This window comes from Vibrio sp. Sgm 5, from assembly GCF_026241575.1.
GTDB lineage: Bacteria > Pseudomonadota > Gammaproteobacteria > Enterobacterales > Vibrionaceae > Vibrio > Vibrio jasicida.
In genome coordinates, this window is the sequence record NZ_JAPHPY010000013.1 from 1 (window position 1) to 57,671 (window position 57,671).

At 46.4% G+C, this 57,671-nt stretch carries 38 protein-coding genes and 1 pseudogene; 21 read left to right on the forward strand and 18 right to left on the reverse strand.

Annotation, left to right across the window (positions count from 1 at the left end):
• Positions 1–151: 151 nt before the first annotated feature.
• The 3 genes from OQJ86_RS09455 to OQJ86_RS09465 all read right to left on the reverse strand — a co-directional run bounded on the left by OQJ86_RS09455 (position 152) and on the right by OQJ86_RS09465 (position 20,344).
• On the reverse strand, positions 152–2,152 hold the full coding sequence (locus OQJ86_RS09455; RefSeq protein ID WP_265987567.1) for a HAMP domain-containing methyl-accepting chemotaxis protein: 2,001 nt from the start codon (positions 2,150–2,152) through the stop codon (positions 152–154).
• 121 nt (positions 2,153–2,273) lie between these two features.
• The gene (locus tag OQJ86_RS09460) at positions 2,274–2,627 is read right to left on the reverse strand and encodes a hypothetical protein (RefSeq protein ID WP_005453713.1); all 354 of its coding nucleotides are present in this window, start codon (positions 2,625–2,627) and stop codon (positions 2,274–2,276) included.
• Positions 2,628–2,794: 167 nt separating this feature from the next.
• Positions 2,795–20,344 carry a tandem-95 repeat protein gene (locus OQJ86_RS09465; RefSeq protein ID WP_265987568.1) on the reverse strand — a complete coding sequence of 5,850 codons (17,550 nt, stop codon included), beginning with the start codon at positions 20,342–20,344 and terminating at the stop codon, positions 2,795–2,797.
• 201 nt (positions 20,345–20,545) lie between these two features.
• Between OQJ86_RS09465 and OQJ86_RS09470 the strand changes: the two genes are divergently transcribed.
• From OQJ86_RS09470 to OQJ86_RS09500, 7 genes are all read left to right on the forward strand, one after another.
• Complete coding sequence (locus tag OQJ86_RS09470; protein ID WP_265987569.1) at positions 20,546–20,899, forward strand: hypothetical protein; 354 nt, start codon at positions 20,546–20,548, stop codon at positions 20,897–20,899.
• Positions 20,900–20,911: 12 nt separating this feature from the next.
• Entirely contained in the window at positions 20,912–22,261 is a 1,350-nt protein-coding gene (locus OQJ86_RS09475; RefSeq protein WP_038867460.1) for an HlyD family type I secretion periplasmic adaptor subunit, read from the forward strand.
• 3 nt (positions 22,262–22,264) lie between these two features.
• Positions 22,265–24,496: a response regulator gene (locus OQJ86_RS09480; RefSeq protein WP_265987570.1), complete on the forward strand. Its 2,232-nt coding sequence runs from the start codon at positions 22,265–22,267 to the stop codon at positions 24,494–24,496.
• On the forward strand, positions 24,471–25,895 hold the full coding sequence (locus OQJ86_RS09485; protein WP_265987571.1) for a TolC family protein: 1,425 nt from the start codon (positions 24,471–24,473) through the stop codon (positions 25,893–25,895). Before OQJ86_RS09480 ends, OQJ86_RS09485 begins: the two co-directional genes overlap by 26 nt.
• Positions 25,885–27,471: an ATP-binding cassette domain-containing protein gene (locus tag OQJ86_RS09490; RefSeq protein ID WP_265987572.1), complete on the forward strand. Its 1,587-nt coding sequence runs from the start codon at positions 25,885–25,887 to the stop codon at positions 27,469–27,471. Before OQJ86_RS09485 ends, OQJ86_RS09490 begins: the two co-directional genes overlap by 11 nt.
• Positions 27,468–29,606, forward strand: a complete 2,139-nt coding sequence (locus OQJ86_RS09495; RefSeq protein WP_265987573.1) for an ATP-binding cassette domain-containing protein — start codon at positions 27,468–27,470, stop codon at positions 29,604–29,606. The genes OQJ86_RS09490 and OQJ86_RS09495 overlap by 4 nt, the downstream gene beginning before the upstream one ends.
• A gap of 108 nt (positions 29,607–29,714) precedes the next feature.
• Positions 29,715–30,071, forward strand: coding sequence for a hypothetical protein (locus OQJ86_RS09500; protein WP_265987574.1), 357 nt, complete (start codon positions 29,715–29,717; stop codon positions 30,069–30,071).
• 56 nt (positions 30,072–30,127) lie between these two features.
• Here the strand turns inward: OQJ86_RS09500 and OQJ86_RS09505 are convergent, their stop codons facing one another.
• The 7 genes from OQJ86_RS09505 to OQJ86_RS09535 form a co-directional block, all read right to left on the reverse strand.
• Positions 30,128–31,018 carry a sigma-70 family RNA polymerase sigma factor gene (locus tag OQJ86_RS09505; protein ID WP_265987575.1) on the reverse strand — a complete coding sequence of 297 codons (891 nt, stop codon included), beginning with the start codon at positions 31,016–31,018 and terminating at the stop codon, positions 30,128–30,130.
• A gap of 291 nt (positions 31,019–31,309) precedes the next feature.
• Complete coding sequence (locus tag OQJ86_RS09510; RefSeq protein ID WP_265987576.1) at positions 31,310–32,569, reverse strand: hypothetical protein; 1,260 nt, start codon at positions 32,567–32,569, stop codon at positions 31,310–31,312.
• Positions 32,562–33,275: an ABC transporter ATP-binding protein gene (locus OQJ86_RS09515; RefSeq protein ID WP_063345682.1), complete on the reverse strand. Its 714-nt coding sequence runs from the start codon at positions 33,273–33,275 to the stop codon at positions 32,562–32,564. The genes OQJ86_RS09510 and OQJ86_RS09515 overlap by 8 nt, the downstream gene beginning before the upstream one ends.
• Positions 33,275–34,510, reverse strand: a complete 1,236-nt coding sequence (locus tag OQJ86_RS09520) for an ABC transporter permease (RefSeq protein ID WP_265987577.1) — start codon at positions 34,508–34,510, stop codon at positions 33,275–33,277. Before OQJ86_RS09520 ends, OQJ86_RS09515 begins: the two co-directional genes overlap by 1 nt.
• On the reverse strand, positions 34,500–35,729 hold the full coding sequence (locus tag OQJ86_RS09525) for an ABC transporter permease (RefSeq protein WP_265987579.1): 1,230 nt from the start codon (positions 35,727–35,729) through the stop codon (positions 34,500–34,502). Before OQJ86_RS09525 ends, OQJ86_RS09520 begins: the two co-directional genes overlap by 11 nt.
• Before the next feature lie 40 nt (positions 35,730–35,769).
• The gene (locus OQJ86_RS09530; protein WP_039978080.1) at positions 35,770–36,516 is read right to left on the reverse strand and encodes an outer membrane lipoprotein-sorting protein; all 747 of its coding nucleotides are present in this window, start codon (positions 36,514–36,516) and stop codon (positions 35,770–35,772) included.
• Between the two features lie 116 nt (positions 36,517–36,632).
• A complete protein-coding gene (locus tag OQJ86_RS09535; RefSeq protein WP_265987580.1) occupies positions 36,633–38,075 on the reverse strand; it encodes a sensor domain-containing diguanylate cyclase in 1,443 nt (480 codons plus the stop codon).
• Positions 38,076–38,437: 362 nt separating this feature from the next.
• Here OQJ86_RS09535 and OQJ86_RS09540 point away from each other — a divergent pair, with 362 nt between their 5' ends.
• Positions 38,438–39,601: a threonine/serine exporter family protein gene (locus tag OQJ86_RS09540; protein ID WP_265987581.1), complete on the forward strand. Its 1,164-nt coding sequence runs from the start codon at positions 38,438–38,440 to the stop codon at positions 39,599–39,601.
• Here the strand turns inward: OQJ86_RS09540 and OQJ86_RS09545 are convergent.
• On the reverse strand, positions 39,573–39,857 hold the full coding sequence (locus tag OQJ86_RS09545) for an alternative ribosome-rescue factor A (protein ID WP_038867438.1): 285 nt from the start codon (positions 39,855–39,857) through the stop codon (positions 39,573–39,575). The genes OQJ86_RS09540 and OQJ86_RS09545 overlap by 29 nt on opposite strands.
• Before the next feature lie 368 nt (positions 39,858–40,225).
• On the opposite strand from OQJ86_RS09545, the gene OQJ86_RS09550 reads away from it, so the two are divergent.
• The 6 genes from OQJ86_RS09550 to OQJ86_RS09575 all read left to right on the forward strand — a co-directional run bounded on the left by OQJ86_RS09550 (position 40,226) and on the right by OQJ86_RS09575 (position 42,808).
• Positions 40,226–40,435 carry a cold-shock protein gene (locus tag OQJ86_RS09550; protein ID WP_005433440.1) on the forward strand — a complete coding sequence of 70 codons (210 nt, stop codon included), beginning with the start codon at positions 40,226–40,228 and terminating at the stop codon, positions 40,433–40,435.
• Positions 40,436–40,508: 73 nt separating this feature from the next.
• Positions 40,509–41,054, forward strand: a complete 546-nt coding sequence (locus OQJ86_RS09555) for a YaeQ family protein (RefSeq protein ID WP_265987582.1) — start codon at positions 40,509–40,511, stop codon at positions 41,052–41,054.
• A complete protein-coding gene (locus OQJ86_RS09560; RefSeq protein WP_265987583.1) occupies positions 41,041–41,583 on the forward strand; it encodes a hypothetical protein in 543 nt (180 codons plus the stop codon). Before OQJ86_RS09555 ends, OQJ86_RS09560 begins: the two co-directional genes overlap by 14 nt.
• A 636-nt stretch (positions 41,584–42,219) precedes the next feature.
• On the forward strand, positions 42,220–42,381 hold the full coding sequence (locus OQJ86_RS09565) for a hypothetical protein (protein WP_167391156.1): 162 nt from the start codon (positions 42,220–42,222) through the stop codon (positions 42,379–42,381).
• A 49-nt stretch (positions 42,382–42,430) separates the two neighbouring features.
• Positions 42,431–42,568 carry a TraY domain-containing protein gene (locus OQJ86_RS09570; protein ID WP_265987584.1) on the forward strand — a complete coding sequence of 46 codons (138 nt, stop codon included), beginning with the start codon at positions 42,431–42,433 and terminating at the stop codon, positions 42,566–42,568.
• Between the two features lie 48 nt (positions 42,569–42,616).
• Positions 42,617–42,808: a TraY domain-containing protein gene (locus OQJ86_RS09575; RefSeq protein ID WP_265987585.1), complete on the forward strand. Its 192-nt coding sequence runs from the start codon at positions 42,617–42,619 to the stop codon at positions 42,806–42,808.
• A gap of 39 nt (positions 42,809–42,847) precedes the next feature.
• On the opposite strand, the pseudogene OQJ86_RS09580 reads toward OQJ86_RS09575, so the two are convergent.
• Positions 42,848–43,757: pseudogene (locus OQJ86_RS09580) on the reverse strand (IS5 family transposase).
• 216 nt (positions 43,758–43,973) lie between these two features.
• Between OQJ86_RS09580 and OQJ86_RS09585 the strand changes: the two are divergent.
• A complete protein-coding gene (locus OQJ86_RS09585; protein WP_045398349.1) occupies positions 43,974–44,333 on the forward strand; it encodes a glutaredoxin family protein in 360 nt (119 codons plus the stop codon).
• Positions 44,334–44,415: 82 nt separating this feature from the next.
• Here OQJ86_RS09585 and OQJ86_RS09590 read toward each other — a convergent pair whose 3' ends face one another.
• Entirely contained in the window at positions 44,416–45,042 is a 627-nt protein-coding gene (locus OQJ86_RS09590) for an OmpA family protein (RefSeq protein WP_045398351.1), read from the reverse strand.
• A gap of 369 nt (positions 45,043–45,411) precedes the next feature.
• Between OQJ86_RS09590 and OQJ86_RS09595 the strand changes: the two genes are divergently transcribed.
• The gene (locus tag OQJ86_RS09595) at positions 45,412–46,044 is read left to right on the forward strand and encodes a thiol:disulfide interchange protein DsbA/DsbL (protein ID WP_265987586.1); all 633 of its coding nucleotides are present in this window, start codon (positions 45,412–45,414) and stop codon (positions 46,042–46,044) included.
• Between the two features lie 14 nt (positions 46,045–46,058).
• Entirely contained in the window at positions 46,059–46,532 is a 474-nt protein-coding gene (locus tag OQJ86_RS09600; protein WP_045398355.1) for an FKBP-type peptidyl-prolyl cis-trans isomerase, read from the forward strand.
• A 67-nt stretch (positions 46,533–46,599) separates the two neighbouring features.
• On the opposite strand, the gene OQJ86_RS09605 is transcribed toward OQJ86_RS09600, so the two are convergent.
• On the reverse strand, positions 46,600–47,202 hold the full coding sequence (locus tag OQJ86_RS09605; RefSeq protein ID WP_265987587.1) for a beta-phosphoglucomutase family hydrolase: 603 nt from the start codon (positions 47,200–47,202) through the stop codon (positions 46,600–46,602).
• A 76-nt stretch (positions 47,203–47,278) separates the two neighbouring features.
• Here OQJ86_RS09605 and arfB point away from each other — a divergent pair, with 76 nt between their 5' ends.
• Together arfB and OQJ86_RS09615 are read left to right on the forward strand one after the other, a co-directional pair.
• Complete coding sequence (arfB, locus tag OQJ86_RS09610; RefSeq protein ID WP_038867424.1) at positions 47,279–47,692, forward strand: alternative ribosome rescue aminoacyl-tRNA hydrolase ArfB; 414 nt, start codon at positions 47,279–47,281, stop codon at positions 47,690–47,692.
• Between the two features lie 70 nt (positions 47,693–47,762).
• Complete coding sequence (locus OQJ86_RS09615) at positions 47,763–49,532, forward strand: methyl-accepting chemotaxis protein (protein ID WP_265987588.1); 1,770 nt, start codon at positions 47,763–47,765, stop codon at positions 49,530–49,532.
• Between the two features lie 253 nt (positions 49,533–49,785).
• On the opposite strand, the gene vmeZ is transcribed toward OQJ86_RS09615, so the two are convergent.
• Together vmeZ and vmeY are read right to left on the reverse strand one after the other, a co-directional pair.
• Positions 49,786–52,938 (reverse strand): multidrug efflux RND transporter permease subunit VmeZ, encoded by a 3,153-nt coding sequence (gene vmeZ / locus OQJ86_RS09620; protein ID WP_265987589.1) that lies wholly within the window; start codon positions 52,936–52,938, stop codon positions 49,786–49,788.
• A gap of 8 nt (positions 52,939–52,946) precedes the next feature.
• Positions 52,947–54,074, reverse strand: coding sequence for a multidrug efflux RND transporter periplasmic adaptor subunit VmeY (vmeY, locus tag OQJ86_RS09625; RefSeq protein ID WP_038867417.1), 1,128 nt, complete (start codon positions 54,072–54,074; stop codon positions 52,947–52,949).
• Positions 54,075–54,421: 347 nt separating this feature from the next.
• On the opposite strand from vmeY, the gene OQJ86_RS09630 reads away from it, so the two are divergent.
• Positions 54,422–54,880, forward strand: a complete 459-nt coding sequence (locus OQJ86_RS09630; protein ID WP_038867415.1) for a dCMP deaminase family protein — start codon at positions 54,422–54,424, stop codon at positions 54,878–54,880.
• 69 nt (positions 54,881–54,949) lie between these two features.
• On the opposite strand, the gene pepT is transcribed toward OQJ86_RS09630, so the two are convergent.
• Positions 54,950–56,179: a peptidase T gene (gene pepT, locus OQJ86_RS09635; protein ID WP_042603276.1), complete on the reverse strand. Its 1,230-nt coding sequence runs from the start codon at positions 56,177–56,179 to the stop codon at positions 54,950–54,952.
• A 190-nt stretch (positions 56,180–56,369) separates the two neighbouring features.
• Positions 56,370–57,230, reverse strand: coding sequence for a DUF6279 family lipoprotein (locus OQJ86_RS09640; protein WP_265987590.1), 861 nt, complete (start codon positions 57,228–57,230; stop codon positions 56,370–56,372).
• 263 nt (positions 57,231–57,493) lie between these two features.
• Here OQJ86_RS09640 and OQJ86_RS09645 point away from each other — a divergent pair, with 263 nt between their 5' ends.
• Positions 57,494–57,667 (forward strand): hypothetical protein, encoded by a 174-nt coding sequence (locus OQJ86_RS09645; RefSeq protein WP_038867409.1) that lies wholly within the window; start codon positions 57,494–57,496, stop codon positions 57,665–57,667.
• Positions 57,668–57,671 lie beyond the last annotated feature (4 nt).

The window sequence follows — 57,671 nt, forward strand, 5'->3', positions numbered from 1 at the left end:
ACATATGGTTCACCTCGTTCTGAGAGCCTACTCTAAGCGTAGGGCTTGAGAGTGAGGCGGACCATATAATTAGCCCCAACCCTTTTTGTGTAAAAAGGATTGGGGCTTTTTTACTATTTGGTTAACGAGCAAAAAAAGATGTAAACCTTATCTATGCCGTCTTGAAAGTCGCCATCTGTTGATTCAGCTCGGTAACTTGCTCTTTTACTTGCAATGATGTCTCTGATGCACGTTGGCTGTTATTCGAAACCTCATCCACTGATTGAGTAATACCGGACATCAATCCAGTGATCGAATTGGTCGCATGAGATTGCTGCTCTGCCGCTGCCGCAAGCTCTGCCATTTGTTCATTCAAAGAACCAATTTGCTCGGTCGTGACGAGCAAACGAGTTACCGCTTTTTCAATGTGCTCAGCGCCCTGCTCCGCAAGTGATTGACTGTGTTCAATCTCCTCAACCACCGAATTGGTCGAGCGTTGAATCGCATTGATGATACCGTTGATTTCTGTCGTCGATTGAGTAGTGCGAGTCGCTAACATACGTACTTCATCCGCCACAACCGCAAAGCCTCGTCCTTGGTCACCCGCACGCGCTGCTTCTATCGCGGCATTCAATGCCAGTAAGTTAGTTTGTTCTGCTAAGCCTTCAATCACCTCTGTAACTCGACCAATGGCTTCGCTCTCTTTGCTTAACTGCGTCACTTGCGTGCTCGCAGTTTCAATGCTGCCATGTAAGCTTTCCATGGTGACTTTGTTTTGCTCTAGTGCATCGCGACCTTGTTCAATCTCGCCCTTTGAATCAGAAAGCTTCTGCACCGATTGATTGGCTTGATCTAGGGTGTTACGCGCGGCTAAAGCGATTTCATCCAATTGGCTTCCCATTTCAACAATGCTGGTCTGTTGCTGTTCAACATTCGATGAAGTGACTTGCGCCGATTCCAACAAAGCTCCCATGCTGGTATCCACTTGGTGCGCTTTCTCATTAACCCCTGCCACGATGCTCGCTAACGATTGGTTCATGCGGTTAATCGAACCGGTAAGGTCTGCCAATTCATCTTTCCCAACAACAGTGAGCGGAGGCTGAGAAACATCCCCTGAAGCGATCGTCTTGGCTCGCTCCGATAAGTTTTTCACTCGGCGACCAATGGTATTGCCCATGTATTTTGAAATTGCTACTGCGGCAAACAAAACTAATGCCGCTGCAATCAGCATGGTGGTGAGTACGTTTTTGATCGACTGATTAATGCCCTGTCCACTTTGATCTGCACGACTTTGCTGAGCCAATACGATCGTTTCTAAGCTTTGGTCTAGTGCATCCGCTGCTGGCAACAGTTCATTCGCCATTAACAAGTTTGATTCATTCCACTCTGGCGATTGACGCAATGCAATTACCTGCTCTGCTAAAGGAAAGTACAGTTGCTGCATTTCCTTAAACAGTGACCACAATGATTGGTCGTTATCAGTCAGTCTGTCGAGTTTACTGTCGATTTCCGCCACGGACTGATTGTGGTACTTAATCAAGTCGTGGTATTTGTCCAAATGATCTTGCTGCCCGTACAACAGGAAATCTCGCAGAGCAGACAGTGCATTGGCGAGCGAGGTATAACTGTCGGCGTAGACTTTAAACAAACGCTTTCTGTCCCCACCAAATGGGTTGCCTGACTCTTCGTTGATTAAGCTTTGAAGCTGATCAAGTGCCACTTCTGCAATGGGTGCCGCTTCGTTAATAAAGAGGTTGTGCGCGGGTAAGTTCTCGTCACTGTGGCTAAGTTCAATCAGCTTGTTCAAAGAGACTTTGACCGCATCCCACTGACTTTGAATCGCTTGAAAATCCTGTTCAGAGATCAAAGCCTGCAACGTTGGAAGCGACTCGTCTGTAGATGCCATGATATTGCGTACGTCCTCACTCAGACGTGCGCTCGCCTCTTCATCGCCACCTAGCAACATGTAGGCTCGAATAGAAGACAGCGACGCTTGAACAGACTGTTGGATACCGCGACTGGTGTCTACGGTCGGTAAATCAGATTTAAGTAACGAAGAGGCATATTGCTCTACGGTGGTGACGTTGCGATACGTGAATACCGCTGATGCCATAAAAAGTACGGCTAGCAGCACAAAACTGAGCTGCAACTTCCCTGATATTGTAAGGTTCATCCATAAACTCCTGACAACGATGAGCCTTAAATATAACGATGTTTACAAAAATGTTAAATACAGGTATCAAAAGTTACTAAGAAAACCATGTAAACCACTATTTCAAGCCAAGAAATGGGACTTATTCGAAGTATGGTATGCGCTCACTACGTAAAATCAGATAATTAACGTAAGTGGTTTCTAAGCAGTCTTGCTCCCACAACGAGAGAATCCGCTTGGTGGCAAAGTAGTAATCTTTGTTACGCAGTAGAACACCCACCGTACGGCTGAGCTGCTCAAAGCGCTGCTGCTCATTAGCAGAAATGTAATTGTCTTCATTCTGAATGATGGGCGCCAATCCATCGGCAAACCAATTGTTCAGAATTTCTCGCATCTCTAGTTCTGACTCCGGCACATCCATACACGACAACTCACGATGCAGTGGCGGCGGTACTATGTACTTTGACGCTTTTGGCGAACTGACATAACGGTACATGTCGCTCCTCCTTGTAATTCACTCTTTAACTAACTAAGAATACTTTTGTCAATTTCCAAGTTTTTTTCTAGAGCTCATAGAAAGAAGACCAACAAAAAAGCCATGCAAAGTAGGCTCTGCATGGCTTTGGTTTGGGCAGCAATGACACTGCCCTCGTCTAGGACTGGTTACATTGAGCTTTGATCGAAATCGTTGCCTTGGTCAGTACCCGTTTGAGTATCCGAGTCGAAGCTGCCAGAGTCATCCGTGAAGTCAACACCTTGATCTTGACCTCCCGCACTTGTCCAGTCGCTGCCGCCAGATTCCATACCCGCCATATCTGGTTGCTGATCTTGAGCAGAACCTTGCATGGTGTATTGATCATCGACTTCAACTTCAACTGTGCCACTCGCACCTTCTACTGCGCTGCCCAACTCGTCGTAACCTTGGAATTGGATTTCGCTCGTACCTTCGTAACCCTCCGGTAGGTCAACCGATACTGGTTGGTTCAGGTTGCCACTTAATGTGAAGCTACCATCACCATTATCCAGTGCGTTGCTTACCGATGCGCCATCAGGTAGACCCGACATTTCTGCATAATCCACCGATTCGTTACCACTCACCTCATCTGGAACCGAAATAGAAATAGTATCGCCTGGAGCTGCAGTCACATCAGCCGCGCTCTCCTCTTCGCTGTCTGCACCGTTTGCAGCTTGCTCTTCAGGCTGCTGCGCCTCGCCCACTTGCTGCTCTGATGATGCTTGAGCAGTTTGGATTTGTGGCTCGTCGCTTTGCGTTGAATCGTCTGCAACTTGGATGCTCAGATTCTGAGTCGATACTTCACCGTTGTCGTTAACCTGAACATCCATAGCCAAATTGCCATCGAAGTCATCGTTCGGCCAGTACGTCCACTCTTCATCACCTGATTTCGCGAAGAAGCCAGCATCGTTTGCATCGGCGACATCCAACACTTCTGCAGAAGGGCTAATGCCAAGCTCATCAATCAACTGTGCTTCCGTTAGTGTTAGTGTTAGTGAACCATCATCAGCCAGTGCGTAGCCTTCGCTGGTTGTGGCTTCACCTTCACCTTCACCTTGGATGTCGACATTAAAGAAGCTCTCAATGCGGTTTTCACCGTCAGTTGCAATAAAGCCAACTTGAACATCTCCGGTGTAGCCTTCTGCTGGTGTGAATTGGTAGTTACCTTGGTTATCGGTCTCTATCACACCTTGACCTTCCATTAGGCTCACTGACTCAATGCTCAAGCTGTCATCGCTCAAGGTCGATAGCATGTCGTCATTGGTGAACGACAAGGTGCCATCCGCTGCCATTTCTGTGGTAGAAACGCTGTCGATTTCTGGAGAAGCATTCTCTTGTGGTGCGTCTTCTTTCACGACCACACCTGTTTGCTCATCATGAAGCACACCGTCTTTATCAATCACGTAAGCGATATCCGCTTCACCAGTAAAGCCTGGTGCTGGATTGAATGTCCATGTGCCATCACCGTTATCGACAATCTCACCTTGGCTGCGATCAGCTAGGTGAACGAATTTCACTTCATCACCCGCGTCAGCATCTACGTTTTCTGCCAATCCAATTAGGTCATCAGCGGTTAGGATAACGGGTTCACCCGCTAGGGTTTCGAAGTCACCTGAATCGATGCCATCTTCGAACTCTTCTGGCTCGTCACCGTAATCCACCGTTGTTGCGGTCACGGTTACGAAGAACTCGCCATTAAAGTCAGCTGGAGGCGTCATTTGCAGGTCTGAGATATCCCACTCGTTCAAGTCGATGTATTGACCCGGCTCCGTAATGGTAATGGTGTTCACACCATCCGTAACTTCGAAGCCAACAGGGAAACCGGTCATCACTAGGTTACTTAGCGTTTCTGAATCGTCGATTAGACCAACATTCAAGCCTAGGTGACCCGTTTCGTCCTCACCGAAGACTAACGGACCATCATGGTCGGTTGTGATGACCGCGCCATCCGCAACAGGGCGAACAAACACTGGTACATCAAGTACCGTCTCAAACTCACCGTCACTTACCACGACTTGCAAGTCAGAAACCCCTGCAAAATCGCCAGTCGGTGTGAATGTCCAAGTACCGTCACCGTTGTCTGTTACCTCACCACCATCTTCACCTTCTGCGGTGATAATGCGTGATACGACTAGGTTTTCAGTGTCGATGTCGCCAAACAAGTTCATCAGGTCGCCAGCGTCGAAGGTGAATGCACCGTCCTCGTCGGTTGCCATAAAGGCATTACCCACATTGAATGGTGCATCGTTAACTGGAATAACATCCACATTCAACGAACCTTCAACCACTTCTTCACCATCGGTCGCGGTGTAGCCCAGTTCCACCAAGCCATTGAAGTCTTGAGTAGTCACCAAGTGGTACATACCATCTGGCTGCTGGGTCAATGTCGCATTTGCAGGAGCACGAACCGTGATGCTTTCTACGCTGATTTCGTCACCATCAAGATCCGTGACTTGATCGGCGATATAAGCTGGGTCAATCACCATGACCACATCTTCTTCGCCTTGCATCTGGATGGTTGGCGCTTCTGGTGCATCGTTAACCGCTTCGATGTTTAGGTTGCCTTCAACCGGCGTGACTAAATCACCATCGCTAACGCCGAACGACATTGGCACATCACCGTTGAAGTTCTCAGCAGGAGTGAATGACCAAGTTCCATCACCATTGTCTAGCAAGTCACCGTATTGCTCATCAATCACTAGGTCGACAGCAGACAGTTCATCGTAGGTGTTGTCGATGTCTGTCGCGTTAGCAAGCAACATGTCCTGCGTAATAAGAATGGTAGTATCTTCGGTGCCAGCAATATTCACTGGCGTTGATTGCGGCGCATCATTAATTGGGTTCACCGTTAGGTCAACGCCCACTTCCACGCTCGCACCATCGTTATCAATCAAGTCGAAACTTAGGTCGATATCGCCATTGAAGTTCGCATCAGGCGTAATCGTGAAGCTACCATCTTGGTTCTCAACAACGGTCGCATTGGCTACCGCGGTTAAGTTCACGGCTTCTAGATTATCGCTGTCTACGTCACCTGCTTGAGCCAGTAACTGCTCTTGACTCAATGTGATTGAACCATCTTCATCGACGCTGTAAGCCAAGTCGCCAGATACCGGAGCATCATTGACTGGCAATATATCAATGTTCGCGTTGGTTGTCGCGGTTGCGCCATCTTCATCAGCAACCACCACATCTAAACTTACGCCACCGTTGAAGTTTTCATTTGGCGCGAAGCTGTAAGTGTCATCGTCATTCGCCGTTAGAATACCGTCGCTACCACTGTAAGAGACGCTTTCTAGGCTCACGTCGCCTTCCACATCGCTCGATTGCGCTAGCAGTTGCTCTTCCGTGAAGATAATGACTTCGTCTTCATTGACAGAGTAACTTGTCGCACCTGCGATTGGTGGATCGTTCACCTCAAGTACTGTGATACCCGCTGTTGTTGACTCTGTCGCACCCTCTTCATCGACAACGACAACGTCTAGGCTGACCTCTCCATTGAAGTTCTCGTTTGGAGAGAAGGTGTACGTACCATCACCATTGTCTTGGAAGACGCCATCGTTGCCACTGTAAGTCACACTACTGATGTCTATGTCGCCTTCAATGTCCGACGAATTAGCCAGTAGTTGCTCGTCACTGATGGTGATCGAGTTGTCTTCATGAACGGTATAAGCCGTGCTGCCTGCAACCGGTGGATCGTTCTCTGGCGTCACACTCACATCAATGTTGGCAGAGGTGGTATCCGTACCGTCTGATACATCAAACGTGAAGTTCACATCGCCATTGAAGTTCTCGTTCGGTGCGAAGCTGTAAGTGCCGTCACCATTGTCAGTAAGAACACCATCGGCACCTGTGTAAGTCACGCCTTCAACAGTTAGGTTGTCACCTTCTACATCCGTCGCGCCTGTTAACAGGTCAGCATCGGTGAAGGTAAGAAGACCGTCCTCACCCACGGTGAACGCTTGATCTTGTGGCTCTGGCGCGTCATTGACTGGTGTTACTGTTAAGTCGAGACCAGCCGCAACCACTTCTTCCCCGTCAGTCACATCGTAGGTGAACTCGATATCACCGTAGAAGTTCTCGCTCGGAGTAATGGTGAAGCTGCCATCTTCGTTCATTTCAACCGTTGCATTTTCATCATTGGTGCTCAGGTTGATTGCGCTCAAATCGTCACCATCAATATCGACAGCGTGTTCAAGTAACTGCTCTTGAGTCAGCGTGATGCTGTTGTCTTCGGCAGTTACCGCAGTGATATCACCCGTCACTTCTGGTGCATCATTGGTTGGCGAGATATGAATTGTCACATCTTGCGTCGCTGTCGCCGTGGTTCCGGTATCCACATCTGTAGAGGTTGCGTTCACGGTTAACGTCACATCGCCATTGAAGTCCGCAGAAGGAATAAACTCTAGCCCTTCTAGCTCGCCAGGTTGTAGTGACCAAGTGCCGTCGCCGTTATCAACACCTGCTGATAGTGCGCTGCCTTCTGGCACATCTTCAATCAAGATAGCGAGGTTTTCTGAACCATCGATATCGGTTAACGCAGCATCGATATCAAGCGGCACTGGCGTATCTTCGGTACCAATGATTTGGTAATCCGCGTCCGCTACCGTGATTTCGATGTTGTCGATGCCGAATGACTCGTCAGGAATACTTTGGTTTAGCGTAGAACCAAAGCCTAACTGAAGCTGACCGTCTTCCACCGGAACGGTTAAGTTCACTTGGTGTGCCTGATCATTCCAGAAGCTAAAGCCTTCGCCTTGTGAAGAGCCGTGGACAACTTCACCTACTTCGTTGCCGTTAGAGTCGTAAAGCGTTGTCGTACCATCTTGAGTAAGGAACGCTGAATTCTCCAAGGTGGTTAGCTGTTCGCCGCCAACAAAGATTTGGAACGACTCGCCATCCCAAGAATCGATTTCGTAGAAGCTAAACGAGATATTCACTTCGTTGACATCGCTTGGGATCTCGTAGGTTTTGCTGACCGCTTCATCACCGCCAGTGCCACCAATACGACCCAGCATATCGCCCGTTTCGAAGCCTTGAGAGCTCTCAGTGTTCGCGTTCCAACCGTTCGAGCCAGACTCGAAGTTATCAGACGCAATCACCAAGTCCGAAGCAATCGACAGCTCTGGCATATCAACCACAGATTGAACATCGATGTTCGCTTCTGCTGGTACGGTTGCGGTGCCATCGTTGACATCAAACGTCACGTTCACGTTGCCATCGAAGTTTTCATTCGGTGCGAAGGTGTACGTGCCGTCACCGTTATCAACCAAAGTACCGCTGTCAGAAGCAACGTTTTCAACCGTTAGGTTATCACCATCGATATCACCTGCATTTTGCAGCAATTGCTCTTCGGTAAAGGTGAAGCTGGTGTCTTCTTGCGTAACAAACTGTGGCTGACCAACCGTTGGTAGGTCGTTCACAGGGTTCACAGTCAGATCGGCAGTCGCTTGAATGGTCGCATCGCCGTCCGTAATGTCGAAGCTCAGATCAATGTCGCCATTGAAGTCCGCATCTGGTGTGATAGTGAAGCTGCCGTCATCGTTCACAACAACGGTCGCATTGCCGTCAACAGTCAGGTTGGATGCCGTTAGGTCATCGCCATCCACGTCGCCGGCTTGAGCAAGAAGCTGCTCTTGGCTGAGAGTGATAGAACCATCTTCATCCACGCTGTATGCCAAATCACCTGATACCGGAGCATCATTGACTGGCAATACATCGATGTTTGCATTGGTTGCTACCGTTGCACCGTCTTCATCAGTCACGACCACATCAAGGCTGACATCACCGTTGAAGTTTTCGTTTGGTGCGAAGCTGAATGTACCGTCACCGTTATCGGTAAAGATACCGTCGGAGCCGCTGTAGCTGACGCTATCAATCGCGACGTCACCTTCAACATCCGAAGCATTCGCCAATAGCTGCTCAGAGCTGATGGTGATGACCTCGTCTTCGTTCACTGAGTAGCTAGTTGCGCCGGCAATTGGCGGATCGTTTACCTCAAGTACCGTAATACCTGCGGTAGTTGAATCCGTTGCACCGTCTTCATCTACCACGACAACATCTAGGCTCACTTCACCATTGAAGTTCTCGTTTGGCGAGAAGGTGTAAGTGCCATCACCATTGTCTTGGAACACGCCATCTGCGCCGCTGTAGCTGACGCTGTCGATTGCTACTTCGCCTTCGACGTCAGATGAGTTAGCCAATAACTGCTCGTTACTGATGGTGATCGAATTGTCTTCATGCACCGTGTAAGACGTGCTGCCTGCCACTGGTGGATCATTCTCTGGCGTCACGCTTACATCGATATTCGCCGTCACTGTATCCGAGCCATCAGAAACATCGAAGGTGAAGTTCACGTCGCCATTGAAGTTCTCGTTTGGCGCGAAGCTGTAAGTGCCGTCACCGTTGTCGGTTAGGACACCATCAGCACCTGTGTAGCTCACGCCTTCAACCGATAGGTCATCGCCATCGATATCCGTTGCGCCATCAAGCAGATCTTCATCAGTGAACAGCAAGACGCCATCTTCACCAATGGTGAACGCTTGATCTTCTGGCTGTGGTAGGTCGTTAACTGGATTAACCGTCAGGTCAGCCGTCGCGACCAAAGTGTCAGAACCATCACTGATATCAAACGTGATATCAATGTCACCATTGAAGTTCGCATCTGGCGTGATGGTAAAGCTGCCATCATCATTTGCCGTAACCGTTGCATCACCGTCAACCACTAGGTTAGTCGCGGTTAGCGCATCACCTTCTACATCCGTTGCTTGAGCCAACAATTGTTCTTGGCTTAGCGTGATTGAGTTGTCTTCGTCGACACTGTAAGCCAAGTCACCCGATACTGGAGCATCATTGATTGGCAGAACATCAATGTTTGCCGTCGTCGAAGCGGTCGCACCATCTTCGTCCACGACTACAACATCAAGATTCACTTCACCATTGAAGTTTTGGTTTGGTGCAAAGCTGAACGTACCATCACCATTGTCGGTAAAGATACCTTCACTGCCACTGTAGCTCACACTATCTAGTGCTACCTCACCTTCAATATCGGAGGAGTTCGCCAACAACTGTTCTGCACTGATGGTGATGACTTCATCTTCATCAATGGTGTAACTGGTTGTTCCTGCGATTGGTGGATCGTTCACCTCAAGAACGGTAATACCCGCTGTTGTCGTATCAACCGCGCCGTCCTCGTCAACCACGACAACATCTAGGCTAACATCGCCATTGAAGTTTTCGTTTGGTGAGAAGGTGTAAGTACCATCGCCATTAATTTCTAGCACACCGTCGTTACCGCTGTAGCTCACGCTGCTGATCGCAACATCACCTTCGATATCAGACGAATTAGCCAGTAGTTGCTCATCACTGATGGTGATCGAGTTGTCTTCATGCACTGTGTAAGACGTGCTGCCTGCCACTGGTGGATCGTTCTCTGGCGTGACTGTCACATCGATATTCGCGGTCACGGTATCCGTGCCATCAGAAACATCGAAGGTAAAGTTCACGTCACCATTGAAGTTTTCGTTCGGTGCGAAGCTGTAAATGCCATCGCCATTGTCAGTTAGGACACCGTCCGCACCGGTGTAAGTGACACCTTCTACCGATAGATCATCACCATCGATGTCCGTTGCACCATCAAGCAGATCTTGATCAGTGAAGGTCAACACGCCATCTTCACCAATGGTGAACACTTGATCTTCTGGCTGCGGCAAATCATTAACTGGGTTAACGGTTAGGTCCGCTGTTGCAACAATAGTATCGCTGCCGTCGTTGATATCGAACGTGATATCAATGTCGCCATTGAAGTTCGCATCTGGCGTGATAGTGAAGCTACCATCGTCGTTTGCCGTAACCGTTGCATCGCCATCAACCACTAGATTAGATGCGGTTAGTGCGTCACCTTCTACATCCGTTGCTTGAGCAAGAAGCTGCTCTTGACTCAACGTGATTGAGTTGTCTTCGTCGACGCTGTACGCCAAGTTACCCGATACTGGTGCATCATTGATTAGTAAGACATCGACTGTGATGTAAGTATCGACCTCTGCGCCGTCTTCATCGCGAATGGTTACATCCAACTGCACTTGACCGTTGAAGTTTTCATTCGGTGCAAAGCTACATGTGCCATCGCCATTTACTGAGAAGATGCCATCTGGACCGTCGTAGCTGATGCCTACTAGCTCGACATCCCCTTCAACATCCGAAGCATTCAGTAGCACTTGCGATTCACTGAAGGTTAGAACTTGGTCTTCATCGATAGTGTATGCGGTAGGACCTGCGATTGGTGGGTCATTTACCTCAATCACAGTAATGCCAGCAGTGGTAGAGTCCGTTGCACCTTCTTCATCGACAACGACAACATCTAGGCTCACCTCGCCGCTGAAGTTCTCGTTTGGTGAGAAGGTATAAGTACCATCACCGTTGATTTCTAACACACCATCGTTACCGCTGTAGCTCACGCTATCAATCAACACATCGCCTTCAATATCCGATGAGTTCGCTAATAGCTGTTCGTCACTGATGGTGATCGAATTGTCTTCATGAACGGTGTAAGCCGTGCTGCCTGCAACCGGTGGATCGTTCTCTGGCGTCACTGTTACATCGATATTTGCCGTCACAGTATCCGTGCCATCGGAAACATCGAAAGTGAAGTTCACGTCGCCATTGAAGTTCTCGTTTGGTGCGAAGCTGTAGGTGCCATCACCATTGTCAGTAAGAACACCGTCTGCGCCTGTGTAAGTGACGCCCTCAACAGATAGGTCATCCCCTTCAATGTCGGTAGCGCCTGTTAGCAGATCCGCATCAGTAAAGGTCAGCACACCATCTTCACCAACAGTGAACGCTTGATCTTGTGGCTCAGGCGCATCGTTAACTGGTGACACCAATAACTCAAGGTTGGTTGAGACAACATCATCGCCGTCAGACACATCGAACGTAAAGGTGATATCACCATTAAAGTCCGCATCTGGCGTTAAAGTGTAAGTACCGTCGCCATTGTCTGTGATGGTGATGTTTTCATCATCCGTAGCCAAATTCAGCGCTGTCAGTTGGTCTCCATCCAAGTCACGCGCATTAGCGAGTAAATCTTCTTGCGTAATTAGGATTGAACCATCTTCTTCAACCATCGCTGAAACAGGTAATGCTTCAGGTGCATGTTCAATATGGGCACCTGTTGCATTGACGTAGATTGTTTGAGAAACGGTTTCAGAATCATTATTTGATAGCTCTGTTGCCGTTGCCGTTACATTAATTTCTAGCTGTTGGTTAAAGTCTTCTGGCAATTGAATCTGTAGCTCTTGTTCAATTGCTGTGGTTGGAAGCGTTACAGAACCATCTGGACCGACTGTCACTTCACCGCTGTAGATCTGGCTGTTCACTTCACCTACATCAATGGTGAAGTTGAAGTCGGTGTAATCGGCATCGCCGCCACCGTAGAGATCTTCAAAGCCGTAAACCAGTTCACCGTCTTCGTTTACGGTGGTTCGGGTATGTTCAATGCCATCTTGGTTGAGCTCTGAGCTTGAACCACCATGGAAGACTGCATCACCGAATTGGCTTTGAATCACGGTTTCAGAACCATCAGCGCCAACAAACACGAGTTGGGGGTCAACGGTATCCATGTTCGCAGGAGAGCCATCTGCTGCACGGAACTCGTACTGACCATCTTGCAGAGCGTCGAAGTTATTGTGGGCATGACCATTTGGAATTAAGAACAGATTGAAACTTTCCCCTTCCGAAATTTGGAAGCTGAACTGATCTTGTCCCGGAATGAGGTCACCGCCGCCACCAACTTGAGAGGCGTTTTCGTACACTACTTCAACGCCCGTGATGTTGCCATCTTCATCGACTTTGTAGTAACCCGCTGTGTTTTGGTAACCCGCGGTTTCACCTTCAAACGTAACCGTGATTTCAGTATCGTTGAAACTGGTGATACCGTTGTCTTGATCGTTAAGTATCCCTTCGTTGTCGTAGCTGATCACCGAACCTTCTGGAACACCATCCACGGTCACAGTCAGTGTTTCTGACAAGTCTTGGTCAACCAATGCTGCAGCGATGTTCACTTCAACAATACCGCCTGGCTCAACCAAGATCGCTTGGTCATCCACGTTTCGACCATCGCCATCAGTGATGACTAGTTCTGGCGCATCTGCCACTGCTTCGATGTGAACATTAATGTCTTGCTCAACTTCATCAGTACCGTCAGAAACCGTAAAGCTGAACTGCAAGTCACCACTGAAGTGCTCTTCTGGCACGAAGCTAAATGTACCGTCACCGTTGTCCGTTACAGTACCTTCATCCCCCGAGTAGTTAATGCTGGTAACAGTGAGGTCATCACCATCAATATCAATCGCACCACTTAGCAGATCTTCTTGCGTGAACAGGATGCTGCCATCCTCTTCAATGTGGTACATGCCAGGCGCAACAATTGGAATGTCATTGACTGGGTTCACCGTCAATGTCATTTCATTGGCAACACTCAATTCACCGTCGCTTACTTCATAAGTAAACTCGATGTCTCCGTTGAAGTGCTGTGAAGGTGTAACGGTAAAGGTGCCGTCGCCGTTGTCCACGATAGAGGCATTCGGATCATTGGTTTCTAGCGCCGTTGCGTATAGGTCATCACCATCTTGATCGCTGGCGTTTTCAAGCAGCATTTCTTGTGTTACGAGGATAGAGCCATCCTCGTCCACGTCTGCAACGATTGGTGCTGCTTCTGGTGCGTCGTTGACGAACTCAACTTTCAAGTCGATATTTGCCGCCACCACATCGGTGCCATCGCTCACATCAAACGTGAGGTCAACATTACCAAAGAAGCCTTGCTCTGGCGTTAACGTGTAAGTGCCATCGCCATTGTCTGTCACTTGAACCGTATCGCTTAAGCTCGTCACGTTCACAACAGATAAGTCATCGCCTTCGATGTCCGAAGCTTGAGCCAACAGCTCTGCTTCAGTAATCGTGATGGCTTCGCCGTCTTCTGTGGTGAAGGACAAATCAGGCACATCTGGCAGGTCGTTTACTGGGTTAACGGTGAGGTTTAGATCCGCGGCGACGGTTTCTATCGCGTCAGTTACGTCATAAGTAAATTCGATTTCACCAAAGAAGTTTTCGCTCGGTGTAATCGTGAAGCTACCATCAGCGTTCTCAACGATGGTTGCATTAGGATCGTTGGTCGACAGGTTCACCGCTTCAAGGTTGTCACCATCCACGTCCATCGCGTTCGCTAACAAGTCTTCTTGAGTGATGGTAATTGAGCCATCTTCATCGACGACCGCATCAACAGGACCGCTGACCTCCGGACCTTCGTTGACGATCTCAACATCGATCTTCGCTGTGCTTGGTGCACTTGCTTGACCATCGCTGATGTCGAAGGTCAGGTTGACTTCACCATAGAAGTTCGAAGTTGGTTCGAAGGTAAAGGTGTTGTCGCCGTTGTCTGTCAACGTACCTTGTGACTGGCCAACAAGCAGCAGATTCTCGATATGCAGAATGTCGCCATCCACATCGGTCGCACCTGATAACAGGTCTTTTGCTTCGATGATGATGGTGCCGTTTTCTAGCATTTGAGTATGCAGCGGCGCCCCAGGAACTGGCACATCGTTGACCGGAATAACGGTCAGATCTAGATGAGTATCGACTTCATCGGTGCCATCGAAGACTTTGTAATCGATATCGACTTCACCATTGAAGTTTTCATTCGGCATAAAGGTGTAAGTGCCGTCGCCATTGTCGACGAGCTCACCGTTATCACCGCTGTAAGAGATATCAGAGATAGACAGCGCATCGCCTTCCACATCACTTGCATTCGCAAGCAGGTCATCCGCGCTAAACGTAATGCCCACATCCTCATCAGTCGACAACACAATCGGACCAGAAACGATTGGCGCATCGTTTACTGCTTCGAAGTTGATATTGATGATGTTGTCGTCGGTTAGCTCACCATCCGTGACTTGGTAACCCAGCTCAATCTCACCGTAGAAGTTCTCATCTGGTGTGACGGTCCATGTACCATCGCCGTTGTCGGTTAACGTAGCGTGCTCCGCGTTATCCCCCACCAGCTCAAGGTTTTGAATATCAAGAACGTCACTATCGATATCACTCGCTTGTGCTAAAAGCTGCTCTTCTGTGATAACCACAGAGGCAAACTGCGTAGAACCTTCAGTATCGATGGTCACATTTGGCAGGTCAGCAGTCAGTTCGATTTCACTGTCACCTTCACGGATATTCAGTTCTACCGTTTCAGTGATTTCCGTGCCGTCCACGCCAATAGATGTGAACACCGCTTCATCATGACAAGTTTGGGAAACCGTCATGTTTTGAACCACGTATGTACCGTTACCTTGAATCGTACCGAGCTCAAAGTAAGACACCGGCTCGTTCACCGTTAGGGTGTAATCCGTCTCATAACTACCACGATCTTCTTTGTGGTAAGTCATCGAGTCGATCAAGTCACCCTCGGAGTTGAATGCGCGAATTTCGACTTCCGTAAAGTGGCGAGACTCTTCCATAAACCAGCCGCCTAGACCATCTAGGTGGAAGCTGATTTCGTTGATGTCTTGACCTTCAACGGTTACAGTCAGTTTTTCATCGCCACTCAAACCTTGGCGGTCAGTATCGCCAATACCATGCCCAATGTGCGTGTTACCATTCCAAGCACCAAGAGGGTCGTCGTTACTCTGAACGGTAACCGTCAAATCACCATCAGTGAATTGACGCGTATAAGGGTCAACTTCATCCCCCCAATCATCCACACTCGCGTTGTCATCAAACGTACCGATTTGTGTCGTATGTGTACCGTTGGTTAATGCCTCATCGTCTGGGATAAAGCGCACTTCCGTATCCGCAGGAACCTCCTGCCCGACTTCTAGCTGTACCCATTCGTCATTTAGATTCGCTTCGATAATGCCGTTTTCAGGGGCTTGGTCGAGACGTAACGCAGGCTCTTCACGCAGAGAAACCCCCACTGTTTGGTCTTCTTCCGCTTGAATAAAGATCTCGTCGCCCGCTTCTGGCGCATCGTTGACAGGATTAACGGTCAGATCCAACGTGGTCAGAACATCATTTTCGCCATCGCTGATGTTGTAAGTGAAGTCCAACTCTCCGTTAAAGTTTTCCGTATGCGTAATGGTGAATGAACCATCGTCGTTGGCTACGATCGTCGCATCTGGGTCATTGGTTTGTAGGTTGCTAGCAACAAGGTCATCACCTTCAATGTCTGTCGCATTCGCAAGCAACTGTTCTTGCGTGATGGTGATGGCGTTATCTTCATCCACTTCCGCTTGAATGCCTGACGTTTCAGGTGCGTCGTTCACCGCGATAACATCGATGCCTGCGGTTGTCGTATCCGTTGCACCATCTTGGTCGATAACCGTAACGTCAAGTGAAATGTTACCGTCAAAGTTCGCATTTGGCGTGAAGGTATATGTCCCGTCGCCATTGTCCACGAAGCTACCGTCGTTACCGGTGTAGCTAACATTCGCCAAGGCTACGTCGCCTTCCACATCAGAAGAGTTAGCTAACAACTGCTCGTCACTAATGGTAATTTGACCGTCTTCTTGAACCGTGTAAGACGTAGAACCTGCCACCGGTGGATCGTTCACTGGTGTCACGCTGACATCAATGAATGCTGGTGTTGAACCTGTGCCGTCAGACACATCGAATGTGAACTGAACATCACCGTTGAAGTTTTCATTCGGCGCGAAGCTGTAAGTGCCATCGCCATTGTCGGTAAGCACACCATCCGCACCTGTGTAGAGAACGTTTTCGATAGACAGATCATCGCCATCAATATCCGATGCGCCTTCCAATAGGTCTGCATCCGTGAACAGCAAGGTGCCATCTTCTTCTACCGTGAACTGTTGATCTTGCGCTTGTGGCAAGTCATTCACAGGATTAACCGTAATATCCAGACCAACTTGTACCGAGCCACCATCGTTATCAATGATATCGAAGGTCAGGTCTAGATCGCCGTTGTAGTTTTCATCCGGTGTGATGGTGTAACTGCCATCATCGTTGTATTGAATCGTCGCGTTGTCATCTGTCGATAGATTGATGGCTTCAAGGTTCTCGCTATCAATATCGCCCGCTTTGGCAAGCAATTGCTCTTGGCTTAACGTAATTGAGCTGTCTTCGTTGATGGTGTAAGCCAAATCGCCCGATACTGGTGGATCGTTGATTGGCAATACGTCGACATTGATATGCGTATCAACGGTTGCCCCATTCTCATCTTGAATGGTCACATCCAACTGAACTTGACCATTGAAGTTCTCGTTTGGCGCAAAGCTGCAAGTACCATCGCCATTGACGGTAAAGATACCATCCGAGCCTTCATAGCTGATGCCAACAAGCTCTACATCGCCCTCGATATCAGATGCGTTGGCAAGAATTTGTGACTCACTGAATGTCAGTACTGAATCTTCGTCAATCGTGTAAGACGTTGGACCGGCAACTGGAGGGTCATTCACTTCAATGACCGTAATGCCTGCGGTCGTTTCGTCAATCGCACCTTGCTCATCCGCCACAATCACATCAAGGCTGATATCACCGCTGAAGTTCTCATTCGGCATGAAGGTGTAAGTGCCGTCACCGTTGTCTTGGAATACGCCATCGGTGCCTGAATAGGTCACGCTATCGATGGACACTGCGCCTTCCACATCCGAAGAGTTAGCCAGAAACTGCTCGTCGGAAATCGTAATCGCATTATCTTCATCAACCGTGTAAGACGTTGAACCCGCAACCGGAGGATCGTTCACTGGAGTGACGCTTACATCCACATTGGCAGGTACGGTTTCAGTACCGTCAGAAACACCAAAGCTAAAGCTGACATCACCGTTGAAGTTTTCATTTGGTGCAAAGGTGTAAGTGCCATCGCCGTGGTCAGTCAGCACACCATCGCTGCCTGTGTAGCTAATGCCGTCAACCGTTAAGTTATCGCCATCGATGTCGGTCGCGCCAGCAAGTAGGTCTGCGTCGGTAAACTGCAGCGTGCCGTCTTCTTCAACGCTGAACTGCTGGTCTTGAGGAACAGGAAGATCGTTAACTGGATTAACCGTTAGATCCGCCGTTGCTTGGATAGTGTCTGTGCCATCCGTAATGTTGAATTGGATATCAATGTAACCATTAAAGTCCGCATCTGGTGTAATCGTGAAGCTGCCATCGTCGTTCGCTGTGACGGTTGCATTTCCATCTACAGTCAAATCGCTAGCAGTCAGGTCATCGCCCTCAATATCAGACGCTTGAGAAAGAAGCTGCTCTTGACTGAGTGTAATCGCTCCATCTTCATCAACGCTGTAAGCCAAATCACCCGATACTGGCGCATCATTGATTGGCAATACATTCACATTGATGACGGTATCAACTTCTGCTCCATCTTCATCTCGAATGGTGACATCAAGCTGAACTTGTCCGTTAAAGTTCTCGTTTGGCGCGAAGCTGCACGTGCCATCATCGTTAACGGTGAAAATGCCATCCGGACCATCGTAACTAATGCCAACAAGCTCTACATCGCCTTCCACATCAGAGGCATTCAACAGCACTTGCGACTCATTAAACGTCAGAACTGAATCTTCATCAATGGTGTAAGAAGTTGGTCCTGCGACTGGTGGATCGTTCACTTCCAGCACCGTAATGCCAGCAGTGGTGGCATCCGTTGCGCCTTCTTCATCAGCGACGACAACATCAAGCGTCACTTCACCATTAAAGTTTTCATTTGGAGAGAAGGTGTACGTACCGTCACCATTGATTTGCAACACACCATCGCTGCCAGAGTAGCTCACGCTATCTATCGAGACATCCCCTTCTAAATCCGAAGAGTTTGCCAACAGCTGCGCGTCAGAAATGGTAATAGAGTTGTCCTCGTGAACCGTGTAAGACGTTGAACCAGCCACCGGAGGATCATTCACCGGCGTGACGCTCACATCTACATTCGCTGAAACCGTATCTGTGCCATCAGATACATCGAAGCTGAAGTTCACATCGCCGTTGAAGTTCTCATTTGGCGCAAAGCTATATGTGCCATCGCCATTGTCAGTTAGAACGCCATCGGTTCCTTCATAGCTGATTCCCGTTACAGAAAGGTCATCGCCTTCAATATCGGTCGCGCCAACAAGCAGATCCGCATCAGTAAATTGCAGCGTGCCGTCCTCTTCCACACTGAATTGTTGGTCTTGAGGAGCAGGCAGATCGTTGATTGGATTAACGGTTAGATCTGCGGTTGCTTGAACGGTATTCGTGCCATCTGAGATATCAAAGCTGATGTCGATATCACCATTAAAATCTGCGTCCGGCGTGATGGTGAAGCTACCATCGTCGTTTTGAGTCACCGTCGCGTTGCCATCTACCGAAAGGTTAGACGCCGTCAGTGCATCGCCTTCCACATCGGAAGCTTGCGACAACAACTGCTCTTGGCTCAAACGAATCGAGCCATCTTCATCCACCGAGTAAGCAAGATTGCCCGACACTGGCGCATCATCGACAGGCGTAACACTGACATCAATGTTGGCAGAAACCGTATCTGTGCCATCGGACACATCAAAGCTGAAGTTCACATCACCATTGAAGTTTTCATTTGGCGCAAAAGTGTAAGTCCCATTGCCGTTGTCGGTCAGGATGCCATCGCCACCATCGTAACTCACACCTTCAACGGTTAGGTTATCGCCTTCAATATCCGTTGCGCCAGCAAGCAGGTCAGCATCGGTGAAGATCAGAGTGCCGTCTTCTTCCACCTCAAAGGTTTTATCTTCAGGCACTGGTGCGTCATTGATTGGACGAACGGTTAAATCGATAGAACTTGAAACGGTTTCTTGACCATCACTGATATCAAACGTTAAGTCGACTTCACCATTGAAATCAGCGTCTGGAACCACGGTGAACGTGCCGTCACCATTGTCTTGAACCGATGCATTCGCACCTACTTGGACGTTAGACGCAACAAGGTCGTCGCCATCAACATCACTTGCGTATTCGAGTAATTGTTCTTGCGTGAAGGTAATGGTGCCGTCTTCATCCATGATGTAAGCCAGATCTTGTTCTACCTCTGGCGCGTCGTTTTCACCTTCGACTTTAATTTGGAACGTTTCGCTCGTGGTTTCAGAGTCGAAATCATCTTCTACTTGCGTCGTGGTCTCTTCACTGGTGTCTTGAACGTCCACCGCAAAGGTTTCTTCTGTGGTTTCTGAATCTAGGTTATCACCACCTTGTGAGCCTTCAGAATCGGATGAAGAGGCACTTGGCGCCGCTGAAGTTTGTACAGCTTGTCCTTGCGCTTCATTTCCTTCTGCGTCCGAAGCGCCTTCAGAGCCAGAGGCATCACCGCCACCAACAGCTTGTGCACCCGCACCTGAAGCCGCACCGCCGCTGCCAGACGCTTCTTCACCAGAGCCACCGTCTGATGCCACGCTGTCTACTACGTTCGATTGAGCGGCATCCGAACCACCGCTACTCTCTGGCGAGTCTTCTTGTACCGCACCACCGGACGCCGAGGCTTCTTCTTCGGACCCGGCACCACTTGGGTTGTCTTCCATCGCCTGATTGGCTTCGTCTGCTGCGTCGGTATTTTCAGCACCCGTCGCTACAGTCGAAGCAATCGTATTCTGTTGATTTTGCTGATTCTGCTGCTGGGAGGGCGTACCCGCGTCATTGGTTTCCGTTTGTTCTACCGCGTCATTTAGGTCTTTGTTTTGGTTATTTTGGTTGTTGTCACCTGCCATTACAGCCTCCGTTGCCATTAGCTAACTGATCGTGTTTAGAAGCAGTAAAGGACACCATTCTGGAAAACCAACTTTTTTATCCAACTTTTTTCATATTCATGTTGTTTAGCCAAAAAGAGGTAAAAAAAAATTTGAAAACGCAATTTAAAGATCCTTAGTTATTGTCATTAAAGCAATTAGGGCGGTGGAACAATGATAAACATGACGAATCTGTTGCGCTCAGTCGACAACAGCCACAAAGGGCTGCAATTGCTATTGGGAGATTTTTACAAGGATTTCAGCAGTGCGGCAATCAACATCGAAATGCTGCATAAACAAAACCGTTTTGAAGAACTGAGCGGCTACTCAAAAAAGCTGAAGACCATTCTCGTATTGCTTTGTGATGATGATTTACCACCCAAAATGGCAAAGCTAGAAAATTTAAGTAAGCACCACTTCCCCGCACCTAATGAATTGATTGAGGATATCAAAACTGAGCTCAACAATGTGAACAAACAAATAAGCCAGCTGTTAGATATCGAGAACTCTCTCGATGACAGCGCAGATGATGAATAACCGAGGTGGATTATGAGTAACAAGCAGATCGAGCACCACCTCAGAAAAGCACTCGTTTCCAACAACGAGTCTTCGAAGGTGACTGCAGACGATACGATAGTGCTAGCCAGTGCGATGACCAGCGTACACAAAACATTGCTTGTTATCTTTTTGCTTTCAATGGTGGCTATCGCCGTGGCGTCTCAAGCTCGTATCGACATCGTGGTGTCGGTGCGAGGTGAGCTATTGCTGGAATCTGACGTAGAAAAAGTGCAACACCTTGAAGGCGGTATTCTCGAAGAAATGTTAGTGCGAAAAGGCGAAGTGGTTTACGAAGGTCAACCCATTGCGCGCATTCGCTCTTTGGATAGAAACACTCAACTCGATACTGTAAACACAGAAATCATTCAGCTTGAGTTAGACAAACTTCGTTATGAAAGCCTGCGCGATATGGTAGAGCCCGATTTCTCTGCCTACATCGAAAAATATCCAGAACTGGTTCAGGTAAATATGAATACCTGGCAACAAGAGTTTTCCAAAAACCGCTCTAATGAAGAGTTGATCACCCACGATATCAATCATAAGAACTCGTTGATTGATTCTATGCTTAAGCGCCGCAAAAGCTCCGAGAACCAGCTTTCTTTGATTCGCAAACAGCTCAATATCAAGAACACCTTGTACAAAGAAGAAATGGCGTCTTATGTCGATGTTCTGAATATGCAGGTTCAAGAGTCAAACATGGTGCGTGAGATTGAAAACCTTGATGAGTCGGTCATGAATGAGCGCTTCCAACTCGACAAGCTAGAAAAACAGTACCGTGACTTGGTGGAAAATCGCAACTCCGAATACCAAGCACAAATCATTCAAGCGAAGAAAGATCTCAAGCTAAAACGCATTCTTCGTCCTCAACACTCAGACAAAGTGGATCGCCTCGTGGTCTACGCCCCTATTGACGGCGTGGTCGATAAAGTGCACTTCAACTTCCGCTCTGCCGTAATACCGCCGGGTGAAAGTATCGCGGACATTGCGCCGATAAATAACTCCCTTCATGGTGAAGCGAAGATTCCACGTAAAGACATGGGCTTTGTTGAAATCGGACAGGCAGTCAAAGTGAAGATGGACACCTACAACTTTGCCAAATACGGATTTTTGGAAGGTCGAATCGCGTCGATCAGCCGTTCGTCCTATGAAGAAGAGGACGCTGAATTCTACCTTGCTGAAATCCAGATCAGCCAAAACTACTTAGAGCGCGGAGGCACACAATTCAAGCTGTCCCCTTATATGGAGTTTACCGCCGACGTGAAAACAGGGTCACGTCGGGTTATCGAATACGCTGCGAAGCCGGTTATGTCGGCTATCGAAGACGCGTTCGATGAGAGGTAATGGATGAGTAACAAACCTTCCTACAACATTTCCGTTCCTGTTATGCGCCTAAGCATTGCTTTCAGCTTGGTGCTGGCTGCCCTCGCCTTCTATTTGTATGTTTCTTGGGAAAAAGTGGATTCAGTGGAGCAGGTGCAAAACGCGCCTCTATTGGTTCAAGCTCAACAACTCAACCAAACCATCGAACTGGATATCCAAACGCTTCAACGCTGTTTATCGGCACGTTATTGCAGTACAACAGAGCTTGATTTTAAGGTTCTGAAAAATGAAATTGATCAGTTTAAGTCTCTCGCATCACTCAACAAAACCGAGTTTAGCTTGGTGGGCGCGACCGAATATACGCAGCTTGAACTGGCGATTAATCGCTTCTCGGACAGCTCAAAAACACTTGACGATGTGTTGGCACTGTATCTCTCGCTCACCAACAACTACCTAGAAATGGACGACAACTATCGCACCATGTTTAACAACCATGCGAGCGACCTAATGATGGAGAAAAACGAGTTCTTTATTTGGTTGCTTATGGTCGTTGTTGTGTTGGTTGGTATCGCCGTTCTATCGAATTTGGTGGCAATCCTAAAACTGAAAAAATCCAGTTCGAATGAGCGTGACATTGACCAAGAATTCGATGGGCTTTATCAAGAGCTCAAACAACTGGATTTACAAAGGCTGGAAGAGTTGCTGAATGAAGTGAGCATCAATCCGAAGCAGCGTCAGATCTACTCTCACCTAAAACTCATTTTCAGCAAACTCGAAGAGCAAAAACGTAATAACGATCTCTACAAGCAGCTCTATGCTCTGATTGGTTACGAGATTCGTGGCATCACCAACACCATTAACGGCGGCGTGCAATATCTCGTTCAAGAGACCGATGAGAGCGGCGTGTTGATGGCGCAAGATATAACCTCGGCTGCCAATACCCTGTCTGAATTGGCAGAGAACTACAACCGACTCATTTCACAAGGGACCGAGAGCAAATCGAAAGAGTTTTCACTGCTTAATGTGTTGTCTGAATTGATGATTCACATCAGTTCCAAAGTGCAGCGAAATGAAGGTGAGCTAGACTGTTTTATCTCGGATAACTTGCCAAACCGTGTTGAAGGGCAATCCACCAGCTTATTCTGGGTGTTGTTCCTACAGCTATCGAATGCCATCCAACTCAAAGCCGATAAGAAACTGTTTGTCACCATTGAGTCAGGCGCGGCGTCAGACATTGAAAACACTCGCCTGACCATCAATCTAAACTTCTTAACCACACTGGATGTGCCGTTTGCCAAGCTCAATACCCTACACTGGAGCGACCATAAACAGCACACTGCAACCAAAGACGATTTGGCGAAAAGCGTGTTGAAAGATTATGGCTATTACGAGAGCCATTGGTATCAATCGGGCAATCAGGAACGTTTTCAAATTCAGCTCGATTTGAAAGCCAAAAGCTTCCACACCGAAAAAACTCGCTTCGACAATAAACGTTTGTTGCTGTGTGCCAACTCTCAGCTGCGCATTGATGTGATGAGCAAAATGCTCGTCAACTTGGGCTTAGAGATCACGCCAATTCGAACGCCGAATGAGCTTTTCTCTGCTGCAAAAACCTTTGGCGAATACGATGCCATCATGCTGACCGACACGTTCGAGCCAAACAAGCTGCCCTCACTGAGCAAAACGGTGAAATCGCAACTGCGCAATCACCCGAATACTAAATTGCTGCTTTCAGTCACTAGCACTCAGCAAGCACAAGAGAGCCATACCTTTGTCGACAAGATTCTGAACTCTCCTGCGATTCCGTATGAGTTCATCCCTAACCTATTGGCAATCATGGAAGCGGAAGCCTCAGAAGATCAGATGGAGAACAGCTCATTCCTGATTGTGGAAGATGACCGTGTTCAACAGATTCTACTCAAACGTATTTTGAGCAAGCAAGAATACGAAGCCGATACCGTTGGCGATGGCGCAGACGCTGTTCAGCACTTCATGAATCAGCGCTCGGACATCATTTTTATGGACTGCATCATGCCTGGCATGGGCGGTATTGAAGCAACCAAACGCATTCGACAATACGAACAAGAGAGCGGACAAAACCCTTGCACTATTATAGGTGCGACAGCATTGACCAGCAGTAATGAACACCAAGCTTGTATCGAAGCTGGAATGGATTACGTGATCAGCAAACCTTATAAAAACGACGAAATCATCAAGGTGATCAACAAGTATGTGGCGGTACAGAAACTTAACTAGCTGCGTATTGGCAGCGCTTACATTGAGCAATGCACCTTCGGCAATGGCGACCACCTTGCTTGAGGCGGTCAAACTCGGCTTGGAAAACAATTTATCTCTGCGCGCTAGTGACAAAGGCGTGGAAGAAAACGAATACAACATCGACATTAGCCGTTCTAAGTTCCTGCCCTCTTTAAACGGTGCCGCTGATACCACATGGAATGAAAACGAGACCATATTAGCGGGAACACCGGATACGCGTTCTAGCTACAACTCAAACAGCTACAGCGTGTCTTTATCGCAATCGGTGTTTAACCTTGGCGACATCTTCAAATACGGCACCGCAAAACTTGATTTCAACATTGAAGAAATCAAACACGAGAACAAAATCCAGAGCACCATTTCTGAAATCGCGACGCAATATTTCGAGTACCTCAAAAACAACGCACAAATCAAAGCCACCAAAGTCGAGCTTAAATCGTCTGAAACACGTGAGCGCCAAATGCGTCGTAACGTGGAGCTTGGCAACACTGCGGCGAGCGAGTTATATGAAGTAATTGCTCAGAAAGAAGGCATTGCCAATCGCTTAAGAACCTTAGAGAAAGATCGACGTGTGATTTTGAACGGTTTAGAGATTCAAGTTCAATACCCAGTCACCCCATCGCAGGACATCTACGAAAGCGTGCCCTTAGCAGAAATCAGCGAATCCGAACAACGCGTAATTCTTGAACAAGCGTTGAAGCTCAATAACGACTTATTGGTTGCGAAGAAGACCGTAGAACGTAGTCGAAGAGGCTTGAAAGAAAGCGGTTCAAACTTCGTTCCGACCGTATCGCTCTCTGCCAGTTACCGTTACGACGATGCAAACAACTATGACCGAACCGACCCAACCGCAACAGGGGACAATAACTCCACCAGCGTCGGCTTAAACTTGAATGTGCCGATTTTCTCCGGCGGTTCGGATTACTACGGTTATCAAAAATCATCAACTGCCATCGAGCGAACGGAGCTACTGTACCAAGATTCGTTGTTCACAACGCGCAATAGCGTTAATACCTCAGTGCTCAACATTAATGACTTCTCCCGCGCCATCAGCAGCTACGAGAACATCATCCGTGCAAACTACGCTTCCTACAAAGGCATTCAACGCGCTTACCAGCTTGGTACGCGAACCATTACCGACTTACTGGCAGCGGAAAGTAAACTGTTTAGCGCGCTACGTGATTACGAGAGCGCGCGCTATGACTACATCATTGAATCGATCAATCTTGAGCAAATCAAAGGCATGCTGTCGGTGCAATCCATCGAAAGCATCATGCAGTTGATGAGCGATATCGAAGGCAGAAGCAATCAAGACTTAGTTCCAAAACACCTTCTCTCCAAACCATCGATTAAGAAAGGAGGTCGCAATGCAAACTGAGCATTTTTCCCAAAAGATTAACTTTGCTGACAAGTGTTACCTGACTTTCTCAACGGTCATCTCAACGCTGTTTGGCTTAGTACTGCCCTTTTCGATACTGATTATTTTTGACCGAGTTTTACCTAACCAAGCCAAAGACACGCTGTTTCTTCTGTTTGCCATTATCTTGATCACCATCTTCCTCGACTATCACTTAAAGAATCAGGAAGAGAAGATTTCGTCTGTGATCATGAAGCAATTCGAAACCAACTTAACCAACAAGGTGTTTCAATCCATCTGTTTGGCTGAGATATCGAAGTTTCGTCGCCTAGAACCCGGTGAATACTTAGAGCGTATTGCCACCATTCCAGAGATTAAATCCTTCTTTGGCGGAGAATCTGTACGGGCACTGATCAACCTTGCAGTCAGCATACTGACCATTCTGATTATCGGTCTGATCAACATCTGGGCAGGGGTGACTATCTTGCTCGCCTCCATCGTTTTGGCGGTGTTCGCACTCAGTCTTTCCAAGCAAAAAATCAACAGCCTAGAAAACAAATCCGACATCGAAGGCTTAACCACGTCGAAAATCATCGAGATCATCTCTAGCCCACTCGATATCAAAGCACGCAATATGGAATATCGCGTTGAGAGCTTGATGACACAAATGGTGGAAGAGCGTGAAGTCGAGAACATCAAATACGAGCAGATCGAATCGAACTTCAGCCTTATCTTGTCGCTCATACAACAGCTCTCCATTGCTTGTGTGGTGGTAGTTTTGGCAACGGCAGTTATCAACATGCAATCGAGTCAAGGCATCATGGCAGCCATCATCATGCTTACCAACCGTTACTTCGCGCCATACCAGCAAGTGATGCGCACGGTGAGCCGCTGGGAGTTGAACAAGCTTCATATTCAACGTATCGCCGAGCTGCTTGAGCTTGCTGCATCTGTAGAACAACAAAATGACACGACAGAAGTCGAGCGCATCTCGGTGAAGTATTCGGAAAAACAACGCATTGAGTTTGAACGCGGCCAGGCTTACTTGCTGACGGGGAAAAGCGGCGCAGGCAAAACCCACCTCACCAATTGCATTACGCGGCAAAACACCGACAGCAAGCTCGATATCCAAATCAACGAGACACCGCTCGATGACGTCAATTACAACGTCTGGCGCAATAGCGTGCTCATGGTCGACAAAACCAGCTCGTTCGTTGAAGGCACCATCATCGACAACTTGACTTGTTTCCGCCCGAGCTTAAACAACACCGCATTTGCGCTTTGCGAAACCATGAACATCAAAGCACAAATCGATGCCCTTCCCGCAGGTTTCTACACCGAGCTTAAAGGACATTTACGCAACCCATTCTCGCGCCAAGTCGCTTATGCCTTGTTGTTAGTGCGTGCCTTACTCGCGAACAAACGTGTGTTGATCTTCGACGACATCGACTGTGTTTATGATGACGACTTTGCTCGATTGGTTTTGACCAGTACCGCCTATCGCGCCAACGACAAAATCCTCATCATCGTCAGCAATAAGATGGACAAACTCAACCATCGCCTCAAACGCGTCAAACTTACCGGAGGTGACCAATGAGTATTCTGGTTGATTTTAATAATGTCCCTCAGCGCTTGTTGGACTTTGAGGCTCGCAGCTATGACGAGCGATACAATCAGTCACCTTTGATTCGTGGTTTAGCTTACACCCTCATAGCGCTTGAATGGGAAGGCACACCTTCTATCCTCAGCGACGCTTTTATCCCTAAACCAAAAGACAGCGACAGTTTTATCGCTACGATTGAACGCCTTGGTTACCGTTGTGACGTCACCAAACTAAAAACGTTGGAGCACATCGAGGGGCATCCTCATCCTTGTTTTATCGAGATAGAAAACCTCACTGCGATTTTCTTGGGCACTAAAGACGGCAAACTGATCCTGTTTGATTACACCAATAACAACACCATTGAATACCCGCTCTGCAAGAAGCCGTGCTTGTTAGTTTCGATCAGCGAATACTCGCGCTTGTTCCGAGAACCGCCACCTGAATCTCAAGACCGCAGTAACTGGATTAAATACGCGTTTTATCGCTACAACAATGAACTCAAAAGCCTGATTATTCTTAGCTTTGTCATCAGTATCTTGGGCACGCTCCAACCCTTCTTTATCATGAGTGTGTACAACTTCGCCTTGACGTCTAGCTCGCAAGCCACGCTCTATTGGCTCACGTTGTTTGCCGTGATTGTTGGATTCTCGGAATACTTTTTCAAGAAGATGCGAGTCAACATCATTGCCACGTCAGGTAAGGACTTGGCGGTGCACATTTCTCAAGCGGTTATTTCCAAGCTGTTATGGCTCCCTTATGCGATGACATCCACCGCCGGCGTGTCTTCTCAGTTGGCGCGTTTAAAAGACATCGACACATTCCGCCGATTGGTAACGGCAGAGTCAACCTTGAGCTACTTCGACATGCCGTTTGTTATTGTGTTCATTGTCGCGATTGCCATCATGTCAGGAACCGCTGCACTGGTCGTCATGGCGGGTTTGATTCTGATGTTGGTGTTCTGTGTTTATTCTCGTTACATCTACTCACAAGCCACATCTAAGAGCTCTCGCGCCAACGCCATGGTTTCTTACCAATGGAATGAGATTCTTCGCGGCATCAAAACCATCCAAGGCTTGCCACTGTTGCGAGTGATTCAATCTCGCTTCAGCGCTTCACACATGCAAAGCACCAACGACGCAGAAAACGTTGCGGTAACCAACAGCAAGGTTCAAGCCGCAGGTGGCAGTTTGATTCAGGTGATTGGTACCGCAAGTATCGTGACCGCGGTTATCGGCGTGATGGATGGCACATCTGATGCCGGCGCCATGCTTGCCACCGTAATTCTAGTCTGGAAGGCGTTAGGTCCAATTATGGGTATCTACAACTCCATTTCCAAATTCCAATCCATCAAGGCGTCTTCTGCGCAAATCAACAACCTTATGGCGATGAATGACGACAAGCTAACGTTGGAGAAAAGCCCCCCTATTCGCCTCTTCCAAGGCAGTATTGTCGGCAGCGGTGTGAGCCATCGCTACACTGGCGCAGCAACAGGCTTAACCAATCTCGGATTTAAAATTGCCCCAGGGGCGAAGGTGGTGATTTGTGGACCGACTGGTTGCGGTAAAACCACGCTAATTTCCATCCTTGCGGGTTTAGAAGATAGATACCAAGGCGCAGTGTCGGTAGACGGCTACAACATCAAACAGTTCAACAGCTATCGTTACCGAACCTCGATTAACTACATCCCGTTTAATCTACACATTTTTGAAGGCTCTCTGGAGACTAACTTCATCTTGCATAATGGACTCATCCCTACAGAAAAGATGCAAGAGATGGTGAGCTTTTTCGAACTCGATGCGTGGTTGCCAGAAGGATTGAACACTCAGCTAAGCGTAGATAAATGCAAGAATTTACCCAACGGTATTCAACAGAAATTGCGCCTCGCGTTGGGGCTTGGAAGCTGTGAGCAATCACTGATCATCATTGATGAACCATTTAATGGCGCTGAGCAAGAAAATGCCCAGTACTTCAACCGCTTGTTCACCGATAAACTGCTAAACAAAACCGTGGTGTTCTCTACCAACGATCCGGGTTTGATCGCCACTTCGAACATGAGTTTGGTATTAGAGCCGGACGGCAACTTAAAATATTTTGGCTTAACAGACAAATACTTAAGCAGCTTAAGTTAATACTGTGGCGCTTATTCACAATTAACTCTTTAATCAGACAGATACAATTGACAAAGATATAAACCAGAGAGATGATTCGACCGAGATTTAGAGGTATTTAGGATTCAGATGTATACATTTGTTGCTGACAAATTGGATGTGGTTTATTTATCAGCGATTCCAGACAGCCATGATTTTCAGGATTGTGATATTCCGGAGGAGGAACTCGAGATCCGAGAGATTATTGACGTTTGGTATGAAAGTGCTTTCTTGTCTGATTTTAATCTTCAACGTATTGAAATTGAAAACAAAGCGCAGCTCGTTGAAACCCAAAGTCATGTCATGAGCAAAGACACAGCCACCTTGGCTTTTTTGCTTAAAAATAGAGTTTATCGAGCAGCCCTTAAAAGAGTATTAAGTGTATGGACTCGAGAACAAACCGCTAAAACGCAATTACAACTGCTGTTGCTGTCCACTGAACAATGAAAAAAGCCAGCTAACTCGCTGGCCTACGTACCGTTCTTCTGAGATTAGCAATCTCACTACACCCACCCATCAAATTTCAAACGCTTCTGAATACGCTCAACCGCTTCTATTTGCATTTGGCGCACTCGTTCGTTCGAGATATTTAGCAAACCACCCACTTCAGAAAGAGTCTTAACGCTGTGTTCAAACAAACCGAAACGATGGATTAAGACTTGTTGTAACTTTATCGGCAATGTATTGACCACGTGCTCTAACGCTTGAGTAAAACACTCGTCTTCACAGTCTTGCTCAGGGTTTGGCGTATATTTACTTTCACAATGGTCAAGAACGAATGGCGCATGTTGCAAATCAACCGTGGTAGAAACATCAATAAAGCCACTCAAAGCAACCAACTCATCAACTCGCTCGACTTTAACCCCAGAACAGTTAGATAGCTCTGCAATGGAGATGTCTTTACTCATGCTTTTACTCGCGTCGTGTTTTTTGGATGCTAAGCTGTTTATCTCTTTGCAAACATGAACAGGGAGTCGAACCGTACGGCCATTATTCATCAATGCCGCTTCGATATTTTCGCGAATCCACCAAACAGCATAGGTCGAAAAGCGGAAGCCTGGTTCTGGATCAAACTTATCGATGGCTTTGATCAAGCCGATGTTGCCCTCTTCAATTAGGTCAAGCAACGTGAAATTGTTACCAGTACGTTTTAAGTAGCTTTTTGCAATTTTCACCACCAAACGTAAGTTAGACTCAATCATGACCTCGCGCGCTTCTTTATCACCCGCACGATTAAGCTTGGCGTAATGCAGTTCATCTTCTCGAGAGAGTAAATCAATCCCCACGATGTCTTTTAGATAATGCGCGTAAGGATCTTTACCTGCAGAAAGCGTTTCTTTCATTGGCATCTCATCCGTGACACCTCGGGACCTAGCAAAACACTCGTTGTTCATTTCCCCGTCCTTATCAAGCCAACTTTATTTGTGTAACTCTTTGGTTACTTTTCTCCGTGGCTCAATTAATATGCCACCCAACGAATAACATTCGTTTTACGTTGAGTGTAGACAAGGCTTTTTAGCTTTACCAAGAAATTGCATTTAATTTCATATCAACCCTGCACTCAACTGTCAAAGCGTGAGCGGGTTGGGATTTATGGAGCAACATTCAGTATCGTATTTACATCAGAGTTGATAGACGAGTTTCACTTACTAACAGTTAAATAAATTTCCTATTAAAACATGAAGTTAAAAACTGTATTTTATATTAGCAAACAACAAAGTCGCAGGTACTTCGCCAAACAAACTATCACCGCTACCGTTAAAGCTTTGGATTACCGTGAGCAACTGCCAGTCATTAGCGAGGGAGTAGTTACTCGATATCCCAAGGAAATAGGAATGATCGTCGTAGTAACTGGTTGAGAGCGTGACGCGATTTAAAGGCGTTAAGTCAAAGCTCACATCGGCGTACCATGTATTTCGTGTAAAGCTCAACATTTTTGCATCGAGAGGAAGATTCAAATACGCCAATGCGCTTGATGCATCTTGCGGCTCAGAGATAAATAACCACGCTGTACGCCCCATCCAGCTGCGTTTGCCGCCAAAGCTGTAATCCGATTCAATACTGGCAACTGTGGTTTTTCTGGTCGGTTCACCCTCAAATTCTGGATCAATGGGATCAAACCACGTGAGCTCTCCACGAAAACCCGCATCAAACACATCCGTTGCAAAACCAGCACCGAGTACGTAATCCATCCGAGCTCGCCCTGCAATAAACTGATAATCCCATCCCGATTGATTGGCGAAATAACGCAGTGAGGCACTGTCTTGCCCTGACTGACGAGCTGGTGAAAACACCAAATCTACGCCGTCGGCAAAGCCCAGCTTTCTGCTCAGCATGACCGCATCCGTGCCTGCCCGCTCTTCATAGTCAAAATCGTAAATCGAATACGCATTGTAGATATCATTTGGATTCCATATCGTATTCATCGACCAATTGATACGAAAGCGCCCTAGTTGCGCTCCCCAGTCATTTTGCTGCCAAGTGAGATATAGACGATCAAGCTGACTGTTAATGACCACATCATCTTCATGCCAGTTTTTGCTCAAATCCATGTAACCAGAATCCAACGCAACCAAATCGGCATAGCCAGGAAAGTCGGTAGAATCGCCCCAAAGTGCTCGATTTCGTAGCCCAACATTCACACGCCAACTAGAGGAAAAACGGTATTCAAAGTTAAGTCGATTGTGTATCAGGTTATCGAACGTATTATCCGTTCCATCAGGAATACTGTAGGTTGCCATGTATTTGATGTAACCATCCAAATCCCATGACTTTTGAGGCTCTAATCCGGGAACAGCAGACAAGGCAGAACCAGCCTGAAGACTAAGCAATGAAAGACTTAACGCCTTAATAAACACTGCATTTACTTTTGTGCAGGGCAAGCAAGTATGTAATCGGAGAGTTTTGGTGCAAGTCGCAGACAAATAGGAAACAGCTCTATGCATGCGACCTCTCTGCGCGATTATCAATATTACTGAAATCACGCGCTAAACGACCGTCTTCAAACACGATAATCCGGTGAGCACGTTTTATCACACGCGGATCGTGGGTCGAGAAGATAAACGTCGTTCCCTCTTGTTCGCTAAGCTGCTCCATAATGTCGAGCAGCTCAGCGGTGCTTTGGGCGTCTAGATTGGCAGTAGGTTCGTCCGCCATGACAAAACGAGGCTTCGGCGCTAAAGCACGAGCAACCGCAACACGCTGCTGCTGCCCGCCGGACATTTTACCTGGCACCTTATTCATCTGTTCCGCTAACCCTACTTGTTCAAGCAAGGACGTCGCACGTTCACGACACTCTCGCTCAGTTTTACCTTGCAGCTGCATGACGAATTCCACATTCTCAAGCGCGGTTAACACAGGTAACAAACTGTAGTCTTGGAAGATGAAGCCTATATTATCGCGCCGATAGGCAATCAGTTCTTTTTCTGACATCGATGAAATCATGCAACCGTCGATTTCCACTTTGCCAGAGCTTGGGGCATCAATACCGCCAATCATGTTCAGTAACGTCGTTTTACCCGAACCAGATGGCCCCATGATCGCAACAAATTCACCCTGCTTAATCTCTAAGTCTACCGACTGCACTGCGTGCACAGGGTAATCACCATCGGCGTTGTAAATCTTAGTTAGGTTTTCTAGTTTGATGGTCATTAGCTTTTCTCCGCCATGGCATCCACAGGTCGATGCTTCAAAATTTGTCGTGCGGGATACAGGGCTGCGATAAGGCTGGCAACAAAAATCGCGACAATGATCATTTGATATTCCGCTATTGATACCCGTGGATAAAGCAAGGTATCCACGCCATAAGCCCCTAGCCCTTCCGCCATGCCAGCCAGCGACAATCCGGTAACACTTAGCACCTTAAGCATAATTGCACTCCCGAGTAACCCAAGTGCACAACCGCTTAATCCGAGGAACAAGGTTTCAAAAACAATCAGCAAACGTATCTTGTGTTTTTGCATCCCGACAGCCATTAACACACCAAACTCTCGCGTGCGTTCAAACACCGACATCAGCATGATATTGATGATGCCAAGGGTCATCGCCAGCACAAACACCACCAGCATCACTTGGTTGGAAACATCCATGGTGCTCATCATGGTGGAGAGCAAAGGTTGGATCTCCTGCCAAGGTCTCACACTGAGCAAGTCTTTACTTTCCGGCGGCAAAATAGAGTGAGTGAACGCCAGTAACTGCTTGAGCTCAGCATCGTTATTAGAAGTAAGGAGTATCGCAATTTCGTGCGTGCCACTCAGCCCCGCTACCTTTTCAAGATCCGCTTTTCGGACGTAAACATTCCCGTCATCAAATCCTGTCGATGGTGTTTTGAATATACCTCGAACACGAAATGCCGCGCCTGCGACCTCCCCGTTCACATCAGACAAAGTGAGTACGACTTTGGAACCAACGCGTAGCTTCAATCGTTCGGCTATCTTGCTCGAAACCAAAATCGGATTTCTGCCTTCTTCACTCAGCCATTCCCCGTCGACAATATGTTTCGAGAGTGGCGTGATGTTTTGCTCTTGCTCGATATTAACGCCGTTGATGCGAATACCACGTGTACTGCGCGCCGACGCTATCATGCCATCTGCTAGAAATCGCTCAGAGATGGCTTTCACTTCTCGGTTACTCGCCAACACTTTGGTTATCTTATCCGCATCGGGAATTACATCTTTAAGCTCAGGATTGACCAAATAGGACTTTTGCTGGATCTTCAAATGACTGGTTTGCCAAGAGATGGCGTTCTTGATCATGCTATCGACCAAGCCATTCATGAACCCCATCATGGCAACCACGCCCATCAGGCCAAATACCATGGCTCCGAGCATAATTGAGGTTCTCAACTTATTGCGCCACAAGTTACGCCACGCCAACTTAACCAGCATGAGCACCTCCTTTTAACCCTGCAGCAATGGGCATTCGAAGCATACGAGCCATTGGGTAAAGCAAACACAACAAGAGAATGAACAGCACGACGGCGATTTGATTGAGCAGTAAATGTGGGTCGAGCGAGACGGGCACAATAGGCTCAAAACCACTTTCGCGCATCAACTTGGCAGCATCGCCAGTAATTTCGATTGGATTAAAATAGAAATACCCCAACACAGGAGCACTCACGATAAGCCCAATAATGATGCCAATGACGGACATAAACAGAGACTCTATCGTGAGCAGAAGAACGAGTTTGGAGCGCAACATTCCGGTTGCCAACATAACAGCGAACTCACGTTGGCGTTCTAGTGTCGTCATTAAGATTGTCGCAAACAAGCCAAAACCAACAATGCCGTAGAGAATATAAATCAAGAAAATGCCGCCCGCTTTATCCAAGGCGATTTGCTGTGCCATTTCTGGCGACAGCTCTTTCCAATCTTTCACGGCTACGTTATCGCCATACTCGGCTTTAAGCTGTTCAACGGTATCAGGTAAGTCTCTTAGACTCTCAGTATTCAAAACCCATGCGGTGACTTGGCCATCCAATGAATACAGGTTTTGCGCAGTATCGAGCGGCATGTACACCAACTGAGAATCAAGCTGCTGCAAAGGAAAATGAAGAATGCCCGAGATTTGATACAAACCTGCCGCGGTCTGTCCTCGATAACCGGCACCATATAGCACCAGTTCATCGCCAACCTTGAGTTGCAAATAATTCGCCAAACCACCACCAACTAGCACTGATTTTTGCCTTGATTGGATGTAGCTTCCCTCAATCAACTTGTCGCTGATATTGGAGTACCGGTCTTCAGCTTCAGGCTCAACGCCTAGTACCATCACGCCTTTTGAACGTTCGTCTTTTGCGGCTAAAGCAAAAGACTCTACCCGAGGCAATACCACATCAATATTAGGATTGCTTTTCGCCGCTGAAATGAAGGTGCTGGTTTGCGGCAATACATCATCAATACTTGAGGAATCACTAAACTTTGGGTTCTGTAACTGAATGAGCCCTGTGTAGAATTTGGCCGCGTTTTTAATATTGGCGCTATAACTGCCCTCTTGGAAAGCACGAGTAATGAGAGAAAGGAACAAAACCAAAGCCAATGCAGAAGCAGTCAATAACGTTCTGCGTTTTTGTCGCCATAAGTTTCGCCACGCCAGTTTCACCAACATTTGTCTATATCCTCACAAGGATCTTAACCATCAAATGAGTCTAATCACGTAAAGACTTCATTTGCTGCTGAGAGAAAAAACTGTCATCGATATCAAAATCAAACTGCGCTTGGTGAGTAATGAGTACGGTTTTGTTTTCTGGCTTATCAAGCGGCTGCATTTCCATTCTGGTCGCCAATTTTCTCCCGCCGAGCTCTTTCACATCATAAGTCGTCATCACGTTCACTCTCTCATCAAACTCATCGTAGAATTCCACTTTGCGCTGCAGATAGGTCGATTTGGAAATCCACAACGTTACTTTGCTCCAAACCACGGGAGCATCGGGCTTAGCAACCGCATCTATCACCCAAACCTTGTCGCCATCAAATGTATCCTCGCCTTTCAATTGATGCTGATAATCGACCACAATGGAAGACTGGTTGATCAAGTCATCGTTGGTGAAGTCTGAGCCCATCCACGACTGGCTCAACATAGATGGCGCAATTTTGATGACGCGTTCAATACTCGGCACCCAATTCCACATTTCGCGCTGGCGTTTCAACGAGGCACTTCCTTTGTCCTTGGCCGGTGCTGTCACTAATACGAGCGATAAATCCGTTCCTTTAGTCCAACTTTTCATTGTCATTGAACGTGTCCAATCAGGCCGAACAATCTCCATTGTTGATTCGCTGTAGCTCGAGTCGCCTCGCATTGCTTGATCTGACTTTTTAACAATGTCGGAGGCACTTTCCGCATGCAAAGAACATGAAGCAGTAACACAAAGTAGAGATAATAAGGCTTTATACATGACATACCTCAATGTTAGAAAAACAATGATTTACTAAAAAAATAACAATGAAAACAGTAGGTTCAAATCAGTATAGCAAGCGAGATGGAGGGGGTAGCGAGAGGTGGTTCAAAGTTTTACTGAACCTTACGAAGTAACGGCTCAACGTTAGTTCTATTAATGATCTGAAAAACAGCGCGGTTCTTACCATTGGCCTTACCGCAATACATTAGTTGATCTGCGTCTTGTAAACTTAATCTTGCATCGAATGTTGGATAGAAAGCGCATCCTAGGCTGACACTAACGTGCATAGTTTTTCCATCTAGCAATATGGGAAAATCGTTTATCCGAGCACAAATTTCCCTAGCAAGCACTTCTGCTTCTTCCGCGGAGAGTGCTGCTGTCACCAAAGCGAATTCTTCACCACCAATACGAGCAAGCGTCATGCGCTCATCAGTAACGGATTGCGCGGTATTCGCAACCGCGACGATCGCTTTGTCCCCAACTAGGTGACCAAACTGGTCGTTAATCGACTTAAAGTCATCGATATCAAACACCATCACAGTCAAGTTGCTGCGAATGGCGCTCAGCGTAGAAAGTTGCTCTATCAAATGACGGCGGTTGTAGAGCTTTGTCAAAGGATCAGTCAGGGTCAATTCGAATAATTGTTGGTTGGCGAGCGTTAACTGCCGAGTCCGTAACTCGACAGTTCGTTTTAATGAAAAGATATGAAACATTGCAGCGATGATAAGAGCAAAAACGGCAACGGGGACAAGGTAAGTGGGGTATACGGTTTTCACATGTATCCAGCGGCTTAAGATGCGATCTTTATCCGTTTCTAGCACTCGTTCAAAGGCATGTGAAATTTTTGCAATGGACATAGGGCTGCCAACTCCTGCTGCAATTCTTAAGTCTTTACTATAAAGATGCAACGCAGGAACGAATGTCAGGCCCTCCGGCACGGTTGCCATGTAAAAATTAGTAACTTGCATATCAGCTACGAATAGGAAAATTTTCTTCTCTGCCGCGGCACGCAGCATCGCATCATTATTTGCATAAAGGGTGAGTGTTGCTTTCGGGTATCTTTGCCGTACAAAGAACTCTTCGTAGCCACCTTTTACGATGCCCACTTCCATTGCCGAGTCGCCCTTAAGCACCGCATTGATTTCAAGGCCCAGTATGTCCTTGTTGATATACAGTTGGGTATCAATTGGCATGATCACCGAGCCAAAGTCTAAATAGGCATCCCTCTCTCGTGAATAAATCAACCCGGCATGAATATCAGCCTTGCCCTCTTTCACGGCTTGTAACGATGCTTCCCAGTCTAAGAGTAGAAATTCTACGTGTAGATGATTTCGAGCTGCAAATTCTTTCCAAAAGTCGATAAGAATGCCTTGAGGTTCACCATCTGGCGTTAGGTAAGAAAAAGGTTTCCACGCTTTAGAATTGGCGACAACAAGTGTATCTTGCTGCGAATCATGGCTATAACAAGCAGCACTGTACAACACCGTCATCACCAGCGTTAAAAAGAGCAGCTTTGTGCTTTTCCAACCATAAGAACTATAACGTAAGAGGTACATACAAACTTTCGCCAACCTTAGGTTCATCTCGTCTAAGACTTCAATCGAACCTAAGATATAGCAGAGACTTATCAAACTGGTAGAACACCTTATTGATATGAATCTAAATTAATACATATTTTCTCAAAAATGATACTTTTTAACTATTCGTTACTGCCAATTGATAAGCCTTTGTGATGAATTTTATATCGAGAATAGTATGGTAGAACTCAAACGTTTGCTTAGAATTTTTATGCAGCAGCGAAAACACCTGACATAGCCCACAAAAAAACATAAAAAATGTAATGATTATTCGCTCGATAACTGTGGTTTTTGTTAACTTACGCGCAATTTTTTTGTGACCCGAATTTTTCGCTTTCGCTATGCCTTCTCAATATAGAATTAACAAAATCGTCGAAATTGGCGATACATTGCACCGCAGTGGTTGCGCACCATACAAGGTAGAGAAGTACACTCAACACTATGCTCAAAAGCATGGCGTCGATGTGATGATCCAAGCGACACCGACTGCGATCAACTATCAATTCCCCGATGACAACAACGCTGTGGTTCTTAAGCGCCTAAAACCTGCCTCTATTAATCTAAGCTTGTTAGCGAACACCATTATTCGGATCAACCAACCGAGTAGCGACCCCGTACCTGAACCTGCGGGCTATCCGCCTTGGGTCATTGCGCTTGCGAACATGGGCATACCGCCAGCGTATTTAATGTTAGTTGGTAGCACATTAGAAGCGGTTGGTTTTGCATTTTTACTCGGTTTTATGGTGTGGGGCTGTCAGCAGGTCTGTCGGGCTCGACGAGCAATAGCCGTCGAGTTCATCGCCGCTCTATTTACAGGCATCATCGTTGCCTATCTTTCCAGCACAAGTTTACCTATACCCGTTTGGGCATTGTGCATCGCGACTATTGTCTTATTTGTGCCGGGACTATCTATCGCCAACTCACTTGAATGTTTAGCATTTAATGATTTGGTTTCCGGAACGAGTTTACTCGGACAATGTGCACTCACATTGATCAAACTGTTTGTAGGCATCACTATGGGTCTCAATATTGGCGAGGCGATTTGGGGGCAAGCCCAGTCCATCGCGTATACCAACGAGATCCCGATTTGGATGCACATCAGCGGCTTATTTTTAATCTCTGCTTGTTTGGGTGTGATTTTTAATGCCCGTCTGATCGATATTCTATTGGGCTTACCCGTTGCTATGCTCGGGATGTGGGGACCTTTCTACCTTGGATTTGAAAGTGGTTGGGTGGTAGGCACATGGGTAACAACCGTGTTGATCACGTTATACGGTACATGGATAGCGAAAAAGATGGAGTTAACGGGGTCCATTTACATTGTCCAAGGCATCATCATTTTGGTTCCAGGCAGTCGCGTGTTGGTTAGCGCAAGTCAATCTGTGTTTGAACAATCAATTCTACCAATACCAAGTATTGGTCTTTCTGCCCTGTTTATGTTCTCGGCCATCGTTGCTGGACAAATCACCGCTTACTCTATCTACTCGCCAAAAATTGAACGCTAGCCAACATCGATTCTTCAGCCATGAAAAAAGCCCTATTCAAAATCCACTGTAGTGAAAACTTTGAATAGGGCTCTTTGCCTCTATGTTTCGCTTTTCTGTTAAAACTGCCTTTCCCTTTCTTTGCTTTTACTACTCGAGTTTTGAATAGTTGGCTGGTTACTACTGCTTTTAGTGCGTTATCTTTGATTTCGCCTCGGCCGAATTCGGTATCTTGATGACATTCATTCAGCTGAGGAGTCGGTTTTTTCGTTGCCATAAGTCCTCCGCAATGGTCGAACCAGATTGGACAATAATTTTCGAAAATAGTCAAATTTGTAGAATTAAATTCATTTTATTCTTCAAAAACTTCACAACAACGTCATTTATTTGAAATTTCATCAAAAATATAGTGGTTAAAAAGTGACTAAATACAAATATTTGCCCTATAAGCACCAATATATGTTGACTCTGCCTGTATTTAACCTAGACTCTCTCACGGCTAGAAAGAAAGTTCTTTGTTTTCACATTTCGTTGGATTACTCGTAATTCCCCCGTCCTGTGGTACGCAATAGCAATTTATTTTTCCACGCTATAAGCGCCGTATTAGGCGAAGATTTACATAAATTAGATATTTAGGAAATAGACATGTCTAACAAAGCTACTGGTACAGTTAAGTGGTTCAACGAAACTAAAGGCTTCGGCTTCATCCAACAAGAAAACGGTCCTGACGTTTTCGCTCACTTCTCTGCAATCCAAGGTGACGGCTTCCGTACTCTTGTTGAAGGCCAGAAAGTAGAATTCGAAATCACTCAAGGTCAAAAAGGTCCACAAGCTGAGAAAATCACTCTAGTTTAATCCTTTAAGATTTTGATATGGTAGCCAGCTCTAAGCTGGCTATTTTTTTGCCCTTAATTTATTGATACCCCTTATGGCTTTAAAACCGACAATTTACAAGTTTCGTATCGCAATCTCCGATATGAACAACGACCACTACGACTCTAAGAACCTAACCATCGCCCTTCATCCTTCAGAGAAACCACAACGCATGCTCGCGCGTATTTTGGCTTTCTGTCTTAATGCAAAAGATGATTTAGAGTTCACGAAAGGTCTTTCAACAACTGAAAAACCGGATTTGTGGCGGGTGGAAGACGATCAGAGCATCACGCACTGGATCGAAATTGGTGAGCCAGAACCGGACCGCATCAAGAAAGCAACCCGCTTAGCAAAACGTGTAAAAGTGTATACCTACAACACAAAAGCATCCGTTTGGTGGGACAAGATGGCAGGCAAATTTGGCATGCTTCCTGTTGATGTGGCAAGTTTGGATTACGACGCTATCGACTTGATTTCACAACACCTTGACCGCGGCACTAGCCTTTCTGTTATGATTACCGGCACCTCAATTTTCGTTGATATAAACGAACAACACGTCGAAGTGACGGTGAAGGAATTACAAAGTAATGACGCCTCTTAATGAACTGATCCAAGAAATGGGGTTCAAAAACATCCCTTTCGTCAACGAGCATAAAGCCGCGAGACGACGTTGGACTAAAGAACAAGCCCCATTGTTCATTAGAGTATGTGAAAACAAGCCTGAAACGGCGCCTGCCCTGCATTTACTTGGACTTTTGACCAAGTCTCATATTGAAGCCAGCGCACTGTACGAGCAGCATTCCACGTCTTCTCAACATATGCAGAAAGCGCTGAGTGATACATTAGGCGATGAGCACGCAGACAAGTTTACTAATCAGTCTGCAGAAGACTTAATACTCATCACTCACCTATGGCTGTATACGCAAGGCTACTTAAACATGGATTTTAGTCTTGCTCATGATCATGCAGAACAAACTCAAGAAAGCCTTCAGCACGAACTCGTAATTAAACGTATGGATCTCGATGCTTTCCGTACCGACTTAATGCAGAGCTTCTATTTAGGGAAAGAAGCGAATCCAGCAAAATCAAACGGACTATTGGGCTGGGTAAAACGTCTTTTTTCCTCATAAAATACATGGTTTTGTCAAAACCAAACACCTGATAGACTATGCCCTCTCATGCAACGGCCTTCTTCGCTAAACGATTTCGTTACTTAAGTGCGTTGCATGAAACTCAGGACACTCATCCACTGAACATCAAGGGATCATTATGAAGTTTATCCGTTGGACTTCATAAAAAACCAATAAAACCTTTTTAAATCAATACATTATCTAAATTTAACTGTTTATAATCACAGTAATTAAACACCAAAATAACCGACAAAAGCCGACCTCGACACAACCCAAACTTTTACCTATAAAATTCAATCACTTACACAAAAAGCCACCATTCAAATAGAATATAAAAACTGTGAACTACGGTACACAAAATTGGTGTCCTTAACTTTGACACCAACTCAAAAACACATGTATAAATACACATATAAATATCGCTCTTTGTTAATTTGTGCCTAGGCAGATAAAACGCCGCAACAGAACGTTGGAAACGTGCTCCACTGCATCAGTTTTATCGACGGGGAAGCCCCACTAAAAACTTAGTGGAGAGAAATATTCCCCAAACACACCCGACGTTTCGCAAACGGGCTGGGTTCGGTTTTGCTCTGAGCCGATGAAAGTGAAAGAGCATTCTCGTAAGGAGAAAAAGTTATGACCGAGAAACTTATACAGTTTCGTTCTTATCGCTACCTAAGAACTCAATCAAAGGTCGATAAAGCAACAAAAGAACGAACGCCACATGACATTGAACTAGAGCGAACACGTAATCACTTCAGACGGTTTCATGCTCGTGAGTTCTTAGCACTGAGGTAAATGAAATGCCACAAAACGCAGAAAAGATACAACTGGAATTTGGTTCAAGATGGACTCTGAAACCAACCGAAAGCTAGAAGAATCTGCCGAGTTCAACAAACGAACAAAACGGCAAGAAGCAAGCTTTCGTTTAAGTGACCATCTGACTAAGTTCGACCGACACATGACCCCTCGCGCTAAACCTTAGCGTTTTTTTAACCCAAAACATCCAATCTTGGGACGAAAGGAGTCTCACATGGAGAATAAAGAGCTCATAGAGGGCAAACTTACCCTCGACCAACAAGCATATGACCTTCTCAACCAAGCATCTAAGCGTTCTTTTCGCTCCTTAAAAAAGGAAGCTTCCCTTCGCTTGATTGACCACGTACAACGATTTCATCACAGTCCACAAAGCAAGCTTGATGAGATAGTTGGCTTTGTTGCTTAATTCGGTGAGAAGACATGGCAGCCCCATATTGTTCAGTTCTTAAACAACATACTGAGTTTCAGGCATACCAAGCCCTGTAAGCTTGTTCAGCGCTTTGATCATAGCGTAAGTCTCGCCAACCTGAGCATTGTAATTTCTTAGGCTTAATTTCCCACCTAACAACTGTTTCACCCGATACATTGCTGTCTCTGATAGTGAGCGCTTATGATAGCCATACCGCTTTTTCCACTTCTTGTTGGAGCCGTGGAGCTTCTGACAACCTACTGCTAAATTGCGAGGGTGTCCTTGCTCCCAGAAGGCTGCCCCTTCTCGTGGCGGGATGAACGGAACCGCTCGCTTGATTCGTATAGCATCATGACAATTCCTTGTGTCATAAGCTCCATCACCTGATATCTCGATGATTTTACGACGTGTCTGCTGGGAGCACTTCGGCATCGGTTACGTTAGATAAACTCAGCTCTGCTGCGACTATTTCGTGGGTGCTTGTATCTACTGCGATATGCAGCTTACGCCAGACTCTGCGCTTCCCATCAGTGCCATGTTTCTTGACCTTCCATTCACCTTCGCCATAAACTTTGAGACCAGTGGCATCAATGGCCAGATATTGTATTGCTCCTCTGGTTTTGGGTTTAAATGAAACCTCAACTTCCTTAGCTCGGCGGCTTATACAGGTGTAGTGCGGGCAAACAAGCGGGATGTTAGCCAGCTTAAATACTGAGTCTAGAAAACCTTGCAGACCTCTCAACGGCATTGAAAATATTCGTTTCACCATCAGTGCGGTAGTAATGGCTAAGTCGCTAAATCGGCGAGGTCTACCACGCTTGCCTTGTTTGTTTTGCTTCCACTCGGCTATCGCTTCCTCATCAACCCAAAAGGTCAGAGAACCACGGTCTATTAAGGCTTTGTTGTACTGTTTCCAGTTAGTTGTTTTGTAACGAGGTTTAGGCATGAGGCTACGACGATTAATGGATGTAGCCGATCAGATCGTAGCTTCTTGATTTAGTTCCATCGATTTAAGCAACAAAGCCCTTTTCCTCAGTAAAAACATGGTTTTGTCCAAACATAACACCTGATACACTACCCCCCTATCATGCAACGATTTCGTTACGTAAGTGCGTAGCATGACATTCAAGGACACTCATCCACTGAACATCAAGGGATCATTATGAAGTTTATCCGTTGGATTTTGGGAAAAATCATTCTACTTCTCAACGCAGTATTCTCACCTCGTGGCGTAAAACGCTCTGAAGAGGCACAGAAAAGCGTTGATGACAAAGCCAAGAACTACGCACTGTACCAATTTGAAGCTTGTCCTTTCTGCGTAAAAGTTCGTCGCGCTATGAAGCGTCAATCTGTAAACATTGAATTGCGTGATGCGAAAAATGACCCAACACACCGTGAAGCACTTGAACAAGGCGGTGGCCGTGTGAAAGTACCGTGCCTACGAATTGAGAAAGGCGGCGAAACACAGTGGCTTTACGAGTCATCAGACATTGTCGCTTACATTGAAAAAGAATTTGCCTAGTTCCCCCTAAGAACATTGGCGGATGTAAAAGAGGCACCAATCGGTGCCTCTTTTCTTTATCTGGCATTATCTGCAAAGTGTATTACTGATCAACAATCAGCATTAGTTCCACTCGACGGTTACAAGCTTTGCCACTTGACGTCGCGTTGCTGCATTGTGGGACGTATTCCCCAAAACCCCGGGAAAACACTCGCTGACGCGGTAAGCTTGTAGCTAGCAATTGCTTTTCCACCTCGCGCGCCCGTTTCTCAGATAACGAGTCATTAAAGCTTGCCGCGCCAGTACTGTCCGCATGACCATCGATCACAACGTCAATATCCGTTCTGCCTGACAAATAATGACCTAGACTACGAATCCAATCTTGAGATTGTGATGACAGCCTTGCCGACCCCGTTTGAAAATGAACCTGCTCTTTCAATCGCACCATAAGATGCTCACCACTGATGGTTTCGTGGGCGATTTGATGCCTATTTAAAAACATCTCCAGTGACATCACGCCCTGTGACTTTTTTCCCATCGATCTCGGCGCTTGTGCAGCCTGTCTCGGCGCAGCAACATAAGAAGTAGGTGCATAGCCCCACTCTGGATGTCTTAGCTCTGAATTTGTTCGAGGGGCGGTATCAAGAATGTTCCCCCCAGGGACCATGTTAGGATCCATGCTAGTGCATCCGGCCAACATACCGCATGCCACTAAAAACCAATGCTTCATACTGTTACCAACGTAGAATGAATTCCTGTTCACTGTGTCGGCTCAAAATGTCCAAACTTTAGTGCTTTCGTTTTTCTAATCTAATTTCCAAGCACCTATCGTGCCAATGTTCTCTTTTATCCGACAATTTATCGGTGTTCCCAAAGACTCAACCGCCTACCCCATCATATGCACATCAGTAAATAGCGACCAAATTTATGAGCTAACATTCGCTAACACGATTTAAAGCAACAAACTACACGCCATACCCATGTTTTGACTAAACTTTCTTCGATTGTCTCACTTTAGTGTAACAAGCCGTTTTAATGGTTTTCGTTGATAACGTTAACCGATAAACTATCGATAACTTTACAATCTAGAGCGTCACCCATGTTTAAAACCATTTCTAAAGGCGTTGTCCTTTTTGCCGCAGTAGCGGCACTTGCTGCTTGCGATAACGGCAATTCTCAGCCACAACAAGGCAAACAATACGAAGTATTGCCGACATCATTGACGGAATACGATCTAGCGCCTCTAACGGAAGTCTTCTCTCTTAACTGTGGCCACTGCCGTACGATGGAGACCTTTGTTCCTCAAATCGAATCACTCACTGAGCAGAAAGTGCAAAAAATGCATGTGACGTTCAATGAAAGCGCGCAAATCAGTGCCATCATCTTCTACACAGCGGTCATACAATTAGATGGCACACCAGACAAAGCATTCATGGAAGAGTTGTTCGCTGCCGTTCAAATGGATTCAGAAGCAACGGCTGACGAGCGTCAAGCAGCAGTAGAGAAAGCATTTGAATCTCGTAACCTAATTAGCCCATATCAATTAGATGAAGCGCAACAAGCTGAACTGTTCAAATACATCACAAAGGCAGAAGAAATCACCACTCGTGGTCAAATCAACTCAGTTCCTGCCTTTATCGTAAACGGCAAATACCAAGTGATCACTGGTGGTCATGAAACCGTTGAAGCGATGGCTGACACCATCAACTATCTGCTAAAACAACCAAAATAAGACAAGGAGCAATTGTGTCTAAATTTCTGTTTCCTCTTATCATTTTCATCCTAGCGGGATTTTTTATCTACCGCACTTGGACGAACCATAAAGTCGCAGATGAAAACTTTGCCAAAGGCCAAGCGTTCTTGCTAGAAAACAGCAAAGAAGAAAACGTCATTACAACAGAAAGCGGCCTACAGTACCTAGTACTAGAAAAAGGCACTGGTGATATTCACCCAACGGCAAACAGCAAAGTGAAAGTCCACTACCACGGTACACTTATCGACGGTACTGTGTTCGATAGCTCAGTAAATCGTGGAGAGCCGATCTCATTTGGTCTTAACCAAGTGATCAAAGGTTGGCAAGAAGGCTTACAGTACATGGTTGTTGGCGAAAAGGTCCGCCTATTCGTACCAAGCACTCTTGGCTATGGCAAAAGTGGTTCTGGCCCAATCCCACCAGCAAGTGTATTGATCTTCGATGTGGAACTATTGGACATCCAATAATCTAAAACAAGATGAAACAAAAACGCCGCATTGATTGCGGCGTTTTTATTTCTATTAGGTAAAGTTATTAAGCTTTCGGATAAAACACCAACTTGTCCCCTTCCACCATTACACAATCCATGTCCGCAGCATGAGCGGCTTTTTTGCCAAGCTCGGTATCTTCAAACACCACACAATCTTTTGCGTTGAGGCCGAGTTGTTCTGCAGCCATCAAGAAGGTGTCTGGGAACGGTTTGTGGTTTTCTACATCTGTTGCCGTCACGACTGCGTTTAGTTTCTTCAAGATACCCGCTTTCGTCAGTAATCGCAGCGCACTGTCACGTTGACTGCCAGTCCCAACCGCGATCTTCTTTTCGCCAAAGTATTGGTCAAGAACCGTATTGGTGCAGGAAATGATTTCGCCATGCAGTTCCATCTCTGCAAAGGTTTCCATCTTGAAACGAGAGACAGTTTCAGGATCGAGAGACAAACCATGCTCACGGTTCACTTCACCTACAATTTTGAAGCTTGGCATTCCACCTAAGCTGTGTAACCAGTCTTGATGAAATGGGAAGTCAAATCGATCGGCTGTTGCTTGCCAAGCGGCCAAGTGCGCTGGCATGGTATCAATCAATGTGCCATCCATATCGAAAATCAGACCTTTGTAGGGGCTTAAATCTATCGTGTTCATGTCAATTCTTCTATTTATACATCTCTAGTGGTAATTTATCAGCCATTGCAACAAACCATATTGGCATTTAGTAAACATGCTCAAAATTTCGAACTCCGTCACAATTCAAGACTGGGAAATCCAATTATCCCCCATCCGCGCTCAAGGAAATGGTGGGCAAAACGTTAATAAGGTATCGTCCGCGATACATTTGCGCTTTGATGTACGTCATTCCACATTGCCGGATTTCTATAAAGAGCGGTTACTTGCGCTGTCAGATAGCCGGATCACCAAAGAGGGAGTGATCATCATCAAAGCACAACAATTTCGGACGCAAGAGCAGAACAAAGAAGACGCATTAAACCGATTACAAGCGTTAATCCAATCTGCTAGCCGGACGGATAAGAAGCGTATTAAAACCAAACCAACACGCGCTTCGCAACGTCGCAGACTTGATAGTAAAAACAAGCAAGCGACAAAAAAACAGCAACGCCAAAGAGTGCTGTACTAAAAACGTCAGAGCTAACCATTGGGAACCTTTTTGGGCTCCTTACTTTAGTCAACTATTCAGGACAAGCTTTATGACTATCAGGCACAAGCTCTACTCCCTAGGAGTGATCGCCATTTTGGGTATCGTCACCCTGTTGGCCACCTCGTCACACTTCGCTAACCAAAGCCAAGAGCTCAACCACGCGATTAAACTCGTCGGAGATTTGGAAATCCGATTGCTCAACCTTCGCCGTAACGAAAAGGACTTTTTATTACGCGGCAACAACAAATACCTTGGTAAGTTTGACGGAAACGTTGATAAGTTCCTTAGTACCGAACAAGAATTGGCAGGCATTCTTAACCGTTATGACCTCCCTTCTAGCCACCAATTCAAACAAGACCTATTATCTTATCAAGCTGGCTTTCAAAAACTTGTAGCGGCCTATGAACGTTTCGGATTGGATGACCAAAGTGGGTTGCTTGCACCGTATCAGCAAGCGCTGTCTGAAGCCAAGATAACCGCTAATCACGAACAAGTGATCGCTTTGACTCAATTCGATGAACTCGTAAAAGCAGGCGAAGTTAATGAGAGCCTATTACAAGGCTTATATGTACCAGCATTGATTGAGAGTGCGCGTCAGCTTGCTGCTCAGAAACAAACCATGGGCGTTGCTTACAATAAAGGTTTATTGGGCGAGACTCGTGCCCTCTCTCATACTGTGGAAGAACAATTTAAGACGTTCTCTTCAGCACTGACCAATGCGGCTCAAGAACGCGATACTCAGAATGCTATCGTGAAGCAAAGCATCACTGTGCTGGTTTTGGTGGTGATATTTGCCCTTATTATGCAGATATCTCGGTCTATTAACTTACGAGTCAGCAGCTTATTAGCCACGATAAAAAACATCAGTGAAAGCAACAATATGGGTTTACGTTCTGAGCTAAAAGGCAAAGATGAGCTGGTAGACATTAGTCACCACTTAAATGATCTATTAGATAAACTAGAACACTTAATCCATGGCACCCAAGAAAAGTCCGCACAGTTATCTGCTAGCACAGACAATATGCACCGCGAACTTGAAGGTGTGATGGAGCAATTCCACGCACAAGCTGACCACACCTCTTCTATGGCAACCGCTGTACAGCAAATGGTGGCGACAATTGGAGAGATTTCAGAAAGCACATCCGTCGCTGTAGAGGGCGTCCATCAAGCCGCAAGCAACGCAGAACAAGGTCGTACTGTCGTCGAGACTACAGTAACGAATGTCGGCCAGTTAACGGGCATTCTGTCTAATAGCCAACAATCGATTGGTTCTTTGAACGAACACGTTGCGAAAATTGGTGGTGCAGTCAACATCATCCAAGACATTGCAGAACAAACTAATCTACTTGCTCTCAACGCGGCAATTGAAGCGGCGCGTGCTGGCGAACAAGGACGCGGTTTTGCGGTCGTTGCAGATGAGGTTCGTGCATTGGCAAGCCGCACACATCAATCGACAGAGGAGATTACTCGCGTGGTGTCAGACATTCAATCGCAAATGTCGATGGTGGTTTCAGATATTGATCAATGTAATGACCAAGGGCAACAAACCCTATCGGCATCAGGACAATTGGATTCAAGCTTACAACAAATCATTGCCGACATGAACGCGATTCAAGGCAACTCGGAGCGCATTGCATCAGCTATTGAAGAGCAAGGCATTGTGATGAACCAAGTCAGTGATTCGATCACCGAACTGAATGTAATTTCCGAAAATAACATGCAGTCAGCCCAAGAATGTTTGCACGAGGTGAACTCGGTTTCTGCACAAGCTCATGATATGGACGATGCCGTCGCTAAATTTAAGACACGCGACGTATAGACAGCAACAATCACTAAGCATTCTGTGAATACGCCAGTTTCGCTCTGCCCTCATCCTAGTGAGAGTATAGGGATGTTTAAAGTGCTCAATAACTTCGACCTAGCGTCACAAGATTTGAGCCCATATGAAAACGTCGAAGATTGGAGCAAGTGCCAAGAGCTTGGCAACTGATGCCTTTTCACTATCAACGTCAACAAAAAGCCCGAGGCACTCACATGCATCGGGCTTTTTATTTTCAGAGTGAACTCAGCGTTTATTCATCATCAAGAGGAACAAGCTTGGTACTTCCGCCATGGATTTTCTCACGCTTTCTCTGTACCAATGCGTAGAAGCCTGGTATCAAGAAAGTACCCGCTAGCAGCACGCAGAGTAGCCCCCCTATCAACGAGATACCCAACGAGTTCTGACTCACGTGACCTGCACCCGCCGCAAAGATCAGCGGGAAGATACCCAAGATGAACGACCAAGAAGTCATGTTCACCGCACGGAAACGCAGTTTACCACCTTGAACAGCCGCACTATCGATATCCACATCTTTCTCTTCACGCTCTTGCTTGGCGAATTCCACAATAAGGATTGCATTCTTCGCCGCGAGCGCTATGAGTAGGACGAGACCTATCTGCGCGTACAAGTTGAGAGGTGTGCCTGTTAGGTTCAATGCGAGGAAGGACCCCAACGTCGCTACTGGCACTACTAGGATAATTGCAAGTGGAATCGTCCAACTTTCGTATTGCGCTACCATGAACAAATAAATGAAGATCAACGCCAACGCAAACGCATAAATCGCTTGGTTACCGGCTAGCACCTCTTGGTAGGCCATGCCCGTCCATTCGTAAGTGTAACCTTGTGGCAGAACTTCCGCCGCAACGCGTTCCATTGCAGCAATGGCATCACCACTTGAGTAACCCGGAGCTGGCTGACCTTGGATAATGGCACTGCGGTACATGTTGTATCGCCATGCTACATCCGGTTCAAACACTTGCTCATAACTCACTAGCGTACTCAACGGCACCATATCACCACCAGAAGAACGAACGTGGAAACGCTCTAAATCTTCCATGCTGCTGCGGTGTTCACTGTCTGCCTGCATGGTTACGCGGAAGTTCTTACCGAACATGGTAAAGTCATTCACGTAAAGTGAACCAAGGTTACCTTGTAGAGTTTGGAAAATAGACGACAGTGGGATGCCCAACTGTTGGGCTTTTTCACGGTCAATGTCGACGTAGTAATGCGGAACGTTGGCACGGAACGTACTGAAAGTGTACGCAATTTCAGGCGCTTGGTTAGCAGCCTGAATCATCTCGCCCATAACCATTGATAGGTCTGTACGGCTGCGGCCTAGCGTATCTTCAAGTACAAATTCAAAACCAGATGCCGCCCCCATACCCGGAACCGCAGGTGGTCCCATGGCAAAGACGATAGCTTGAGGAAGCTCCATTGCAGCTCGACCGTTAATACGGTTCGCAATCGCATTGGCAGAGTGCTCTCCATCTAAACCATTTCGCGTATCCCAATCATGCAGTTTGATAAACAGAGACGCACCGTTTGATGCTGCGGCACCTGTCATGAATGAGTAACCATTCGCAACGGTAACACCATCCACGCTCGGTTCCTGTTCCACCATCTTCATCAGATCATTTGTCACTTCCTCAGTACGAGAAAGCGAAGCGGAATCTGGAAGTTGCACGTTAACCAGCAAGATGCCCTTATCTTCTTGGGGTACAAACGCCGTTGACGTCGTTTTTGCAAAGAAGGTTACTGCAGCAACCGCAACAAAGAAGAAGGTGATCAGTAGGATCGACTTCTTCACTAGGAAGCCCGCAATTTGACCATAGCGCGCAGTCACTCGCTCAAGACCACGGTTAAACGCTTGGAACCAGTTTGCCGTGTTGCCACCACCCTGTTTCAATACCAACGAACATAACGCTGGAGACAGTGTTAGTGCGTTAATCGAGGAAATAACAACTGAAATACAGATGGTCAGTGCAAACTGACGATACATGATGCCAGTGATACCCGGAAGCATGGCAACTGGAAGGAATACTGCTAATAGAACCAAAGTCGACGTAACAATTGGACCCGTCACCTCTTTCATTGCGATCAAGGTTGCTTTACGCGGTGAAATACTCGGGTCTTTCGCCATCGTGGTATCCACGTTTTCGATAACCAGAATCGCATCATCTACAACGATACCGATAGCGAGAATCAAACCAAACAGCGTTACTGTGTTTATGGTGAAGCCTGTGGCCTGCATGATGGCAAAGGTACCAATAAGCGACACCGGAATGGCCACCACCGGAATTAAGGTTGCACGCGTACTCCCCAAGAACAGATAAGTCACTGCGATTACCAGCAAGATTGCTTCAATCAGTGTTTTGACAACCCCCTTAATCGATTCGGCAACAAATACGGTTGTATCGTAACTGGTTTCGTAAGCCATACCTTCAGGGAAGTTCGTACTTAGGCGATCCAGCAAATCCATGACCGCCTTACCACTTTCTAGTGCATTCGCATCCGATTGCAAAGACAGCGCCACGATAGAAGCGTCTTGACCACGGAACTTACCGTTACCGTCGTAGAACTTTTTACCAAGTTCAACACGAGCAACGTCTTTCAGGTACACCGTTGAACCATCTGAATTGGCACGAAGAACCACGTCTTCGAACTCACTTACGCTTTCCAAACGACCTTTGGTCACTAGGTTAAACTGAACTTCTTGCGGATTATTGTAAGGCGCAGCGCCAACACGTCCTGCAGCAACTTGAACGTTTTGTTCAGCTAACGCCGCGTATACGTCGCTCGTGGTTAGGTTGAGGTTGGCCATCTTCTCTGGATCCAACCAAACACGCATTGCGTACTCACCGCCACCGATAACGTTAACTTCACTGATGCCTTTAACACGCGCTAACTGGTCTTTCACGTTCAGGTTGATGTAGTTGATAAGGAACTTGTCATCATACTTACCATCTGGCGAGTAGAAGTTCAGAACCATCAACAGGTCCGGAGAACGCTTTTTCACCGTGACACCGACCATACGCACTTCTTGAGGCAACTTGGACTCAATCTGTGACACTCGGTTTTGCACGTTAACCTGAGCCATGTCTGGGTCTGTGCCTACATCAAAGGTGACATTTAGGCTGTACGAACCGTCATTCGCGCTTTTTGAAGACATGTAAATCATGTTTTCTACGCCATTGACGGAGGTCTCTATGGGGTCGGCTATCGCCTGTTCAACCACTTCGGCACTCGCGCCAGTGTAAAACGCCGTCACGCTCACCGATGGCGGACTGATTTTAGGATATTCAGCAACGGGTAGGATCGCTAAAGAGATGGCACCTGCCAACGTCAAAATGATCGAAATTACCAGTGCAAACTTTGGTCTTTGTATAAAGAAACGACTTAACATTCCGCCTCCTACTGCTTGTCTTCAGCAGGTGCTTGAATGCGCACTTCTACGCCGTTACGCACACGTTGCAGACCTTGTGTAATGACCGTATCGTCCTGTTCTAGACCTTCATTAATGATGATGCCCTGCTCGACTTGTGGACCAAGCTTCACATTGCGACGTTCAGCAACATTACCTTCTGCCGTCACCATAACGAAGTCACCTTCGAGGTCAGTTTGAACCGCACGACGTGGTACAACGATCACGTCTTTCGCGTTTTTATCACGCAAGTTCACTTTAATATGCTGACCAGGAAGTAATTTCTGTTCTGGGTTTGGCACCAAAGCACGCATAGCAATCGTACCCGTCTGAGTATTGATACGGTTACCCAAGAAATCCAACTGACCGAGATGCTCGAAGTACTCGCCGTTTTCAAGTTCAAGTTGAACCTCTACCCCACTCGACTCAGCACTCCCATCACCTTTGATACGATCCATTCCAAGCGTTAAACGCTCACGTTCGCTCACGCTGAATGAAGTATGTACTGGGTCTAAGCTAACCAGTGTCGTTAGGATGCCAGAAGATGGAGAAAGTAGATCGCCCGTACTTACTTTACTGTCACTGATGCGACCGCTAAATGGCGCTCGGATTTGCGTATAAGAAAGGTTAACTTCCGCCAGTTTAAGCTGTGCATTTGCGGCTTCCAATTCAGCACGAGCACCGAGTAACGTTGCCGTTAATGCATCAAACTCAGATTGCGAAATACTGCCACGAGGAAGCAAGTTTTTACCGCGTTGGTGATCAAGCTCCGCTTTTTTCAATGCTGCTTTCGCTTGAGCTAGTGCCGCTTTAGCACTCGCCACTTGAGCTTCGAAAGAAGAAGGCTCTATGGAGTACAACAGCGCCCCTTTTTCGACCATTTGACCTTCGTCAAAATGGCGAGCTTCGAGGTAGCCGGAGACTTGTGCCGTAATATTCGTATCTTCTACTGCTTCAATGCGGCCGATGTAAGATTTACTCGGCTGATAGTCGATAATTGTGACATCCTGAGTCACAACAAGAGGAGCTTGGCTCCCCTTCTGGGCATTGTTTGCTTCTCCGCATCCCGCGAGGATAGCTGTTGCCGCCATTAATGCGACGAGTGGTTTCTTTTGCATGTATATACCGTCTTTATAGAACAGGATTCAATTGACAATACCCTAACCTTACAGGGAGCTTTGTCCGAAAACTTCAAGAGAAATAAGGGAATGTGTTTCAAAGTGTAAGCTGATGAAACGACTCGCAAACATAGTAATAATGGCGCTAAAAATGTTGCGATCATGTTCGTGGTTTAACATGAAAATCATCTTGGTAACTCACTTCATCATTGCCATTTTTTTACGCAATCATTGTTATATGAGTTAATAAAGTGAAAACTTCGTTGAGAGGAAGCATGATTTGACTATTTTTTTAAACAGAATGGGTTATCATGCAATTAATTCAAAGCTTTCGACCGAGGATGAGTATGATTTCTAAATGGGAGAAACGTTTTTACCAAATGGCTGAGTTAGTGGCGTCTTGGAGTAAAGACCCATCTACACAGGTCGGTGCGGTAATCACTAAACAGAACCGCATTGTTTCGGTAGGCTTCAACGGCTACCCACATGGCGTGTCTGACAGCGTTGATACAGATGAACGTGAGCTAAAGTACCTCAAAACACTACACGCAGAAGAGAATGCGATTCTGTTCTCTAAACGCGATTTAGACGGTTGTGATATTTGGGTAACCCACTTCCCTTGTCCAAACTGCGCAGCAAAGATCATCCAAACCGGGATCGCTCGAGTAAGCTGTCCAGAACAATCAGAAGACTTTTTGTCTCGATGGGGTGACAAGATTCAAGTGAGCCAAGATATGTTTGACCAAGCAGGCGTTGAAGTAAACTGGTTACCAATAAGCGACATTGAAGAAAAAGATGTTCGCTAATTCTGATTAAGACGCCAAAAAATAAGAAAGCCCAGACACTGTCTGGGCTTTTTGTATCTAGCGTGACACTTAGCTATGCTTCTTCGCGGTAAGTTCAGCAATTTTCACAATGACTTGTACTGATTTCTCCATCATTTCTACCGAGATAAATTCATGAATGCCATGGAAGTTATAACCGCCGGTAAAGATGTTCGGACAAGGTAAGCCCATAAATGATAGGCGCGCACCATCTGTACCACCGCGTATCGGTTTAATAAGTGGCTCTACATCGCACTCTTCCATCGCTAATTTAGCGAGTTCGATAATGTGAGGGTAAGGCTCTACCATCTCTCGCATGTTGTAATAGCTGTCAGTTAACTTCAAATCAACCGAGCCATGCTTCAGCCCCGCGTTCATGTCATCGACTAGCTTCTGCATAAAGGCTTTACGGCTTTCAAGTCCTTCACGATCGAAATCACGGATGATGTAACCTAGCTCACTGCGGGCGACACCAAGTTCACCAGATTTAAGATGAAAGAAACCTTCGTAGCCTTCTGTCGTTTCTGGCGTTTGATCTTCTGGCATCTGCACTTGGAATTTCGCAGCCAAGTTCATAGCGTTAACCAGTTTACCTTTAGCAGTACCTGGATGAACACTTACGCCATGGAAAATAACATCTGCACTGGTCGCGTTGAAGTTTTCGTATTCCAATTCTCCTTGAGGGCCACCGTCGATAGTGTATGCCCATTGCGCGCCAAACTTTTCTACATCGAACAAATCAGCACCGCGACCAATCTCTTCATCGGGAGTAAAGCCGATACAAATATCACCGTGTGGGATTTCTGGGTTTTCGATCAACATAGCAACGGCAGATAGAATCTCTGCAATACCCGCTTTGTTGTCAGCGCCAAGCAACGTTGTGCCGTCAGTGGTAATTAGGTTGTGGCCATGAAGTTCATGCAGATCTGGATACTGCACCGGAGAAAGCACTTCATCACCTAGACCAAGAGCGATATCACCGCCTTGGTAATCTTCAATAAACTGGGGATTTACGTTTTTGCCTGAAGCATCAGGCGCGGTATCCATGTGAGCAATAAAACCGATAGCAGGCACAGCGTAATCAACATTCGACGGTAATTTTGCCATTAGGTAACCGTTATCACTCAAGGTTACGTTGCTCAATCCGAGTTCCTGCATCTCTTTCTTTAAATGCTGAGCAAAAACTAACTGACCGCCAGTACTTGGGCAGGCGCTCTCGTGGGGATTTGATTGAGTATCGAACGTGACGTAGCGAAGAAATCTTTCAACTAAATGCTTCATAATTATTCTCATTGTTTTGGGTGAAGGCCCGCACAAGGGATACATGGGTGTGCGAGGATCCTATCCAACATGGTTCGACAAGCCATGTTACGCTCATGCCACAATAAGAATTTGCTTTGAATCAGTTTTTCATCAGAAAGTGCTGGTATGCCCTACCAGCACTCACACTAACAGATTGTTTTATCGAGTATTAATTCAGTAGTTCTTCAGCAAGCTCACGCCATTCACGAATTTTGCCATGAAAATGTCGCCATTGTTTATCACTCATCGATTGGGATATATCTAGAGTGAATTGATCCGTCAGTTCGATATTACGATCAATATTGTCCCTCAATTGATCACTATAATAACTTTCCGGCTCGAATAAGAGCTTCATGAATACCTGCTGGTAAACAACAGTGTTGGTTTTATTTTCGAAAAGGTACTCTAACTCCTGAATTATTGACGAGCGGTAATCTCGCCATAACGGACTATTTATAATCACCTCTTTAGAAAGTTGTTTCGCGCGCACTTTTTGCTGGTTAGATAATTTACCAAGCCACTCTTCCATCCACTCTTCTGTATTCTCTAAGACAATTTCTCGCAGCTCTTGTTCCGTTTTCTCTGCGTATTTTTCATCTCTTTCTTTGTAACGCTCTTTTACACTGTCGACAAACTCCGATTCTTGCTTAGTGTCTAACTGCATACTCAGCGAGAAGAGGTCCGGCGCGGCTTTCGAGACAAGACGTTGGTAGTGGTCTCGCATTTGATCTCGGTTCGCTTGCAATGACTCTAGCGTCACGTTGTCTTTATTCAGTGACTCTAATTGTTTTAAGTGATCGATATATAAAGGTAATTCTTCCTCTTTATGCCAATCGGCCAGTAATAAAATACGCTCTTCAAGCAACGACTCTTGCTCTCCATCAAGAGAAACGTAATCGTCTAAATATTCAATCACAACCCAGTCTATATTGCTGTATAAAAACTTTTTTGCACATCCGGCTAACAACACAATAGATATCAATACAAATCCATATCGAACCGCTTTATTGGATAAACTTTTAAATTTCATCACCGATCCATATTCCCTTTTTTATTGATTAAGTTCTATACTCACCCTAAATCACTTAGTATTGCGGCAAACTTTCGTCAGTATGGCAAAGTCTTTTTGCCACCCTCGTAGTATATAGAGTTTGAAATTAACTTTTTTATCACAACTATCCGCAAAAAAGTGAGTTAGTGCGCAATTATCGACCAAAATATGAACGAGACGGCGTTCCTTAAATGGCATATAAATTGCATCAATAACAACAGGATAGTTTATGGAGGCGTAGCATGGCTGCTGCTGAGCAACTTGATACGATTGTAGAGTACGAAATTCGTTACTTTGAACAGGGGAAAATACACAGTATGAGAGTGGTCGCGGAAGATAAGAAAGCGGCACATCATTACTATTTAGAGTGCGGTAAATACAATAGCGATTTGTACTCTATTCGCCCAGACAAATAAAAAA

Bases quoted from the DNA above. Each gene is read 5' to 3' on its own strand.
- OQJ86_RS09505 (WP_265987575.1), bottom strand. From the start codon at position 31,018: ATGAACAACGAGTGTTTTGCTAGGTCCCGAGGTGTCACGGATGAGATG.
- vmeY (WP_038867417.1), bottom strand. From the start codon at position 54,074: ATGCAAAAGAAACCACTCGTCGCATTAATGGCGGCAACAGCTATCCTC.
- OQJ86_RS09530 (WP_039978080.1), bottom strand. From the start codon at position 36,516: ATGTATAAAGCCTTATTATCTCTACTTTGTGTTACTGCTTCATGTTCT.
- OQJ86_RS09575 (WP_265987585.1), top strand. From the start codon at position 42,617: ATGGAGAATAAAGAGCTCATAGAGGGCAAACTTACCCTCGACCAACAA.
- OQJ86_RS09540 (WP_265987581.1), top strand. From the start codon at position 38,438: ATGCCTTCTCAATATAGAATTAACAAAATCGTCGAAATTGGCGATACA.
- OQJ86_RS09495 (WP_265987573.1), top strand. From the start codon at position 27,468: ATGAGTATTCTGGTTGATTTTAATAATGTCCCTCAGCGCTTGTTGGAC.
- OQJ86_RS09615 (WP_265987588.1), top strand. From the start codon at position 47,763: ATGACTATCAGGCACAAGCTCTACTCCCTAGGAGTGATCGCCATTTTG.
- OQJ86_RS09515 (WP_063345682.1), bottom strand. From the start codon at position 33,275: ATGACCATCAAACTAGAAAACCTAACTAAGATTTACAACGCCGATGGT.
- pepT (WP_042603276.1), bottom strand. From the start codon at position 56,179: ATGAAGCATTTAGTTGAAAGATTTCTTCGCTACGTCACGTTCGATACT.
- OQJ86_RS09545 (WP_038867438.1), bottom strand. From the start codon at position 39,857: ATGGCAACGAAAAAACCGACTCCTCAGCTGAATGAATGTCATCAAGAT.
- OQJ86_RS09490 (WP_265987572.1), top strand. From the start codon at position 25,885: ATGCAAACTGAGCATTTTTCCCAAAAGATTAACTTTGCTGACAAGTGT.
- OQJ86_RS09510 (WP_265987576.1), bottom strand. From the start codon at position 32,569: ATGCATAGAGCTGTTTCCTATTTGTCTGCGACTTGCACCAAAACTCTC.
- OQJ86_RS09590 (WP_045398351.1), bottom strand. From the start codon at position 45,042: ATGAAGCATTGGTTTTTAGTGGCATGCGGTATGTTGGCCGGATGCACT.
- OQJ86_RS09470 (WP_265987569.1), top strand. From the start codon at position 20,546: ATGACGAATCTGTTGCGCTCAGTCGACAACAGCCACAAAGGGCTGCAA.
- OQJ86_RS09560 (WP_265987583.1), top strand. From the start codon at position 41,041: ATGACGCCTCTTAATGAACTGATCCAAGAAATGGGGTTCAAAAACATC.
- OQJ86_RS09585 (WP_045398349.1), top strand. From the start codon at position 43,974: ATGAAGTTTATCCGTTGGATTTTGGGAAAAATCATTCTACTTCTCAAC.
- OQJ86_RS09455 (WP_265987567.1), bottom strand. From the start codon at position 2,152: ATGAACCTTACAATATCAGGGAAGTTGCAGCTCAGTTTTGTGCTGCTA.
- OQJ86_RS09460 (WP_005453713.1), bottom strand. From the start codon at position 2,627: ATGTACCGTTATGTCAGTTCGCCAAAAGCGTCAAAGTACATAGTACCG.
- OQJ86_RS09605 (WP_265987587.1), bottom strand. From the start codon at position 47,202: ATGAACACGATAGATTTAAGCCCCTACAAAGGTCTGATTTTCGATATG.
- OQJ86_RS09465 (WP_265987568.1), bottom strand. From the start codon at position 20,344: ATGGCAGGTGACAACAACCAAAATAACCAAAACAAAGACCTAAATGAC.
- OQJ86_RS09570 (WP_265987584.1), top strand. From the start codon at position 42,431: ATGGACTCTGAAACCAACCGAAAGCTAGAAGAATCTGCCGAGTTCAAC.
- OQJ86_RS09520 (WP_265987577.1), bottom strand. From the start codon at position 34,510: ATGCTGGTTAAGTTGGCGTGGCGTAACTTGTGGCGCAATAAGTTGAGA.
- vmeZ (WP_265987589.1), bottom strand. From the start codon at position 52,938: ATGTTAAGTCGTTTCTTTATACAAAGACCAAAGTTTGCACTGGTAATT.
- OQJ86_RS09485 (WP_265987571.1), top strand. From the start codon at position 24,471: ATGTGGCGGTACAGAAACTTAACTAGCTGCGTATTGGCAGCGCTTACA.
- OQJ86_RS09500 (WP_265987574.1), top strand. From the start codon at position 29,715: ATGTATACATTTGTTGCTGACAAATTGGATGTGGTTTATTTATCAGCG.
- OQJ86_RS09555 (WP_265987582.1), top strand. From the start codon at position 40,509: ATGGCTTTAAAACCGACAATTTACAAGTTTCGTATCGCAATCTCCGAT.
- OQJ86_RS09535 (WP_265987580.1), bottom strand. From the start codon at position 38,075: ATGTACCTCTTACGTTATAGTTCTTATGGTTGGAAAAGCACAAAGCTG.
- OQJ86_RS09550 (WP_005433440.1), top strand. From the start codon at position 40,226: ATGTCTAACAAAGCTACTGGTACAGTTAAGTGGTTCAACGAAACTAAA.
- OQJ86_RS09565 (WP_167391156.1), top strand. From the start codon at position 42,220: ATGACCGAGAAACTTATACAGTTTCGTTCTTATCGCTACCTAAGAACT.
- OQJ86_RS09595 (WP_265987586.1), top strand. From the start codon at position 45,412: ATGTTTAAAACCATTTCTAAAGGCGTTGTCCTTTTTGCCGCAGTAGCG.
- OQJ86_RS09630 (WP_038867415.1), top strand. From the start codon at position 54,422: ATGATTTCTAAATGGGAGAAACGTTTTTACCAAATGGCTGAGTTAGTG.
- OQJ86_RS09480 (WP_265987570.1), top strand. From the start codon at position 22,265: ATGAGTAACAAACCTTCCTACAACATTTCCGTTCCTGTTATGCGCCTA.
- OQJ86_RS09645 (WP_038867409.1), top strand. From the start codon at position 57,494: ATGGCTGCTGCTGAGCAACTTGATACGATTGTAGAGTACGAAATTCGT.
- arfB (WP_038867424.1), top strand. From the start codon at position 47,279: ATGCTCAAAATTTCGAACTCCGTCACAATTCAAGACTGGGAAATCCAA.
- OQJ86_RS09640 (WP_265987590.1), bottom strand. From the start codon at position 57,230: ATGAAATTTAAAAGTTTATCCAATAAAGCGGTTCGATATGGATTTGTA.
- OQJ86_RS09475 (WP_038867460.1), top strand. From the start codon at position 20,912: ATGAGTAACAAGCAGATCGAGCACCACCTCAGAAAAGCACTCGTTTCC.
- OQJ86_RS09525 (WP_265987579.1), bottom strand. From the start codon at position 35,729: ATGTTGGTGAAACTGGCGTGGCGAAACTTATGGCGACAAAAACGCAGA.